The 57,671-nt window shown below is 38.0% G+C and carries 58 protein-coding genes (1 of these 58 running past the window's edge); 37 read left to right on the forward strand and 21 right to left on the reverse strand.

The annotated features are described in order from the left end of the window. Window positions 1–47: 47 nt before the first annotated feature. The 10 genes from G0Q07_RS14390 (at window position 48) to G0Q07_RS14430 (ending at window position 8,973) form a co-directional block, all read left to right on the forward strand. The gene (locus G0Q07_RS14390; protein WP_163347340.1) at window positions 48–344 is read left to right on the forward strand and encodes a helix-turn-helix domain-containing protein; all 297 of its coding nucleotides are present in this window, start codon (window positions 48–50) and stop codon (window positions 342–344) included. Beyond that, complete coding sequence (locus G0Q07_RS14395) at window positions 344–2,065, forward strand: DNA adenine methylase (protein ID WP_203532558.1); 1,722 nt, start codon at window positions 344–346, stop codon at window positions 2,063–2,065. Before G0Q07_RS14390 ends, G0Q07_RS14395 begins: the two co-directional genes overlap by 1 nt. Beyond that, entirely contained in the window at window positions 2,017–2,316 is a 300-nt protein-coding gene (locus tag G0Q07_RS20410; RefSeq protein WP_203532559.1) for a hypothetical protein, read from the forward strand. Before G0Q07_RS14395 ends, G0Q07_RS20410 begins: the two co-directional genes overlap by 49 nt. Beyond that, complete coding sequence (locus G0Q07_RS14400; RefSeq protein ID WP_163347342.1) at window positions 2,231–3,403, forward strand: HNH endonuclease signature motif containing protein; 1,173 nt, start codon at window positions 2,231–2,233, stop codon at window positions 3,401–3,403. Before G0Q07_RS20410 ends, G0Q07_RS14400 begins: the two co-directional genes overlap by 86 nt. Window positions 3,404–3,654: 251 nt before the next feature. After that, window positions 3,655–3,891, forward strand: coding sequence for a hypothetical protein (locus G0Q07_RS14405; RefSeq protein ID WP_163347345.1), 237 nt, complete (start codon window positions 3,655–3,657; stop codon window positions 3,889–3,891). A gap of 2 nt (window positions 3,892–3,893) precedes the next feature. Continuing rightward, window positions 3,894–4,661: a DUF6577 family protein gene (locus G0Q07_RS14410; protein ID WP_163347347.1), complete on the forward strand. Its 768-nt coding sequence runs from the start codon at window positions 3,894–3,896 to the stop codon at window positions 4,659–4,661. After that, a complete protein-coding gene (locus G0Q07_RS14415; RefSeq protein WP_163347349.1) occupies window positions 4,654–5,754 on the forward strand; it encodes a nucleotidyl transferase AbiEii/AbiGii toxin family protein in 1,101 nt (366 codons plus the stop codon). The genes G0Q07_RS14410 and G0Q07_RS14415 overlap by 8 nt, the downstream gene beginning before the upstream one ends. A gap of 314 nt (window positions 5,755–6,068) precedes the next feature. Continuing rightward, the gene (locus G0Q07_RS14420; protein WP_163347351.1) at window positions 6,069–6,944 is read left to right on the forward strand and encodes a hypothetical protein; all 876 of its coding nucleotides are present in this window, start codon (window positions 6,069–6,071) and stop codon (window positions 6,942–6,944) included. Between the two features lie 181 nt (window positions 6,945–7,125). Beyond that, a complete protein-coding gene (locus G0Q07_RS14425; protein ID WP_163347353.1) occupies window positions 7,126–7,809 on the forward strand; it encodes a hypothetical protein in 684 nt (227 codons plus the stop codon). Between the two features lie 189 nt (window positions 7,810–7,998). Next, the gene (locus tag G0Q07_RS14430) at window positions 7,999–8,973 is read left to right on the forward strand and encodes a 6-bladed beta-propeller (RefSeq protein WP_163347356.1); all 975 of its coding nucleotides are present in this window, start codon (window positions 7,999–8,001) and stop codon (window positions 8,971–8,973) included. Between the two features lie 93 nt (window positions 8,974–9,066). On the opposite strand, the gene G0Q07_RS14435 is transcribed toward G0Q07_RS14430, so the two are convergent. After that, window positions 9,067–10,199, reverse strand: a protein-coding gene (locus G0Q07_RS14435; protein WP_394366525.1) for an IS3 family transposase whose coding sequence is annotated in 2 segments (ribosomal slippage) — window positions 9,067–9,938 and window positions 9,938–10,199 — 1,134 coding nt in all. Because the reading frame shifts where the segments join, the coding sequence is not laid out codon by codon here. A gap of 89 nt (window positions 10,200–10,288) precedes the next feature. Between G0Q07_RS14435 and G0Q07_RS14440 the strand changes: the two genes are divergently transcribed. The 8 genes from G0Q07_RS14440 (at window position 10,289) to G0Q07_RS14475 (ending at window position 20,588) form a co-directional block, all read left to right on the forward strand. Then, a complete protein-coding gene (locus tag G0Q07_RS14440) occupies window positions 10,289–10,966 on the forward strand; it encodes a hypothetical protein (protein ID WP_163347358.1) in 678 nt (225 codons plus the stop codon). A 370-nt stretch (window positions 10,967–11,336) separates the two neighbouring features. Continuing rightward, a complete protein-coding gene (locus G0Q07_RS14445) occupies window positions 11,337–14,381 on the forward strand; it encodes an Eco57I restriction-modification methylase domain-containing protein (RefSeq protein WP_163347368.1) in 3,045 nt (1,014 codons plus the stop codon). A gap of 13 nt (window positions 14,382–14,394) precedes the next feature. After that, window positions 14,395–14,550: a hypothetical protein gene (locus G0Q07_RS14450; protein ID WP_163347371.1), complete on the forward strand. Its 156-nt coding sequence runs from the start codon at window positions 14,395–14,397 to the stop codon at window positions 14,548–14,550. After that, the gene (locus G0Q07_RS14455; protein WP_163347373.1) at window positions 14,547–15,563 is read left to right on the forward strand and encodes a virulence RhuM family protein; all 1,017 of its coding nucleotides are present in this window, start codon (window positions 14,547–14,549) and stop codon (window positions 15,561–15,563) included. Before G0Q07_RS14450 ends, G0Q07_RS14455 begins: the two co-directional genes overlap by 4 nt. A 329-nt stretch (window positions 15,564–15,892) precedes the next feature. Then, a complete protein-coding gene (locus G0Q07_RS14460; protein ID WP_163347375.1) occupies window positions 15,893–16,510 on the forward strand; it encodes a hypothetical protein in 618 nt (205 codons plus the stop codon). A 24-nt stretch (window positions 16,511–16,534) separates the two neighbouring features. Continuing rightward, window positions 16,535–17,667 (forward strand): IS3 family transposase gene (locus G0Q07_RS14465; RefSeq protein WP_394366525.1). Its coding sequence is split into 2 segments (ribosomal slippage): window positions 16,535–16,796 and window positions 16,796–17,667, totalling 1,134 coding nucleotides; the frame shifts between segments, so codons are not numbered across the junction. Window positions 17,668–17,862: 195 nt separating this feature from the next. Then, the gene (locus G0Q07_RS14470) at window positions 17,863–19,293 is read left to right on the forward strand and encodes a sulfatase (RefSeq protein WP_163347378.1); all 1,431 of its coding nucleotides are present in this window, start codon (window positions 17,863–17,865) and stop codon (window positions 19,291–19,293) included. Window positions 19,294–19,484: 191 nt separating this feature from the next. Then, entirely contained in the window at window positions 19,485–20,588 is a 1,104-nt protein-coding gene (locus G0Q07_RS14475; protein WP_163347386.1) for a lipid II:glycine glycyltransferase FemX, read from the forward strand. A gap of 25 nt (window positions 20,589–20,613) precedes the next feature. Here the strand turns inward: G0Q07_RS14475 and fabF are convergent, their stop codons facing one another. From fabF to G0Q07_RS14535, 12 genes are all read right to left on the reverse strand, one after another. Further along, window positions 20,614–21,864: a beta-ketoacyl-ACP synthase II gene (fabF, locus tag G0Q07_RS14480; protein ID WP_163347395.1), complete on the reverse strand. Its 1,251-nt coding sequence runs from the start codon at window positions 21,862–21,864 to the stop codon at window positions 20,614–20,616. A 267-nt stretch (window positions 21,865–22,131) separates the two neighbouring features. Then, window positions 22,132–22,962, reverse strand: a complete 831-nt coding sequence (locus G0Q07_RS14485) for a nitroreductase family protein (protein WP_163347398.1) — start codon at window positions 22,960–22,962, stop codon at window positions 22,132–22,134. Between the two features lie 400 nt (window positions 22,963–23,362). Next, the gene (gene arsB / locus G0Q07_RS14490) at window positions 23,363–24,394 is read right to left on the reverse strand and encodes an ACR3 family arsenite efflux transporter (RefSeq protein ID WP_163347400.1); all 1,032 of its coding nucleotides are present in this window, start codon (window positions 24,392–24,394) and stop codon (window positions 23,363–23,365) included. A 34-nt stretch (window positions 24,395–24,428) separates the two neighbouring features. Beyond that, window positions 24,429–24,854 carry an arsenate reductase ArsC gene (locus tag G0Q07_RS14495; RefSeq protein ID WP_163347402.1) on the reverse strand — a complete coding sequence of 142 codons (426 nt, stop codon included), beginning with the start codon at window positions 24,852–24,854 and terminating at the stop codon, window positions 24,429–24,431. A gap of 2 nt (window positions 24,855–24,856) precedes the next feature. Continuing rightward, window positions 24,857–25,189 carry an ArsR/SmtB family transcription factor gene (locus G0Q07_RS14500; RefSeq protein ID WP_163347404.1) on the reverse strand — a complete coding sequence of 111 codons (333 nt, stop codon included), beginning with the start codon at window positions 25,187–25,189 and terminating at the stop codon, window positions 24,857–24,859. Between the two features lie 104 nt (window positions 25,190–25,293). Further along, window positions 25,294–26,067 carry a pyrroline-5-carboxylate reductase family protein gene (locus tag G0Q07_RS14505; protein ID WP_163347407.1) on the reverse strand — a complete coding sequence of 258 codons (774 nt, stop codon included), beginning with the start codon at window positions 26,065–26,067 and terminating at the stop codon, window positions 25,294–25,296. 30 nt (window positions 26,068–26,097) lie between these two features. Next, on the reverse strand, window positions 26,098–27,141 hold the full coding sequence (locus G0Q07_RS14510; RefSeq protein ID WP_163347409.1) for a permease: 1,044 nt from the start codon (window positions 27,139–27,141) through the stop codon (window positions 26,098–26,100). Window positions 27,142–27,241: 100 nt separating this feature from the next. Beyond that, the gene (locus G0Q07_RS14515; RefSeq protein WP_163347411.1) at window positions 27,242–27,463 is read right to left on the reverse strand and encodes a (2Fe-2S)-binding protein; all 222 of its coding nucleotides are present in this window, start codon (window positions 27,461–27,463) and stop codon (window positions 27,242–27,244) included. Further along, the gene (locus G0Q07_RS14520; RefSeq protein ID WP_163347413.1) at window positions 27,463–28,164 is read right to left on the reverse strand and encodes an aromatic aminobenezylarsenical efflux permease ArsG family transporter; all 702 of its coding nucleotides are present in this window, start codon (window positions 28,162–28,164) and stop codon (window positions 27,463–27,465) included. The genes G0Q07_RS14515 and G0Q07_RS14520 overlap by 1 nt, the downstream gene beginning before the upstream one ends. Before the next feature lie 6 nt (window positions 28,165–28,170). Beyond that, window positions 28,171–28,605, reverse strand: a complete 435-nt coding sequence (locus G0Q07_RS14525; protein ID WP_163347415.1) for a nitrophenyl compound nitroreductase subunit ArsF family protein — start codon at window positions 28,603–28,605, stop codon at window positions 28,171–28,173. A 46-nt stretch (window positions 28,606–28,651) separates the two neighbouring features. Then, a complete protein-coding gene (locus G0Q07_RS14530; RefSeq protein WP_246222906.1) occupies window positions 28,652–28,909 on the reverse strand; it encodes a thioredoxin family protein in 258 nt (85 codons plus the stop codon). Between the two features lie 42 nt (window positions 28,910–28,951). Then, entirely contained in the window at window positions 28,952–29,251 is a 300-nt protein-coding gene (locus tag G0Q07_RS14535) for an ArsR/SmtB family transcription factor (protein WP_163347417.1), read from the reverse strand. A gap of 169 nt (window positions 29,252–29,420) precedes the next feature. Here G0Q07_RS14535 and G0Q07_RS14540 point away from each other — a divergent pair, with 169 nt between their 5' ends. The 4 genes from G0Q07_RS14540 (at window position 29,421) to G0Q07_RS14555 (ending at window position 32,200) form a co-directional block, all read left to right on the forward strand. After that, on the forward strand, window positions 29,421–29,906 hold the full coding sequence (locus tag G0Q07_RS14540) for a glutathione peroxidase (RefSeq protein WP_163347419.1): 486 nt from the start codon (window positions 29,421–29,423) through the stop codon (window positions 29,904–29,906). A gap of 62 nt (window positions 29,907–29,968) precedes the next feature. Beyond that, entirely contained in the window at window positions 29,969–30,589 is a 621-nt protein-coding gene (locus G0Q07_RS14545) for a glutathione peroxidase (protein WP_163347421.1), read from the forward strand. A gap of 75 nt (window positions 30,590–30,664) precedes the next feature. Then, window positions 30,665–31,108 (forward strand): MarR family winged helix-turn-helix transcriptional regulator, encoded by a 444-nt coding sequence (locus G0Q07_RS14550; RefSeq protein WP_163347423.1) that lies wholly within the window; start codon window positions 30,665–30,667, stop codon window positions 31,106–31,108. Between the two features lie 96 nt (window positions 31,109–31,204). Next, window positions 31,205–32,200 carry an FAD:protein FMN transferase gene (locus G0Q07_RS14555; RefSeq protein WP_163347425.1) on the forward strand — a complete coding sequence of 332 codons (996 nt, stop codon included), beginning with the start codon at window positions 31,205–31,207 and terminating at the stop codon, window positions 32,198–32,200. A gap of 9 nt (window positions 32,201–32,209) precedes the next feature. Here the strand turns inward: G0Q07_RS14555 and G0Q07_RS14560 are convergent, their stop codons facing one another. Further along, entirely contained in the window at window positions 32,210–32,458 is a 249-nt protein-coding gene (locus G0Q07_RS14560) for a hypothetical protein (RefSeq protein WP_163347427.1), read from the reverse strand. Between the two features lie 162 nt (window positions 32,459–32,620). On the opposite strand from G0Q07_RS14560, the gene G0Q07_RS14565 reads away from it, so the two are divergent. The 3 genes from G0Q07_RS14565 to G0Q07_RS14575 all read left to right on the forward strand — a co-directional run bounded on the left by G0Q07_RS14565 (window position 32,621) and on the right by G0Q07_RS14575 (window position 34,813). Further along, window positions 32,621–32,974 (forward strand): hypothetical protein, encoded by a 354-nt coding sequence (locus tag G0Q07_RS14565; protein ID WP_163347429.1) that lies wholly within the window; start codon window positions 32,621–32,623, stop codon window positions 32,972–32,974. 64 nt (window positions 32,975–33,038) lie between these two features. Further along, a complete protein-coding gene (locus G0Q07_RS14570; protein ID WP_163347431.1) occupies window positions 33,039–33,311 on the forward strand; it encodes an acylphosphatase in 273 nt (90 codons plus the stop codon). Between the two features lie 59 nt (window positions 33,312–33,370). Beyond that, entirely contained in the window at window positions 33,371–34,813 is a 1,443-nt protein-coding gene (locus G0Q07_RS14575; protein ID WP_203532560.1) for a pyridoxal-dependent decarboxylase, read from the forward strand. A gap of 29 nt (window positions 34,814–34,842) precedes the next feature. Here G0Q07_RS14575 and nth read toward each other — a convergent pair whose 3' ends face one another. Further along, on the reverse strand, window positions 34,843–35,484 hold the full coding sequence (nth, locus tag G0Q07_RS14580; protein WP_163347433.1) for an endonuclease III: 642 nt from the start codon (window positions 35,482–35,484) through the stop codon (window positions 34,843–34,845). Between the two features lie 290 nt (window positions 35,485–35,774). Between nth and G0Q07_RS14585 the strand changes: the two genes are divergently transcribed. Together G0Q07_RS14585 and G0Q07_RS14590 are read left to right on the forward strand one after the other, a co-directional pair. After that, window positions 35,775–37,040 carry a serine hydrolase domain-containing protein gene (locus G0Q07_RS14585; protein WP_163347436.1) on the forward strand — a complete coding sequence of 422 codons (1,266 nt, stop codon included), beginning with the start codon at window positions 35,775–35,777 and terminating at the stop codon, window positions 37,038–37,040. A gap of 3 nt (window positions 37,041–37,043) precedes the next feature. Then, on the forward strand, window positions 37,044–38,939 hold the full coding sequence (locus G0Q07_RS14590) for an ABC-F family ATP-binding cassette domain-containing protein (protein WP_163347438.1): 1,896 nt from the start codon (window positions 37,044–37,046) through the stop codon (window positions 38,937–38,939). 2 nt (window positions 38,940–38,941) lie between these two features. On the opposite strand, the gene G0Q07_RS14595 is transcribed toward G0Q07_RS14590, so the two are convergent. The 3 genes from G0Q07_RS14595 to ffh all read right to left on the reverse strand — a co-directional run bounded on the left by G0Q07_RS14595 (window position 38,942) and on the right by ffh (window position 42,212). Then, window positions 38,942–39,334: a DUF3276 family protein gene (locus G0Q07_RS14595; protein ID WP_163347440.1), complete on the reverse strand. Its 393-nt coding sequence runs from the start codon at window positions 39,332–39,334 to the stop codon at window positions 38,942–38,944. Between the two features lie 214 nt (window positions 39,335–39,548). Then, the gene (gene folD / locus G0Q07_RS14600) at window positions 39,549–40,424 is read right to left on the reverse strand and encodes a bifunctional methylenetetrahydrofolate dehydrogenase/methenyltetrahydrofolate cyclohydrolase FolD (RefSeq protein ID WP_163347442.1); all 876 of its coding nucleotides are present in this window, start codon (window positions 40,422–40,424) and stop codon (window positions 39,549–39,551) included. 447 nt (window positions 40,425–40,871) lie between these two features. Beyond that, on the reverse strand, window positions 40,872–42,212 hold the full coding sequence (gene ffh / locus G0Q07_RS14605; protein ID WP_163347444.1) for a signal recognition particle protein: 1,341 nt from the start codon (window positions 42,210–42,212) through the stop codon (window positions 40,872–40,874). A 233-nt stretch (window positions 42,213–42,445) separates the two neighbouring features. Here ffh and G0Q07_RS14610 point away from each other — a divergent pair, with 233 nt between their 5' ends. The 3 genes from G0Q07_RS14610 (at window position 42,446) to G0Q07_RS14620 (ending at window position 46,106) form a co-directional block, all read left to right on the forward strand. Further along, window positions 42,446–43,135, forward strand: a complete 690-nt coding sequence (locus tag G0Q07_RS14610; protein ID WP_163347446.1) for a hypothetical protein — start codon at window positions 42,446–42,448, stop codon at window positions 43,133–43,135. 127 nt (window positions 43,136–43,262) lie between these two features. Next, window positions 43,263–45,398, forward strand: coding sequence for a Tex family protein (locus G0Q07_RS14615; RefSeq protein WP_163347448.1), 2,136 nt, complete (start codon window positions 43,263–43,265; stop codon window positions 45,396–45,398). Between the two features lie 3 nt (window positions 45,399–45,401). Next, window positions 45,402–46,106, forward strand: a complete 705-nt coding sequence (locus tag G0Q07_RS14620; protein WP_163347451.1) for a M15 family metallopeptidase — start codon at window positions 45,402–45,404, stop codon at window positions 46,104–46,106. A 3-nt stretch (window positions 46,107–46,109) separates the two neighbouring features. Here G0Q07_RS14620 and G0Q07_RS14625 read toward each other — a convergent pair whose 3' ends face one another. Together G0Q07_RS14625 and G0Q07_RS14630 are read right to left on the reverse strand one after the other, a co-directional pair. Further along, the gene (locus G0Q07_RS14625) at window positions 46,110–46,337 is read right to left on the reverse strand and encodes a PspC domain-containing protein (protein ID WP_163347453.1); all 228 of its coding nucleotides are present in this window, start codon (window positions 46,335–46,337) and stop codon (window positions 46,110–46,112) included. Between the two features lie 64 nt (window positions 46,338–46,401). Then, on the reverse strand, window positions 46,402–46,653 hold the full coding sequence (locus tag G0Q07_RS14630) for a hypothetical protein (protein WP_203532561.1): 252 nt from the start codon (window positions 46,651–46,653) through the stop codon (window positions 46,402–46,404). A gap of 336 nt (window positions 46,654–46,989) precedes the next feature. Here G0Q07_RS14630 and G0Q07_RS14635 point away from each other — a divergent pair, with 336 nt between their 5' ends. Then, window positions 46,990–48,720, forward strand: coding sequence for an alanine/glycine:cation symporter family protein (locus G0Q07_RS14635; protein WP_163347455.1), 1,731 nt, complete (start codon window positions 46,990–46,992; stop codon window positions 48,718–48,720). An 89-nt stretch (window positions 48,721–48,809) separates the two neighbouring features. On the opposite strand, the gene G0Q07_RS14640 is transcribed toward G0Q07_RS14635, so the two are convergent. Continuing rightward, window positions 48,810–51,038, reverse strand: a complete 2,229-nt coding sequence (locus G0Q07_RS14640) for a peptidase U32 family protein (RefSeq protein ID WP_163347457.1) — start codon at window positions 51,036–51,038, stop codon at window positions 48,810–48,812. A gap of 320 nt (window positions 51,039–51,358) precedes the next feature. Here G0Q07_RS14640 and G0Q07_RS20820 point away from each other — a divergent pair, with 320 nt between their 5' ends. The 6 genes from G0Q07_RS20820 to G0Q07_RS14665 all read left to right on the forward strand — a co-directional run. After that, on the forward strand, window positions 51,359–52,699 hold the full coding sequence (locus G0Q07_RS20820; RefSeq protein ID WP_246222907.1) for an endonuclease MutS2: 1,341 nt from the start codon (window positions 51,359–51,361) through the stop codon (window positions 52,697–52,699). Next, entirely contained in the window at window positions 52,696–53,850 is a 1,155-nt protein-coding gene (locus G0Q07_RS20825; RefSeq protein ID WP_246222908.1) for a Smr/MutS family protein, read from the forward strand. The genes G0Q07_RS20820 and G0Q07_RS20825 overlap by 4 nt, the downstream gene beginning before the upstream one ends. A gap of 237 nt (window positions 53,851–54,087) precedes the next feature. Next, the gene (locus tag G0Q07_RS14650; protein ID WP_163347459.1) at window positions 54,088–54,780 is read left to right on the forward strand and encodes an HAD family hydrolase; all 693 of its coding nucleotides are present in this window, start codon (window positions 54,088–54,090) and stop codon (window positions 54,778–54,780) included. Window positions 54,781–54,868: 88 nt separating this feature from the next. Beyond that, window positions 54,869–56,491 (forward strand): arylsulfatase, encoded by a 1,623-nt coding sequence (locus G0Q07_RS14655; RefSeq protein ID WP_203532562.1) that lies wholly within the window; start codon window positions 54,869–54,871, stop codon window positions 56,489–56,491. A 134-nt stretch (window positions 56,492–56,625) separates the two neighbouring features. Beyond that, window positions 56,626–56,826, forward strand: a complete 201-nt coding sequence (locus G0Q07_RS14660) for a VOC family protein (RefSeq protein ID WP_203532563.1) — start codon at window positions 56,626–56,628, stop codon at window positions 56,824–56,826. A gap of 24 nt (window positions 56,827–56,850) precedes the next feature. Further along, a protein-coding gene (locus G0Q07_RS14665; protein ID WP_163347461.1) for a right-handed parallel beta-helix repeat-containing protein crosses the window boundary here: on the forward strand, window positions 56,851–57,671 show its start. The gene runs 1,048 nt beyond the window's last position; the window shows 821 of its 1,869 coding nt (coding positions 1–821); it begins with the start codon at window positions 56,851–56,853; its stop codon lies beyond the right edge, outside the window.

Consider the following 57,671-nt stretch of genomic DNA (forward strand, 5'->3'; position numbering starts at 1 on the left):
TAATTTTTTTATATTTGACAAATATTGTCTAAACAAATTCGAGATAGATGCTATTTGGCAACAAATTAAGAGAGCTAAGAGAGAAAAATGGACTTGTTTTAAGAAAAGTCGCTGCTATTCTTGATATAGATACTGCAACTTTATCAAAGATAGAACTTGGAGCTAGACAAGCAAAAAGAGAATATTTACCAATACTTTCTGAATTGTATAAAGTTGAAATAAAAGAACTTGAAAAATTATGGTTAACTGATAAAGTGTATGAAATAATTGAATATGAGGAACAAGGCTTAAATGTTCTTAAAGAAGCAGCAAACGCATATAAAAAAACACAAAAAGTACATTAATGAGGTTTATCGGAAATAAAGAATTAATTACAACCGCTATAATTGACCTTTTGGAAGAAAAGGGTCTTGTTTGTATACAACACAATTTATTCAGTAAGGTTAAAGAACATGAAAAACCTTTAACTTTTTTCGATGCTTTCTGCGGAACAGGTGCAGTTGCAGATTCTTTAAAAGGGCATTTGAATTTGGTTGTAAACGATATGATTAAATGGTCTGTTGTTTACACTAAGGGTAGGTTAACTTCAGCTGATTGTGATTTTAAAAAACTTGGGTTTAACCCATTTACATTTTTTAATAACAATAAAGAAATTAGAAAAAATTTCTTTTATAAGAATTATTCCCCAGGTGGTTCAAAACGAATGTATTTTACTCCAGAAAACGCAGGAAGAATTGACTATTTTAGAGAAACAATTGAACAGTGGAAAAAAGAGAAATTAATTAATGACTTGGAATACTCTTTTTTATTAGCGAGTTTGATAGAGTCAATTTCGTTTGTTTCAAATACAGCAGGTGTTTACGGTGCTTTCTTAAAACATTGGGATCCAAGAGCGAAAAAACCAATAATTTTTCAAAAAGTTGAGTCGAATGAATCACATCCGATGAACATACAAACCTTCAATAATAAAATTGAAGATATAATTGAAGATGTAGATTGTGATATTTTATATTTAGACCCACCGTATACTCAAAACCAATATGGAACTCAATATCACTTATTGCAAACTTTGGTTTTAAATGATGCACCTTCAATAAGTCCAATTACAGGCTCAAGACCAACTACGCCAATGCGTTCAGATTGGTCAAGAGATTATAAGTCACATATTCTTTTCGATAGAATAATTGCAAAAACAAAAGCAAAACATATTATTTTTAGCTATAGCGTTGATGGATTCCTTTCTAAAAGCTTTATTGAAGCAAGTCTAAAAAGGTATGGGAATGCAGACACTTACATATGTAAAAAGATTTCCTATAGTAAATACACAAATTTTAAGTCCAGAAGAGGGAAAGAACATTTTGAATATTTATTCTATGTGCAAAAAAAGGAGACAAACGAGATTAAATATGAATCCCCGCTAAATTACATAGGAAGCAAGGCTAAAATGATTGACGAAATTAAATGCTATTTCCCAGAAAAATATTCGAATTTCATTGATGCATTTGGAGGCGGTTTAAACGTTGGTATAAATTCAAAGTCAGACCAAATTATTTATAACGAGTTAAATCACTTTGTTAAAGATTTAGTTGAGTCATTTAAGCTGAATGACACTTATCAATATCTTCTTTATATGAGAAAAACCATAAAGAAATACAACTTAGAAAAAGAAAATTCTGAAAGTTATATCAAGGCTCGTGACTATTACAACTCCTTACCATTTGATAAAAGAGACCCCAAACTACTTTATACTATTATACTATATGGTTTTAATCAACAAATAAGATTCAATGGAGACCACGGTTTTAATAACCCCGTAGGTATGAGATGGTTTAATGATAAGGTGCTTGAGAAAATGATTAGTTTTTCAAGAATTGTTAAGGAAAAGAATATTTCATTTAAAAACTCGGACTATTCTGAGCTATATGGAATAATGAACAATGAATCTTTTGTCTATTTAGACCCACCGTATAGATTAACAACAGGTTCCTACAATGACGGGAAAAGAGGGTTTAATGGTTGGGGATTGAAGAAGAAAAAAGATTATTTGATTTTGCAGATTTTTTGAATAGTAATTCCATCCGTTTTATGATTTCCTATGTTATAGAGCACAAAGAAAGTGTAAATGAAGAATTAAAAGAGTGGATTCAAACTAATGGTTATCGTTTAATAAATGTAAATGATGTTCCAGGAATTCAAAGAAAAGAAGTATTGATTGTAAATTACGATAAGAATGGAGATACCACACTTTGTAATAAAGAACAGGTTTCAAAAAGGAGGGCTTTACCAAGACCTTTTGAACCCAGCTATATTGACTGATGTATGTCAGAGAATAACTGGGCAAAAAAAATATACTGTTGATTTCATAGATGAAGTTAACAAAGGAAGACTAGCTAAGTTATTTTATAATGGCTCAGTAGCTTACATATCGTTTTCAGAGAATAGAGTTAAAAGTAGAAATTCGAGTTTTCAAAGTTTTCCATCAGCACTTGTCAGCTATCTCAATGAAGACATTGAACGCAAGAGTATATGCTATTTTATTCTTGAAACTGATGCTAACATTGAAACTGATTACTTCCTTTTTATGTATCGTCTAATGAAAACAGTTGACACAAAATTCTTAAATGAATCTGAAATGCTTTCTAATCCAATTAGAGGATTTACAACTGTTGAAGATATTATTTTAAACAAAAATAATATTCGAGGTAGGAATAGGGCAAATAATTCTTCCTACATAACCAAATCAGTTGATGAAATCATACAAGTATTTGGTAAGTTATATGGTGCAAATAAATATGAAACATCATTATTATGTCTTGCTCTCTATAAAGTGACCAACAATCAGATAGAACTATTTGAAATAGAAGAAGGAAACTTGAAAAAGTTACCTAAAGAAGCAAGAGACTATTTGTTATCATTAGACAGATTTTCCATTGTAAATGCAACAATTGCATTGGAGGAGTCTGAATTTAGAGAAAATGATAGTTTACGTTCTCCAAGATATATTTACAATCTTTTAGAAAAATATGGAAGCAAAAAATGTGCTTTATGCGATTGTGAAATACCACAAATAATACAAGGTGCTCATATTTGGCCTGTTGCAGATATAAAAAAAGATATCCAACTTAGTCAAAACGAAAAATTAGAACGTGCTATTGATGGAGATAATGGCTTATGGTTATGCAATAATCATCATAAGCTACTTGATGCAAATATCATTAGACTTTTTAATGATTGCACAGTAAAATACAAGACAGAATTAAGTGAAAATCAAAGAGAATATCTTAATGAAGTAACAACTGTAAAAGTATTGTCATCTGATATTGTTAACGATAGATTTACTGAATATTTAACACTTAGAAATCAAAATGCAGTTGTACATGAATATGCAGACTTTCCGAATTAGCTAGCGCAATTTCAAGCACATTGCAATCCTCGTTCCTGCGGTTGCAAAGAGCTTTCAAGCCAATGCTAACGGATAGACAAGCAAGAACAAAAAACACCGAACGCACAACATCGTGTATAGTGCATTTGGCGGATAGTGCTAATTTTAAGGGTGTTACATCTAATAAGCTTTGTAGCGGTTTGACAGGTTCGTGCTTCGAATCGCCAAACGACACCATACACGTAACCGTTACCACCAAGTGTAAAAAAGACATGAAAATAGGACAATTTGCTACTTTTAGAGAAAAATTAAAAACCAATGATAAGCCAACGCACATTGCACACATTGGCAAGCCACACAAGCCGACACTCAAGCCAAAGCTTGCCAAAGAGTACAATCTTTGCCAACCCACAGATTTCAAAATATTACCAGAAATTTTATATACTGGCATATTTTTGATTTCTAAAATTAACCAGAATATTGTATATTTGGCAAAAATTGGATTTTAAATATGCCCAAAATTATAGAAAATAGATTAATAGAAGAATTTAAAGACAGAGAGTCATTCTCCAGAGATGAACTTTTTGAATTCTTTAAATATTTTGAACCTGACCTAAAAGAGGGAACTTTGGGGTGGAGAATCTATGACTTGAAAAACAAAAATATAATTAAACCATTAATGCGTGGTTTATATACTATTTCATACAAGCCAAAATACAAACCAGATGTTTCACAAGATTTAATAAAACTCGCTAAGAAAATCAACGATAGATTCGAAGATGTAAAATATTGTATTTGGGAAACTAATTGGTTAAATGAATTTTCTCAACATCAGGCTAGCAAAAAGATTTTTATAATTGAAACAGAAAAAGACTTTTTAGATTCCTTTTTCTACGAGCTAAAAGAAACGTATAAAGCGGAAGTCTTCCTGACACCGGATGAAAAAGCTATTAATTTTTATGTGGCAGAAAGCCTACAACCTATTGTGATTAAAAAACTGGTGACCCGTTCTCCTATTGGCAAACGAACTGAAAAGAAATTAAAATTTTATACACCTTTCTTGGAAAAAATACTAGTTGATATTTTTTCAGAGAATAAACTTTTTTATTACTCGCAGGGTTCAGAATTGGTTCACATTTTTGAAAATGCATTAAAGAGCTATGACATTAATTTTACAAAGCTCTTGAGTTATGCAAAGAGACGAGAAAGAGACAATGATATCAAATTGTTTTTAAGTAATAACATGAATTATTTAGTAAAAGATATTATAGATGTTTAAAGAGAAATGTTTTACGGAAGAATGGCTGCAATCCTTTAAACAACAGGCAGCACACAGAAGAATTGATATAATCATTTTAGAAAAAATGATTTATGCATTGCATTTATTGGAACAGCTTCAGCAAAATGGATTGAAATTCACTTTTAAGGGCGGTACTAGTCTGGTTTTACTTTTAGAAGAAGGAAATCGATTTTCTATTGACATTGATATTATTTCAAATACAAAAAAAGAAGAACTTGAAGCTATATTGACAAAAGTAATTGAATCTTCAAGGTTTAAGGATTTTGAACTTAATGAACACAGAAGTTATAAACCGGGAGTTCCAAAGGCGCATTACACATTTGCTTATGAATCTTCAATAAAAGGGGCATATGCTGGTACTGTACTTTTAGATATTCTTATCGAAGATTCTCCCTACCCTGAAGTAGCAGAAAAAGAGATAAAAGCCAAGTGGATTGAGACCGAAGATAAGACCATGGTTTCGGTACCAACAATTGATTCAATTACAGGCGATAAGTTAACTGCATTTGCACCAAATACAATTGGCATTCCTTACGAAAAAGGTGGTCAATCTGCTACAATGGAAATTTGCAAACAACTTTACGATTTAGGTAAACTGTTTGAGAAAATTTCATCTTTTGAGGCAGTTGCAAAAAGTTTTCAACTCTTTGCAAAACATGAAATCGAATATAGAAAGGAAACGCACCCCGATTTAACACCTGAGCAAGTCCTTCAAGACACTATTGATACTTGTTTAATTATCACAAAAAGGGAAAAAGGGACAGCAGAAGAGAAAGCAAAGTTTGCGCTATTACAAAAAGGAATTATTGCGTTTGGCACCGGATATTTAATGTCTGGTAATTTTAGAATTGATGATGCAGTTCCGGCATCAGCCCGAATAGCCTATTTGGCAACCAAAATATTAGTAAATGACATGAGTCCGTTATCTTACTATGAAGGACAAGACATGAAAGATTTAAATATTGAAAATCCGGATTGGAATTTTTTGAACCGATTGAAAAGACAACCGGATAAATCTTCATTCTATTACTGGCACCAAACAGTTGAATTATTGAAACTATTAAAGGTATAGCATGATAGCCTACGCTTCGCAGTCATACACATTGCCAAGTCGCTCAAAAACCAGCGCACGACCAAAACTTGTCAAAGAGTATGCCTGCCCAAACACACGATAGACAGAGAAACGGAAGCAAATTGAGAATAAAATGACTAAAAAATAAACACCAGGCGGTAACAATCTGTATATGTCATAGCCGGTTCTGTGGGTAATTGTAGGTTAATCTCCCGCTCCCACTTCATCTCGGTTTGACAGGAAAATAGCCCGCAATCGGCTACGCCACATACAGTTAACCGTTAGCTGTTATTTTAAAGAAGAATTAGAAAACTATGAAAATTGAGAACAAAGACCATCTAATTAAAATGTTTGATGTTCAATACAATACACATCCTGATAAAGATATTGATTTTTACAAAATGTTTATGGCTGTTGAAATGTTGAGAATTATGATTGATAATGAATGGGTTAATCAATCTATATTCAATTGTCATAACAAATTAGACAAGACCAATAGAGAAGCATACAAATTCTTTAGAAGTGAAGATTTGGGCTATAACTGGCAAGAGAGGGTTTATAGACTTGCAGAGTGGGTTTTTAATTTGAGGGATGTTGTAAACTTTGACTTAATAATTCAAGATATATTAAATGGTGAATTAGTTTCACGGTATGCTGAAATGGAAGTTGGTAGTCATTTAAAAATTAATTCGATAAATTTTGAGTTTGTTAAACCATCAGGACAAAAAGGGAATGATTTTGATATAAAAATCAAAGATGAAATTGACATCAATTGTGAAGTAAAACATAAAATAGAAGACACCGACTTTTCAGAAAAGACAATTGAGAAAAGTTTAAGCAAAGCAAATAAACAAATACCTCAAGATAGTCCAGCAATCATATTCATTAAATATCCATCTGAATGGACTGAAGATCCTAATTATTTGGAAAAAATTCAGTCAGCTTGCAAATCATTTTTAAACAGAAATAAAACCCACATAGTTGCTTTAATTTTCTGTTTTCAAATTCCGTTTAGAGGAGGCATGAGTGGTTGGGCTTACAATGTTTTGAGAAATCCTAATTATGCGCATAATCAACCAACAATAAATGTTTTAAACAAACTTGAAACAATGCAATTAAACTCAGAGTGGTTAATTATAGAAAATTTGATTCGTGAACAGTTAAAAATAAAAAGAAAAAACAACAGCTAACACGGTACATATTGCAGGGCGGGGTTCGGTGGTACGCCAACTGCGGATTCTCGTTTCGCAGTTCCGTGTCCTTCGGACAGGAACGCGCTCCAAAATCCGCCCCGACAACATGTACCAACCGTTAGCGGTAATTTTAACGCAACCTAATGGGAATGTATATCATCTAACACAAAAAGAACCTATGAAAAAATATCTTCCTTTCTTGATTTTATTTCCTTTCTTATTAGCAAGTTGCAATGACGAAAGTGAAAATGAAAAACTACAAAGTAGTTGTGATTATATTGACTTTAGATACTATAACGGGGCTGAGGTGTACTTAGGGGAATTATCATATGATTATTTGTTAATTGCCTGTGATACGACTTATACAAACAATGAAATTCAAGAATTCATTTCTACGGAAAGCTACTTTGACCAAAATTACGACTACACAATTTACACTCAAGCAAATTACAAATACAAAGAAATTCCTCTAAAACTTAAATCTTCAAAAAACTGTGAGGAATTAACTTCAATGATTTCCGATTTACAGCAAAATAGTATAATCTCATATGTACATTACACTATTCAAACCGACAACTGCGAAAACTTGATTTGGGAGCCAATTGGAAATTTATGTGTAGATAGTTATAGCAGTCTTTTTTATGTCAAAGTACCTGATGAAACAGATTTAACAGACTTAAATAACGTGATAACAGAAACAAATACAGAACTGGTAGAACAAAATGAATTTATGAAAAACTGGTTTACAATAAGAGCCACAAAAAGTTCAAAAGGAGACGCTCTAAAAATGGCAAACTATTTTTACGAAACAGGACTTTTTGAATCAAGTGAACCTGATATAACAAAATATCCTGTTGAATAAAAAACTACCGCTAACACAGTACATATTGCAGGGCGGGGTTCGGTGGTACGCCAACTACGGATTCTCGTTTCGCAGTTCCGTGTCCTTCGGACAGGAACGCTCTCCGAAATCCGCCCCGACAACATGTACCAACCGTTGTAGGTAATTTTAAAGACTGCTAATTAAAAGCATATTAATAAAATAAAGAAAATGAATCCAAGGACAAAATATGTTATACTGTTTGTGATAATTCCGCTAATTACTTTTGGACAAAAAACACCTATAAGTGTAAAATACCCATCGGATAATATTATTTCGATTGATATTTACAACGCTTACAAGAACCGTAAGGACTATTCTTTGAGTTTAATTGCTAAATCAATTGAATATATTCCACTGGAAACAACTCCTGAATGTTTAATTGGAGATTTATCAAATGCGTTTATAACTGCAACAGATATCTTTGTTTATGTTTATGAAAACATCTGCTATCGTTTCAACAGACAAGGAAAATTTATCAATAAAATTGGAAGGATGGGAGGAGGACCGGGCGAATGTATGCGAACAAGAGATATTGCTGTTGATTCAATCAATAAATGGGTTTATATTTTAGATTACGATAAAATAATGAAATATGATTATAATGGCGAGTTTATAGAAAGCCTCAATCCAGAATCAGGAGCCTTAGGTGGAATTAAAATATTAATGATTGAACCGCAATTGTTTATAATTAGTGGACTTGGTTATGAATACCAAGAACCAGGAAAACGTAACAGTTTCGCTATTTTTTCTGAGTTGCAAAAAAAATATATCTCAAAGATTGCCTGCGAAAAGGAAGACAAAATACCATTCTGCATTAGTATTCCATCCGTGTATAATTTTAATCAGCAGTCCTTTGTCAAAGATTTTTGGAGTGATACAATCTATCGTGTCCAAACCCCATTGAAATTGGAGACTTACGCTACTCTTAAATTAGGAAAATTCAAATACAGAGAAACAGAAGACAAATCAATCCTTTCAGGCAAGAAAGATAATAGTGACAATTTGATTTTAGAGGTATATCGCTTAGCCGAGAGTGAAAAATTTATTTTTATAAGAACGAATAAAGGTGTATTTATTTATGACAAAGTAAAAGAAGAAACTTATTGCGCTAATTGTAAGCTTCCCCTTTTTAGGACTATCTAAAAATAGATTATTTTCTTTTTTATAACCAAATTCTAAAAGCCTTTTCAGTGTGATTTTTGGTTCTGTCAAGGGCGACTGAGTGAGCGAAGTCGTTTATATACCCTTGACAGGTTCATGAATCACATTTTCTTTGCTTTTTAGCTTTTGGTTTTTCATTTTATTGGCATAATCTATGGGAGTCATTCCCCCCAGTGAATCATGCGGCCTTTTATAGTTGTAATCAAATATCCATTTATCTGTTTCATCTCTGGCTTCATCCAGCGATTGGAACAGGTAAGCATCCAGTACCGCTCTGCGGTATGTTCCGTTTAGTCGTTCCACAAAAGCATTCTGCGTTGGCTTTCCTGGCTGAATATATAAAAGTTCTATTCCTTGAAGTTCACTCCATTCTTTTAAAAGTTCTGCAATAAACTCAGGACCATTATCCATCCTTATTTTCATTGGTTTGCCTCTACGCTTTATTAAGTGGTTCAAAACATAAACTACTTTATTACTTCGAATCGAATGGTCAAGTTCAACATGAAGTGCTTCTCGGTTAAAATCGTCCATGATATTAAAACTCTTTATCTTCCGCCCGTTTTCAAGTGCATCGTGCATAAAATCAATCGACCAGCAATGATTGATGGTTTCAGGAATTACCAAAGGAAGCTTAACTCTGGCAGGGAGCCTTTTCTTTACTTTCCTTCGCATGTTTAGCTTCATCATGCAATAAACCCGATATACCCGCTTGTGGTTCCAGTCATGACCTTCCAGGCGTAATCGGCCATAGGTTTTCCAAAAACCTTCGGTTGGGTGCTCTTTCGCTTTTATGGTAAGTGCTTCAATTATCTCAGCATCATCTTTTATCGATTCATAATAATAAACCGAACGACTGATGTTTAGTACACGGCACGCCCTGCGGATGCCTACTTTTGGAACTTTGCAAACTTCTTTTGCAATCTCTCGTTTTTCACAAGGCTTTAAAGCTTTTTTTCGATAATCTGTTTGGCAAGTTTTAAATCCAGGGCTTGTTCAGCATACATCATTTTTAACTTGCGGTTCTCCTCTTCAAGTGCCTTGAGCTTTTTTAACTCAGAGGCTTCCATGCCACCAAAACGTTGACGCCATTTATAAAAGGAGGCTCGGCTAACGCCATGGTCTCGAACAATTTCTTCTACGCTTTTGCCGTTCTCGTACTCCTTCAAAATGGAGGAGATTTGCTGTGGTGTAAATCTTTTCTTCTTCATCTTTTAACAGTTCAAAATTAACGTTTATTTGTCTACTTTTAAACTGTCCTGTTTTTGGGGAAGCTTACATTAAGAAGCAAGTAAAAAGAATGCTGACTCAAAAAGGAAAAACAGAAAGAGCAGCAAAGATTATAAAAGAAAATGAAGGTGCAGACCCAAAATTCAAAGACTCAAAAGTGAAGATTATTGAGAATGACTTTGAAATCGAAACTTATCATTCGGAATTTGACAAGTTATGGAAGCAGTTAGAAGAAAAAGATTGGGCATATGACTGCATACAAGCTATCGTTCACGTTGGTATTTATAAAAACGATTGGAGATTATTTGGTCAAGTGACAATGAAAGATTTGTGTAAACCATTCCCTTTTTATGACCTCATATCAAGTCGTGGTATGCTAATCTCTGAACCAATTTTTATGAAACCCTTTACTGAGAAACAGATATTAGATATTATTTTGGGGCGAGTGAAAATATACATAGGTGTTGATTATGAGAAGTTTATTGAATTTGCAAACTTTCTCGACATAAAAGCATCTTGGTCAACTTCAAAAGAACTTCATAAATACCTAGACAATAAGTCTTATAACCCTAAAGAAATATTTTCTTTTGAAAATAAGGGAATTAAAGTTGAAATTCTTGGACAACAAATGTTCCTCGGAGGAGGCTTTTTTATGAAAATTATATTTGACCAAATATTACCTTCAACAATGTTGCTAAAATACCAATATCAGTTGACAAAAGGGATTGAATATAAGAAAGATGAATAAAACCCAGCAGCTAACATTTTGTATAAGTAATGGCAGGCAAAGTACTAAATATCAAGGCTTGTAGCCCGCTCAAACTGCGTAGCGGTTTGACAGGAAACTACCACGCAATCTGCCACTACTCATACAATTTACCGTTAGGCACAAGCTTAAAAAAAGAACAGAGAAAGTGAATTTACCGCAATCAGAAAGAGAAAAAAGAAGAAACGCCAACGCACAAAGCATAAGTTTTCCAGCCCTTCCCACAATCATCCCTTCGCTGTCAAACACATGCTTTTTTGCCGACGCACACTTTCGTGCAAATTGACAGATAGGAACTAAAAAGAAATAGTATTTTAGTAAACTAATTTTAAACCTCAGAGAAAACCAAAATATGAGCTTGTTTCAAAAATCGGTTGAAAAGAAATATTTAAACGACCTCGACACTGCGGTAATCGACAAAAAATACGCTGATTTTTTAAAACATTTTGGTAATCCTGAAATTCAGGAAAACATACGAAATTCAAAAGAAGAACAATACCAGGGAGAATTTCTAATTGATTTATTTGTAAATATTTTGGGGTACACGAAAAACCCAACTCCAAATTTCAACCTGACAACTGAATTAAAAAATATTTCCAACAGCAAAAAAGCTGACGGCGCAATTTTGAAAGGTGACGATGCAACTGCGGTAATCGAATTAAAAGGAACCGGCACCACCGACCTCGATAAAATTGAAACGCAGGCGTTCGGCTACAAAAACCACCATCCAAAATGCAAATATGTAATTACCTCAAATTTTGAGAAACTCAGGTTTTACATTCAAAATGCAGTTGACCACGTTGATTTTGATTTGTTCAACCTGACACGGGAACAGTTTTCGTTACTGTGGCTGTGTCTGGCAAAAGACAATTTATTAAACGATTTACCTTTAAAAATCAAGGAATCATCGGTTTTACAGGAAGAAAATATTACAAAAAAATTGTATGCCGACTATTCAAAATTCCGGGAAGCGATTTACACCAACCTTGTAAAAAACAATCCTGAAACAGATAAACTTCTGCTTTTCAAAAAAACCCAAAAACTGTTGGACCGTTTTCTGTTTATCTTTTTTGCCGAAGACAGGTTGTTGCTTCCGCCAAATTCAATCAGCGAAATTGTTAAACAGTGGGCTGACTTAAAAGAAAAATACGACGAATATTTTCCGTTGTACTCCCGTTTTAAAAAGTATTTCGGTTACATGAACACCGGTTACAACGGAAAGAAATACGACATTTACGCTTACAACGGCGGACTTTTTAAACCTGATGAAGTTCTGGACAATATTACGATTGACGATGATATTTTATACGAACACACGCTGCGGTTGAGCAATTACGATTTTGAAACCGATGTGGATGTAAACATTCTCGGGCATATTTTCGAACACTCGCTGGGCGAAATTGAAAATGTGCAAGCCGAAATTAAAGGCGAAAAAATTGACAGCCAGAAAACCAAACGCAAAAAAGACGGCATTTTTTACACGCCAAAGTACATTACCAAATACATTGTTGAAAATACGGTCGGAAAACTCTGCAATGAAAAAAGGACAGAACTTGGAATTGTTGACGAAGAATATGCCAAAGGCAGAAAAAACCGGAAAAAGGAAATTGTACGAACGCTCGACAAAAAACTGGACGATTACCGGAACTGGCTTTTAACATTAACGATTCTCGACCCCGCATGTGGTTCGGGGGCGTTTTTAAACCAGGCACTGGAATTCCTGATAAACGAACACCGGAAAATTGACGAGTTGCGTGGGCAACTTTTAGGCGGCGCAATTATCTTCTCCGACATTACCACCGACATTCTGGAGAAAAACATTTACGGCGTTGACCTGAACGAAGAATCGGTTGAAATTGCCAAACTCTCGCTGTGGCTGCGAACCGCACAAAAAGGACGGAAACTAAATACACTCAGCAACAACATAAAATGCGGAAATTCGCTGATTGACGACCCCGAGATTGCCGGAGAAAAAGCATTTAACTGGCAAAACGAGTTTCCTGATATTTTTAAAAATGGCGGTTTTGATGTGGTGATTGGAAATCCACCTTATGTTTTTGCACGAGAAAAAATATCAGAAAATGAAAAAGAACATTATTCAAAAAATTATAATTCAGCAGACTATCAAGTAAACACATATTTACTATTCATTGAAAAGACTGTTGAAATAATAAAACCTAAAGCAATTTTTGGACTGATTGTTCCAAACGCTTGGTTAATGGTATATTCAGGACAAGGTTTAAGAAAGTATTTATTAGAACATTGTAAACTTAATCAGATTATTAACCTTGAAGGTTATTCATTCGAAGGAGTGAATGTAGAAACAATTATAATCTTGTCTCAAAAGGAAAGAATTGAAAACAATGATTTTCAAGTTTTACTAAATAAAGGGAAAGAATTTGTTTATAGTCATAGTAGAAATCAACAGGATTTTACAAAGAATACAGGTTCCGAGTTTAAAGTATTCTTGGATGATGAAAGTATATCATTAACTAGGAAATTGATTTCTGGTTCTGTTGACCTAGATTCTATTGTTCAAATTAAAGCCGGGTTGCAAGCGTATGAAAAAGGAAAGGGCAATCCAAAACAATCAGCGGAGGATGTTAAAAATAGACCTTATGATTACAATTGTAAATTTGATGAAAGCACTTATAAATATCTTGATGGGAAAGATGTAGGCAGATACTTTATAGAATGGTCTGGACTTTATTTGAAATATGGTGAACACTTGGCAGCACCTAGGACTTTTAACTTATTTTCTGATAAAAAAATAATCGTAAGAGAGATTACAGGAAATTACCCTCAATGCATTATCTCAACTTTTTCGGAAGATTTATATCTGTATAATAGAAGCAATATCGCAATTATTGAACGTGAAGGGAAAAATATCAATTTAAAATATATTGTTGCAGTTCTGAATAGTACATTGATGTCTTACTACTTCATGAAAAATACTGCCAAATCAGTTCGAAAAATGTTTCCCAAAGTAATTCTGAAAGATTTACGATTATTTCCTTTTAAAGAAATAGATGAAAATTTACAAATCCCTTTCATTACCAATGTTGAAAAAATACAATATTTACATAAAGAGTTTTTTGATATTCGAAAAAGTTTTATCGACTTATTAAAATCAAAAATTGATTTAGAAAAGTTCACCAATAAACTTCTTATTTGGTATGAGCAGGATTTCAAAACATTTTTAGGAGAATTAACCAAAGCCAAAATAAAACTCAACCTTTCGGAAGAAGCTGAATGGATGCAATATTTCAACGAGCAAAAAGAAAAAGCCCAAACCATCAAATCCGAAATTGAAAAAACCGATAAAGAAATTGACCGGATGGTATTTGAGTTGTATGGTTTAACGGAGGAGGAAATTAAGATAGTCGAAAACAGTTAAAACAATATTTGTCATGGCAGAAATAAATAAAGAATTAGAGGAAAAGATAAAACTTCTGATTAAACAAGGCAAACCAATTGAGGCAGTTTCTTTGGTTCAGCAAGAATTACAATTGGGCTTAAGAAATTCGAAAGAAATTGTTGATAAATATCGAAACGAGAAAAAATGAACGATTCAGAAATATTACTTTATCAAACCGAAGACGGGCAAACCAAAATTGATGTCAGGTTGGAAGATGAAACGGTTTGGCTTTCACAAGTTCAAATGGCAGAACTCTTCCAGACTACAAAACAAAATATCAGTCTGCATATAAAAAACGTTTTCGATGAAGGCGAATTGCGGGAAATTTCAACTGTCAAGGATTACTTGACAGTTCAAACCGAAGGCAAACGCGAGGTTCAGCGCAATTTAAAGATTTACAACCTCGATGTAATTATTTCGGTTGGTTACCGTGTAAAGTCGCACCGTGGTACTCAATTTCGCATTTGGGCAACTACACAACTTCGCGAATATTTGATAAAAGGTTTTGTGTTGAACGATGAGCGTTTAAAAGAAACAGGACACACCAACAAATATTTTGATGAACTGCTGGAAAGAATACGGGACATTCGCAGTTCTGAGAAAATTTTCTATGCAAAAATCAAAGACATTTATACAACTGCAATTGATTACGACGCAAATACTGAAGAAAGCCAGTTGTTTTTCAAATCGGTGCAAAACAAAATGCACTGGGCAATTCATGGTCACACTGCATCGGAAATAATCTACAAACGGGTAGATTCTAAAAAACAAAACATGGGGTTAACAACCTGGAAAAATGCGCCTCTTGGAAATATTAGGAAAACCGATGTTTCGATTGCAAAAAATTATCTGAATGAAGATGAATTAAAAGACCTGAATTTAATCGTTGACCAATATCTTTCGTTTGCTGAATTACAAGCGCGGAACAGAAAACCAATGTACATGAAAGATTGGATAAGCAAACTCCATGATTTTATGACTTTGAACGACAAAGAAATATTGGAACATGCAGGGACAATTTCGGCAAAAATGGCAAAAGAACTGGCGGAATCGGAATATGAGAAATTCCGCAAAAACAGGATTGACATTGAAGATGTGCAGGAAATGAAACAGTTGGAAGAAGGATTAAAAAAACTGGAAAACAAAAAGAAAAAAAAGTAACATGGTGCCAACACTCACCATCCCTTCGCTTTCAGGCACATTGGCAAAACGCACAAAGCCGACGCTAAGATCAAATTTTGCCAAAGAGCCTTCCAGCCCTTCCCGCTCCGACGCAGACACAAAACAAATATTGCGGTAAAATTGAAAATAACGAATACAAAACATGATAAAAGCCAGTGCCTAACACGCGGTATAGTTAATAAGGGGTTCAGTGGTTTTCGGGGCGCAGTAACCCGCTCCAAAATTAGCTGTAATTTGACAGGTAAAAAGCTCGCAATCCCTTACTAACCATACCGCCACCGTTAGCACCAATTTAAAAACCTGAAACAGTGGACATAATCAATATTTTAGCGATAAATAATTGGGAAAAAGCTTCTCTAGAAGATTTGTCTGCTTCATTAAAGGAGAAGAACAAATCTTTAATTACATATAGTTGGAGAAATTTCAATAAAGAATTGTCTCCATTAAGCTTATATAAGCTTTTAAAGGCAAAATTCGGAGTTGCAAACGGAATTTGTATGTTCTCAAAATCTGAGACAACTGAAAATCTAATACATTGGCATTATACATTTATTGTTGAGAAAAATGAAATCCATTTTCTCGGGAAAAGTAGTGGAATTGAAATCTTACTTAAATTACTGCCAGACATCAAATTTGAAAAAAATGACTGGACTATATTAATAGACAATATAAAATCAAGCTATTCTCAGAATGGGGAAAGCATGAAAAGGATTCAGTCAGATTTTGAAAAGTATACACTTTTTATTAATCCATTTTCACGATTAAAAGACACTTTAACAAGTCAGGTAGAGGAGTTAAAAATTTTAGACATAAAAGAGATTCAACGAATTGATGCATTTAATGCGTCTGACAAGGAAAGAGAAGAATATTACAAATCATTTTGTAAGCTTCCCCAAAAACAGGACAGTTTAAAAGTAGACAAATAAACGTTAATTTTGAACTGTTAAAAGATGAAGAAGAAAAGATTTACACCACAGCAAATCTCCTCCATTTTGAAGGAGTACGAGAACGGCAAAAGCGTAGAAGAAATTGTTCGAGACCATGGCGTTAGCCGAGCCTCCTTTTATAAATGGCGTCAACGTTTTGGTGGCATGGAAGCCTCTGAGTTAAAAAAGCTCAAGGCACTTGAAGAGGAGAACCGCAAGTTAAAAATGATGTATGCTGAACAAGCCCTGGATTTAAAACTTGCCAAACAGATTATCGAAAAAAAGCTTTAAAGCCTTGTGAAAAACGAGAGATTGCAAAAGAAGTTTGCAAAGTTCCAAAAGTAGGCATCCGCAGGGCGTGCCGTGTACTAAACATCAGTCGTTCGGTTTATTATTATGAATCGATAAAAGATGATGCTGAGATAATTGAAGCACTTACCATAAAAGCGAAAGAGCACCCAACCGAAGGTTTTTGGAAAACCTATGGCCGATTACGCCTGGAAGGTCATGACTGGAACCACAAGCGGGTATATCGGGTTTATTGCATGATGAAGCTAAACATGCGAAGGAAAGTAAAGAAAAGGCTCCCTGCCAGAGTTAAGCTTCCTTTGGTAATTCCTGAAACCATCAATCATTGCTGGTCGATTGATTTTATGCACGATGCACTTGAAAACGGGCGGAAGATAAAGAGTTTTAATATCATGGACGATTTTAACCGAGAAGCACTTCATGTTGAACTTGACCATTCGATTCGAAGTAATAAAGTAGTTTATGTTTTGAACCACTTAATAAAGCGTAGAGGCAAACCAATGAAAATAAGGATGGATAATGGTCCTGAGTTTATTGCAGAACTTTTAAAAGAATGGAGTGAACTTCAAGGAATAGAACTTTTATATATTCAGCCAGGAAAGCCAACGCAGAATGCTTTTGTGGAACGACTAAACGGAACATACCGCAGAGCGGTACTGGATGCTTACCTGTTCCAATCGCTGGATGAAGCCAGAGATGAAACAGATAAATGGATATTTGATTACAACTATAAAAGGCCGCATGATTCACTGGGGGGAATGACTCCCATAGATTATGCCAATAAAATGAAAAACCAAAAGCTAAAAAGCAAAGAAAATGTGATTCATGAACCTGTCAAGGGTATATAAACGACTTCGCTCACTCAGTCGCCCTTGACAGAACCAAAAATCACACTGAAAAGGCTTTTAGAATTTGGTTATAAAAAAGAAAATAATCTATTTTTAGATAGTCCTAAAAAGGGGAAGCTTACATTAATAACCATAAAGAGTTCAAAAATGAGTATAAAAAAAGTGCAGAAGATGTACACTCAACAATAATTACTTATGAAAATTGAAAAAACACTTCTAATTTCTTGTGCGATTTTATGCTTCCTTCTGATAACGAGTTGTAATAAAATCCAACGCCCAAAAAAACCCAATGTTCTGCTAATTTGTCTGGATGACCTTCGCCCCGAATTAAAAAGCTTTGGTGCAGCATATATTAGCTCACCAAACATCGACGCTTTGGCAACAGAGGGAATTTCATTTCAGAAACATTTTGTGAATGCACCGAGTTGCGGGCCATCGCGCTATACTTTACTAACAGGACAATACGGCCCGGCGGGTAATAATGCACTTTTTCTTCGGGCAAATAAAATAGAAGAAGGAACTGAAGAAATAAATCAAAGTATGCCGGAGTGGTTTAGAACACATGGCTATACTACGGTCTCGATTGGAAAAGTATCTCATCATCCCGGAGGAAGAGGTGGCAGTGATTGGAATGATAGCACAATAATTGAGATGCCAAGTGCCTGGGATAAACATCTTATGCCAGTTGCAGAATGGGAGCATCCGCGCGGAATGATGCACGGACTGGCGAATGGAGAGATTCGAATAAAATCCGCCGATATGGATGTTTTTCAGTCTGTAGAGGGCGATGACAATAGCTATCCGGACGGAGCGATTACAGATGAAGCATTGAAACAATTAAGAGCGCTTGCTACACTTCAGGAAAATCCATTTTTTCTTGCCGTTGGAATTATAAAACCACACTTGCCTTTTGGAGCACCAAAGTCGTATTATAACACCTACGAGGGAGTTGACCTTCCACGAATAGAGCACCCACAAAAACCAGAAGGAAAAACGACCTGGCATGGTTCAGGTGAATTTATGAAATACAACCGCTGGGGAAAAGACCCAAATAGTAATGCGGATTTTGCTGATGAAGTGCGCCGCCATTATGCAGCTTGTGTGAGTTATGCAGATGCACAAGTGGGAAAAGTTCTTGCCGAACTAAAACGTACCGGAGCCGATAAAAACACCATTATTGTGCTCTGGGGCGACCATGGCTGGCACCTGGGAGAACATGCCATTTGGGGAAAGCATAGTTTGTTCGAGGAGTCCTTACATTCTCCATTGATAATTCGTTATCCCGGAATGAAAAGTAAAGGCGCTACTACCGATGCCATTGTGGAGACACTCGATATTTTTCCAACATTATGTGATTTAACAGGAATTGAAATGCCTGAATTTGCGCAGGGCGTATCGCTAAAGGAAATAGCAGAATATCCAAATACGAGGGGTCACACAGCTGTAGCCTACAAAAATAATGCTTCGACGATAAGAACCGCAACACATCGAATGACACTTCATCAGGATGGTTTTGTTGAATTGTATGATCATACAAGTGCAGAAAATGAAACCAAAAATGTAGCGAATAAACACCCGGAGTTAGTGAAGGAGTTAAAGAATGCTTTAAGAGCTAAAATGAAGTAATGTACCTTGAGTTTGCCATCAAAATATTTTCACAGAAAGTCATGAATGCATAAGACCGGAGAATACTTTTGAACGTATAGATTATACAGAAAATTAACCGGCATATTATCTGTTGTTTAACTTCTTAATAATCAACCCCGACACAATTTTAAATTCGATAATGAATTATTTAGTTTTGCAGACAAAAAGCAATGATCTGCGAACTGGTAACAAAGGATATTGAAGAACTTCAAACAACAAACATATTACCGCAAACCACTTTTTGGGGGCGAATAAAAAGGAATCAGGGTTTTATTCCAAAAGGTTTTGAGCTCAACATTTCAAGAGACTTATTGGTTACTACGGCAAACTCGTTGGAAAAAAAAGGTGAAGATCTGTTGGTGCTGATTAAGTATGTAAATGCCAACAGTTGTTTTGCGTATGTTCCTTATGGCCCGAAATTGGAACCTACTTTTGAAAATCAGGGTTTGCTTTTAGAACAGTTATCCGAATCGATAAAACCACATCTTCCATCGAACTGTATTTTTATTCGTTACGATTTAACCTGGGAAAATCAGTGGGCGGTTGAGGAAGATTATTTCGATGAGCAGGGAAACTGGGTAGGTCCACCACCCGACCAAACCCAGGAATACCGGATAAATTTTAACACCATCAACTGGAATGTAAAAAAGAGTATTGAAGACAATCTGCCCAAAAATACCTTTTTTCTCGATCTTTCTTTAAAAGAGGAGGATCTGCTTTACAATATGCGCTATAACACGCGTTATAACGTGCGAAAAGCAAACAGAGAAGGAATACGGGTGCGTGAGTATGGATTAGATCATATTGGCGATTGGTATAAATTATATCGTGACACGGCAACGCGCCACAAAATGGCAGTGCAAAGTCAGGAGTACTTTTCTTCCATTCTAAGGAATCAGGACAATAGCAAAAAGGGTGTAAGCGTAAAAATGTTAATGGCCGACATTGACGGACGTTTTCTCTCGTCGATGTTTCTGGTTTTATCGCGCAAACGCGGTACCTATTTATATGGTGCATCAACATCGTGCAAAGATAATTTAATGGCCAGCTACGCGCTGCAATGGGAATCGATTCGCGTTGCGAAAGAATGGGGTTGCACGGAATACGATATGTTTGGTTCGGCACCCAATTTAAATAAAAGTCATCCGCTGCACGGTGTGCATATTTACAAAAAAGGATTTGGCGGCGATTTGTATCACCGAATGGGATGCTGGGATTACCCATACGATCAGCAACAGTATGATATTTACCGTTTGCAGGAAGCACAGAAATAGTTGAAAAGGGAAGCGTTTGGATTGTCTATTCTTCCCACTTTTTAAACACCAAAGTTGCATTGTGTCCGCCAAAACCAAAACTGTTGGTAATAGCAACATCAACGTTTGACTGAACACTTTGCCCGGTAACAATATTTATGGTTTTCGGAATTACCGGATCAATATCGGCAGTGTTAATGGTAGGTGTAATAATACCGGTTTCGATAGCTTTTATGCACAGAATAGATTCAACCGCTCCTGCTGCTCCCAGCAAATGTCCGGTCATTGATTTTGATGAAGTGATTTTCAGGTTCTCCGGGTTTTCTCCAAATAGCCTTCGTATGGCATTAATTTCACTGATATCGCCAATTGGCGTTGATGTGGCATGTGCATTCAGGTAATCCACTTCGTCGGGTTTTATCCCTGCTTCGTTTAAAGCAAACTCCATGGCCTTTGATGCGCCCTCGCCTTCGGGATGCGATGCTGCTACATGGTAGGCATCCGATGTCATAGCTGCGCCCACAATTTCAGCGTATATTTTTGCGCCGCGCTTTTTAGCGTGGTCGTAATCTTCCAGTATCAATGTTCCGGCACCCTCTCCTAGCACAAAACCATCGCGGTTTACGTCAAATGGTCGCGATGCCTGTTCGGGATGCTCGTTATTCACTGAAAGGGCGCGCATAGAATTAAAACCACCTATTCCCATTTCAATGATTCCGGCCTCAGAACCTCCGGTTACAAAAACCTTTGCCTTACCCAATTTTATATAGGTGTAGGCATCCATAATGGCGGTGTTTGATGTGGCACAAGCCGACGATGTGGTAAAACTCATTCCTTTCAGACCATACTTTAGCGAGATCATTCCTGCTCCCATATTTATGAGCATTTTTGGTCCCAGCATCGGACTAAAACGAGGTATTCCTGTTTTGGCATAAACTTTCACCTCTTTCTCGAAATAATCCATACCTCCCTGGCCCGTTCCCCAAATCACACCAATATCGTACGGATCCATGCTTGCCAAATCAAGGCCACTATCTTTTAAGGCTTCGCCGGTGGTAACCATTCCGTACTGCGAAAACAGGTCGGAAAATTTAATATCCGACCGATCTAAATGTTCCTTTACATGAAAGTCTTTTAACTCGCAGGCAAATTTTGTTTTAAAATTGGATGTATCGAATTTGGTAATGGGTACAGCACCGCTTTTACCGCTTACTGCATTTTTCCAAAATTCGTTTATGTTATTGCCGATAGGCGTTAAAGCTCCAAGGCCGGTTATTACAACTCGTCGTTTTTCCATAATAAAAAAGCATTTCCTTTTTGCCAGGTGTGCTCAAATTGTTGCGATCTAGTTTAAGTTTTTATCACAACCCATTTGCTGTTGTTGTGATTTACAAACAAATATAAACACTTATACCGATTAGCAATTTAATTGAGGCTCAAATTCCTTTTTCGCATTACGACTTTTCAATTGGTTCTCGACATGAACCATTCGATTTTCAGCGTATTGTTTAAAGCTCACTTTGTTGGTTAAATATGAAAAAACAGCCTGGTACAAACTTCTGATTTAATCCAGTGTAATCCGGTTCAAATGCAATCCTTCGCTTTGAATGGATCGGGCATATTTAACTGCAGGTTTTCCGAAAAGCAATATATATCCCAACTCATGATCTTCCGGAATTCCAATTTGTTTTCCTAACTCAGGAGCAATAACTTTCAGCACCATTTTTATAAAACCATTCCATAAGGTTCCTATCTCACAAGCATTGGCAAGCAACTCGAAATAACTCAATGCAATGTGGCAATCGGCATCGGGTGATGCTGTAGTTTTTGGTGCCGAAGTAATTAAAACATGTGGTGCATCACGAAAAAGAACATCGATTTGTTTACTTTCCCATAAACGTTGCAAATCGTTTAAAAAGGCCATACGTTCGGGTAATTTACCTGCCGCATTTGCGTTTTTAATCGATTCATAAACTGCATTTCGCAGTTGACTTAACTCGTTCTTCGACTCGGTTACAGAGAACAAAACTCCATTTTTGTTGTGCCCCGTTGGAGCATAAGCAGCTGTTGCCAGCAATTCGTGAATGAATTCCTTTTCCAGTTCTTCGGGTTTAAACTTACGTATTGAGCGACGCGTTTTTATTAATCGTGCCAGTGCTTCCGGTTCAACAATATTCTTCTTAACAGGAATGCTGTCTTCCGGCCTTTTACCCCATATGGAAAGCGCAGCCGTTGGACAAATAGCCAGACAATGCTGGCATTTTATACATTGCGCTTCTTTACCTTCTTTTATTTCAGGATATTCGGTTTTTGGATTGATAACCAATGTTGGACAATCGGCCGCACACAAACCACATTGCGTGCAATTTTCCTTATCTATTATAAAATCTATCATTTTCGGTTTTTGTTTTTCTAAGTTGCAAAGATAGCAGTAGAGTTGAGACCAGACTCTTTAAGTTTTCGCTGCAGAACTAAAACAAAAAAGAGGTAACATTTAGCTGCCTTGCTATTCATTAGCTGCCTTAATATGAGGGTTTGGTTGACACGCCGTCCACTAATAATTATTTGATATAAAAAGATTCTTTCGCTTCATTTTATTTCGCTCAGAATGACAACTAGATAGGGAGTTAAGTAGAGGGGATATTTTGGCGGTAAAACCGCCAAAATATCCCCTCTACAAACTAACACGTTAAAACCTTTGTCATTCCGAACAAAGCGAGGAATCTCTTTCTCGTTTAGTGAACACTGCTAATTAAATAATCATTTTAACTTATTCTTTTCATGCGGGTCATGGCTTAATACTTCCACTTATTAGCCAGCTTCACCAGCGATAACATTATCGGCACTTCAACCAAAACACCCACTACTGTTACCATTGCCGCCGGAGATTCTAGCCCGAATAAAGCAATTGCAACCGCCACCGCCAGCTCGAAAAAGTTACTGGCACCAATCATTGCTGCCGGTGAACAAATGGCGTGTGGCAATTTTAATTTCCGCCCGCCAAACCAGGCAATAAAAAAGATAAAATAGGTTTGAATAACCAGCGGAATAGCAACCAGAACAATAATCAATGGATTTTGAATGATGATATTTCCTTGAAAGGCAAACAACAAAACCAGTGTTAACAATAAGGCAATTATTGAAACCGGTTTAAATTTCGTTAGAAATTCGTTCTTAAACCATGCCTCTCCTTTTCGTTTAACAAGCATTTTGTGTGTTATGTATCCTGCCAGAAGCGGAACAACCACAAACACCACAATGCTTGCAACAAGTGTGTCGTAAGGAATGGTAATATTTGTTATGCCCAACAACAATCCAACTATTGGAATAAAAGCTACCAAAATTATCAGGTCGTTAACCGAAACCTGTACCAGCGTGTAGTTTGGGTCGCCATTGGTTAAATAACTCCACACAAACACCATTGCTGTACAAGGCGCTGCGCCCAACAGAATAGCTCCTGCAATGTATTCGCCTGCCTGCTCGGGTGAAATAAAAGCAGAATATATTTTCGCGAAGAAAATCCAGGCAAAAAACGCCATTGTAAACGGCTTTATTAGCCAGTTTACAATTAAGGTCAGGATTAATCCTTTTGGGCGTTTACCAACATTCTTTATACTTGAAAAATCAACCTGAAGCATCATTGGGTAAATCATCGCCCAAATTAATAGGGCAACCGGAATATTCACTTTGAAAATTTCTAAATTACTTAGTATCTGAATGCTGTCTCCTGCAAAATGGCCAATGCCAATGCCCACTACAATACAAATTGCCACCCAAAGGCTGAGGTATTTTTCGAAAAATCCGATCTGCTTTTTGCCGTTACTCATATTTTGTGGCGTTAATAGTTATTCAAGAGTCAACCTATAACTGTGGTTTAATCTCTTCCTCGTAAAGTTTGTAAAACCGTTCTTTTATTTCATCGCGCACCCGGATAAACTCGCTCCAGATAAACTCATCGGTGCCGGTGGCATGTGATGGATCGTCGAAACCAATGTGCAAACGGTGTTTTACATTACCGAAAAAAGCCGGGCAGTTTTCGTTGGCACCACCACAAACGGTAATTACATAATCCCATTCATCGTTTAAAAATTTCTGAACCGGATCGGAAATATGCTCACTGATATCAATACCAATTTCAGCCATCGCTTTAACGGCTTTTTGGTTGAGTTTGCCAGAAGCTTCTGTTCCTCCCGAATTAACTTGAATGCGTTTATCAAACGACTGTAAAAAGCCGTGTGCCATTTGGCTTCGACAACTGTTGCCAGTGCATAAAATGAGTACTTTCATGTTTATTTGCATTTATAATTTTGAGTATCTAAATTGTTGAGAAATAGAAGAAGCGCATTTTTTAACTCCTCTACTTTTTCAGGGTTCAGGCAATAATTTGTTTTAACTCCTTCGGTATGCCCCTGAATCAATCCAATGGCTTTTAAATCGCTGATGTGCTGATTAACCGTTGTCCGTCCCAAGGGTAATTCTTCAGAAATATCGCCTGTAATGCACGATTCCGACTGTGCCAAGAATTGTAAAATTTGCAAACGTGCCGGGTGCGACAAAGCTTTAAACAACCTTGCTTGCTCTGTTAGCTTTTTATCGAATAAATCAATTTTTGATTGTACCATTGTTATTTATTTGACGCAAATATACGTCGAATATTTTCAGACGACGTATACATACATCTAAAGAAATCGTTAACTAATTTTATTGTAAAGATTAAGAGATAGCACTAAGCCTTAATTTTCTCGTACAAGCCCAACAGTTTTGTTTGGTAAATTTCTTTAATCTGTTCTTCTGCCTCGCCAATAGGTTTTACCGGAATCAAATCTTTTACCTCATCGGCCGACAGTCCTGATTTAAAGAAAATGGAGAGCGATTTTTTCAAACTTGTTTCCACTGCCTTTTTTGCTTCTTTCTCGTCTAAACCTGTAACCGCTGCAACTTTTAGCATTTCTTCCCACTGAAACCAGAAATAGGTAGGCAACATGGCAGAAACAATAGCATATCCTTCGAGTTTATTTTCTTCCACTTCGAAGTTTTTACCCAGGGCTTTAACCTGTTTCATAAAACGTTTTTTGGCTTTTTTGTCCGTTATCGGATGAAAAGCCACCGGGTTATAACCTTTGTTGATGTATGAAGTAGCGTTAGGGATCATTCGAATAATCTTTGTGGTTCCTAATGCACCGGCAATTTTTTCAATCGTTACTTTTGGTGCCAGCGAAAGCACTGTAGTATCTTCCGTAACTACATCTTTTATGGCAGCCAGCGTTTCTGTAATAACCGGTGGATGAACCGCCAAAACTACCAATTCTTGTTTCGCGACATCTTGTGCAGATTCTGCAACCTCAATCTTCGGAAATAAATTTTTAAGAGCACTCAGCGTATCGCTGTTCGGATCAAATACTTTTACGTTTTCAAAAACAACTTTTTTGTTTTGAAACGCCTGCAGAAAAATCTTTGTGATCCTTCCACCACCAATAAATCCGATGGTTTTTGTTTTCATTTTTTGAGTTTTATCGTTAGTGAAAAATAGCTACATTACATAATTAAAAATGAAACCAACAATTACAATTCCCGCGGCCACAATGCCTACAAAAGCAGTAATTAGCTGCCATTTCAATACTTTTTTCAAGATGATTATTTCGGGGAGTGATAAGGCGATTACCGACATCATAAAAGCCAGCGCAGTCCCCAGCGACACACCTTTTTCGATGAGTACACTTACAATTGGAATAATTCCGGCAGCATTAGAATACATGGGAATTCCCATTAAAATTGCCAATGGAACACCATACCAGTTTTCTTTTCCGAGCAACGAGCCTAAAAAATCTTCGGGAACATAACCGTGCGCTCCTGCCCCAACTGCAATACCGATAATAATGTATATCCAGATTTTGCCAACGATTTCGCGAACCGAATCGAAACCTTTTTGAATACGGTCGTTAAACGAAAGTTTTTCTTCCTCCATATCAGCCGCGTTTGCTTTAACATTAAAAACCCACCCGGCAACATATTTTTCCATTTTTAGTTTCCCGATAAGCCATCCCGAAAGAATGGCAATGGTTAAACCGGTGCCTACGTAAATAAGTGCAACTTTCCAGCCAAATAAACCAACCAGTAAAACAAGCGCTACCTCGTTTACCATTGGCGCTGCTATTAAAAACGAGAAAGTGACTCCAATAGGAATTCCCGCTTCAACAAAGCCCAGAAACAATGGGATGGCTGAACACGAGCAAAAAGGGGTTACAATACCTAATAACGCTGCCATAATGTTCCCGGAGAACAAGGATTTTCCCCGCAGCAATTTCCTGGTTTTTTCGGTGGAAAAATAGCTTCGAATAATGCCTACGCCAAAAATTATAAGCACCAGTAATAGCATTACTTTAGGCACTTCGAAAATAAAAAAGCGCAGTGTTTCGGTTAAATGTTTTCCTGCGGTCATTCCCACCACATCATTGATAATTAAATCGGCAATGTTTTGCAGATTTATGTAAAGAAGTATCCAAACGGGCAACATAAAAAGTGGTAGTAACCAGCCGTTTGTTTTTCTGTTTAATGTAATCACTTTCTCTATCATTTCTTTTCTATTCGTATTTTTACGAACTAATTATTCAAAATTTTTTATCTCAACAAAAGCTGTAAAATCCTAATCAATGATCTACTCACTGCTATAAACATTAACCACAACAACACGTGGGCTTTTCATTATCCTGTTCTCCCAATATCTCGCGAATATCATCGGCACAACAGTTTCGTGAAGGATTTGGCGTCTTACATTCTGAACCGGTACATGCTCCGGTTGCATCTTTAATCTCTTGTAAACTTTTTGCGCCTTTATCAGTCGCAGCAATTAGTTCTGCCTCGCTAACATTTTTACAAAAACAGATTACCTTACTCATCACAAAACAAAAAGTATTAAAAGGTAATAAATACCAACACCAATAAATAACACGGCAATTACCCTTCGAAACCAAATTTCGAAGGTTTTCATTTTGTTGTACAGGTTACCGATTGAGCCAATGCTAAAAGCAATTAACCATGCAAAAATGATAACCGGTATACCAGTTGCCAATGCAAAAACCATTGGCAGATATAAGCCACTGGCGCTGCTTATCGTCATCGGAATCAGTATTCCAAAGTAAAGCACTCCGCTGTAAGGGCAAAAAGCCAACGCAAAAACAATTCCCAGCAACAACACGCCCCAAAATCCACTGTTTGACCGGTTTTGCATTTTCTGGGTAAGCGATCCAACTCCCGGAATAGTTAATCTTAAAACACCGAGCATAAACAGACCAATTACAATAAGTAAAGGACCTAATATTTTTTCACCCCAGGTTTGAAAAAAAGAAGAAAACTCGAACTGACTGGCACCAAAAAAAAACAACAAACCAATTGCGGTATAAGAAAAGGCACGTCCAAAAGTATAAACCAGACCGTTCAAAAACACTTTCTTCTGACTGGTAATATCTTTACTTATGTAACCAATTGCTGTTATGTTTGTTGCCAGCGGGCAAGGACTTATGGCGGTCATAAGTCCCAACAAAAATGCCGACAATATCGGTAGTTCCGAGTTCTCGAAAAATGTTTGTAACAACTCCATAATCAATTAGAGCATCTCGTCAATTTCTGACTTCAATCGCTTTGCAAATTTTTCAGGTTTAGTTCGTGCATTCATAAATGCAGAACTGGTAAGATCAACTTTTTCGTCGCCTTTTACCAGCAAAAGTGTTTGTCCGCTAACTTTGTACTTTTTCACTAAAGGATTGTCTTTTTCCTTTTCACGGTTAATCGACTGAAAAGTAACTTTCCCTTTGTAATTTTCCTCAATCGTTTCTTTGGCAACTTTTTCAACTGCCTGGCAAGTTACACACCTCTTTGTTGCATGAAAGTAATAGGCAATCACTTCATTTGATTGTGGAGTTACGGTCGCGTTATCTGTTGCATTTGGACCACTTTTGCTTGCATCTGAAACACATTCAGCATTTGCTGAAATGATGCCAACACAAAGAATAATACTTAAAATACTTACTAATTTCTTCATAACATTTCGGTTAAAGATTGTTGATGTTTTATTTCTAAATCGGTTTTTACTTCGTCAGTAATTCTTTCAATTCTTTATCGCCGGGCAGTTTCCCGCTTAATACGACTTTGCCGTCAACCACGAGAGCCGGTGTATTCATTACTCCAAATTGCATGATTTTGTATATGTCTTCCACTTTTTCAATCGATGCCTCAACGCCCAATTCACTCACCGCATTTCTTGTTCTTTCTTCCAGCTTCTTACATTTTGCACAGCCGGTTCCTAAAACTTTTATCTCCATTTCTCTTTCTTTTGGTTTTTTCATGTATTGGATTCGCTAAAACACGAACCACTTGTTAAAAATAATTTATTCCAATTTCAAAAAATCTTTGAATAATTCCTGTGCTTCTTTCCAATTCTCTTTATTCACGCAATACTTAATTCTTGGAGCTTCAATTTCTCCTTGAATTAATCCGGCCTCTTTCAATTCTTTTAGGTGTTGAGATAAAGTTGACTTTGCAATTGGTAACTCATCGCTTAAATCGCCGCTGTAGCAACAACTTTTTTTACCCAGCAATTGCAAAACATACACACGTACCGGGTGCCCAAGTGCCTTGGCATAACGCGCTAATTTCTTTTGTTTTTCTGAAATGATTTTTACTTCCATGTATTTTTCACTGTTCGTTGTTCGCAAAATTACGAACTGTATTTTGGAATATGAATTTTTTCGGCATTAAATTACTATTTCTTTTATATCGCTTGCGACACAATATATTATTTCTACATTTGTATCGTGTACGATATTTACACAAAAGACATATAAAAACAATTAAACAATGGAAAACAATTTTTATCAATTTACAGCAACAAGTCTTCAAGGCAAAGAGCTAAGCATGGACAGCTACAAAGGAAAAACAGTTTTAGTAGTGAACACTGCCAGCAAATGTGGTTTAACTCCACAGTTTGAAGGATTGGAGAAACTTTACAAAGAGTACAAAGATAAAGGACTTGTAATACTTGGATTTCCGTGCAACCAGTTTGCCAACCAGGAACCTGGCGATGAAAAATCAATTTCGGAAGGCTGTTTGCTCAACTATGGAGTAACGTTTCCGATGTTCTCTAAAATTGATGTGAACGGGAAAAATACACACCCCATTTACAAGTACCTGAAAAAAGAATTGGGTGGAACACTCGGAAGCAAGATCAAGTGGAATTTCACGAAATTTCTGATCGATGCAAACGGAAATCCTGTAAAACGATTTGCACCTACTACCAAGCCAGAAAAACTGGAAAGTCACATCACAAAACTTTTGCAGAATTAAATGCTTTAACAATCCGGGTAAATTCTTTATACTATTAATAAACAGGAAAAATTGCTAATACAATGAAAAGATTAATTGCATTCTTTATGATCATGATGTTTTTTGTTTTTCAGGCGGCACCGTCCTATTCCTCAGAAACAAATAACGATAAGTCCGAGCTAAAAACATTTCACGACTTTGTAGTTAAAGACATTAACGGCAACGATTTCGACCTTGCCCAACTAAAAGGTAAAAAGGTTTTGGTGGTGAACACTGCCAGCAAATGTGGCTTTACCCCTCAGTTCGAGCAACTGCAAAAACTGTACGAATCGTTAGACAAAGAAGAATTTGAAATCATCGGGTTTCCGGCAAACAACTTTTTAAAACAAGATCCGGGTTCGAATGAAGAAATAATGGAGTTTTGTACAGCCAATTACGGTGTAACATTCCCGATGATGGAAAAGGTTTCAGTTTGCGATTACATATATACAACTTACCCACCCGATAAAAATAAAGCCGAAAAAGTTAGTACCGACGAGATTTACCAATGGTTGACAAAAAAGGAACTAAACGGAGTGGCAGACACTACTATTGAGTGGAATTTTCAGAAGTTCCTGATCGATGAGAATGGACAACTAATTGGTTCGCTGGCACCCAATGTAATGAGCGAAATTATAATGCTTAAAGAATGGCTTGAAGATTAACCACGAATAACGAAGTGGCTGTTGGTTATTTCAACAGCGACTTCATTTTCGATCTTTACCTGAAATATAAATCACATGGAATTCGAACAGCTAAAACTCCGGAACCAGCTTTGCTTCCCCATTTATGCAGCCTCGCGATTGATAACGCGTACCTACCAGCCACTGCTTGATGAACTGAAAATTACTTATCCGCAATACCTGGTTTTAATGGTGCTTTGGGAGCACGATTCGATGCCGGTAAATACAATTGCGAAAAAGTTAATTCTTAATACAAATACAATTACACCTCTTTTGAAGAGAATGGAAACCCAGGGAATTGTTAAGCGAACGCGTTCCAATACCGACGAACGAAAAGTAACGGTTAGCCTCACCGACAAAGGTCGTCAGTTACGTATGCAGGCAGCAGATATTCCAGAAAAACTGGTAGCCCAACTCGATACCGATAAATTCTCGATTGACGAATTGATCGACCTCAGAGAAAAACTCAATAACCTCATCAATTCTATGATCGATCGCTAATTCTGGAAAATAAAGTTCATCCTTTAGCATTTCCGTTCCGTGGCAAACATGCTTGACATAAATTGCTAAATTCGCAGTAAATTCAAATGCGAAAAAATGAATCAGCGAATACTTCTTTTTATTGTACTAATTTTTACCCTGCAGGCCTGTAATCCGGGAGCTTCAAAATATATTGCCAACAATGGGGCCATCTATGGCACCTACTACAGTATCAAGTATGAAAGCCCAGATGGAAACAATCTTCAAACCGACATTGATGAAGAACTGCAACGTTTGTCGCATATTTTTTCGCATTACGATAAAGAAGCTACCATCACAAAAATAAATAACAACACTCCTGTTGAAACGGAGCTGGAATTTATTACCTGTTTCTCGCGCGCAACGGAAATCGCAGAACTTACTAACGGTGCTTTTGATATTACTGCCGGTCCGCTTATTAGTGCTTGGGGATTTGGCCCGGAAGACCGGCAAAAGATGACGGATAAAAAGGTTGACTCGCTAAAGCAATTTTGTGGTTATGAGAAGATTCGTCTTGAAAACGGAAAAATTATAAAAGATAATCCACACATGACCATAAATATGAGTGCCATAGCCAAAGGTTACACCTGCGATCTTATCGGCGAATTTCTGCAAAACAAAGGGTGCCAAAACTACATGGTTGACATTGGTGGCGAGGTTGTGGCAAAAGGCATAAACGATAAAGGCAAAATATGGACGATCGGGATTCGCGAGCCCATTGAAAATCCGTTTGAGAATGAATTAAGTGCCGCATTAATGCTTAAAAACCGCGCTATGGCGACATCGGGGAACTACCTTAATTTCTATGAAGAAGATGGTAAAAAATATGCACACACTATCGATCCGATTTCCGGTTACCCGGTACAACATAGTTTGTTAAGTGCCTCGGTAGTTGCCAACGATTGTATGACCGCCGATGCGTTTGCCACTGCATTTATGGTGCTCGGAAAAGATAAAAGTATTGAAATAGCACGCCAGGTGCCGGGTATGGAGATATATTTTATTTATGCCGACGATAACGGAGAAAACCAGGTATATATGTCGCAAGGTTTTGATAAAATGCTACGTAAATAAAAAAGCCGGTTATTTACCGGCTTCTGTATCTGTTGCTAAATTAAGTGTCTTAAACTTCAGCTCTTTTCGTGCATCGCGTTGTGCAAGTTTGTCTTGCGTGGTAGCACAATAAACACCGTTTTTCTTTAGATGATTATTTCCACCTACGTGTGTATTTGGGAATTTTCCTCCTTTAAAAAAAACAATTCTTATTGCCATTCCCAGCATTCCTACTCCCAACAAGGCAACTGCCAATAAAACTACTTTTAAAATTTCCATATCCTTTTCCCTTTCAAACTATGCGTTGCAAAATTAAAGTTTTCTAAATAATTAACTCTATCTAAATAACTAATTTAACGGCAAATTGTTGCTGTTCATCTAAAAGTTTCGCCGTTTTCAAGTCTATTTTGTAAATTCATGAAAACAAAAAACAAACAAATCATGGAAAAACACATTAATGTAGTTGCAACGCTGCAGATTGTTTACAGCATTTTGGGGCTAATAATTGCCACAACCATCTTTATTCTATTTCACGTAATCGGCGATTTTGCAGATGATCATGAAGCTGAATTTGTTCTTTCAATCATTGCCAACGTTATCATGGTCATTTCTTTTATCGTATGTCTGCCCGGAATTCTTGCCGGAATTGGATTATTCAAACGTAAAGAATGGGCACGTGTGCTTACCCTCATTATTTCCGTTCTGAATCTCTTCAGTTTCCCTATCGGAACCGGAATTGGTGTTTATTCGATCTGGGCGCTGGTACAACCCGAAAATGTAGAAGCCTTTAAATAAATTCAAATACCAAAAGGCCCGACTATATTTCTTATTACTTTTACCTTCGCTTGAATAAAAAAATATGATTCAATACGAAATAAGAGTTAATGGCCGGGTTCAGGGGGTAGGATATCGTTATTACGTACTGCAACAGGCCAAATTACTTAATGTTACCGGTTGGGTGCGCAATACGGTGGATGGTGGCGTGCTGGTTGTGGCCCAAGGCAGCGAACCGGCCGTAAAAACACTTGTTGATTACCTTTGGGTTGGACCTCCACTTTCCCTGGTCAAAGGCGTACATCACTCCGAGCTTCAGGTTCTCGAAACTTATACTGATTTTGAAGTCAGGAATTAATAATTTCGCTCATTCTTATTGTTCTCACAACACCATCAAAAAATCTAAACCACAAAAAATTGGAAAAGAAGAACTACCACATGAGCCCGGAACAGTTTCGGGAAGAAGGCAAAAAAATAATCGACTGGATTGCTGATTATTACGAACAAATTGAAGATTATCCGGTTCTGTCGCAGGTAAAACCCGGCGATATTTCGAAATCATTACCAAATGCCGCTCCTCTGCGAGGGGAAAGTATTGATGACATGATTAAGGATCTGGATGAAAAAATTATGCCGGGGATCACACACTGGCAATCGCCAAATTTTTTCGCATACTTTAATGCCAACACTTCATTCCCTTCAATTTTAGGTGACCTCGTATCGTCGGGGCTTGGCGTGCAGGGAATGTTGTGGGCAACCAGCCCGGCTGCTACCGAAGTGGAAACCCGGGTACTCGACTGGCTGGCCGATATGATGGACATGCCCGAACAGTTCCGATCAACCTCATCGGGTGGCGGAGTTATTCAGGACACGGCATCAACAGCTGCATTAACAGCAATTATTGCTGCCCGCGAAAGAGTCACCGCATTTGAAACAAACGAGGAAGGTCTGCATAAAAAACTGATTGCCTATGTATCATCACAAACGCATTCATCGGTAGAAAAAGGGATAAAAATTGCCGGGATTGGCCGCGCAAATCTCCGTTTGATCGACGTAGACGAAAACTGTTCGATGCGCACCAACCTGCTCGAAAAACAAATAAAACAAGACCGCGCCAACGGACTCATTCCTTTTTTTATTTGCGGCACCATTGGCACCACCTCAACAACTGCTGTTGACCCGTTGCCAGAAATTGGTAAGATATGTAAACGAGAAAAATGTTGGTTTCATATTGATGCCGCGTCGCTGGGAACAGCCATGCTTTGTCCCGAATTCAGGCATTTGGCCGATGGCGTTGAACTAGCCGACAGTTATAGTTTTAATCCGCATAAATGGATGTTTACGAATTTCGATTGTAATGTTTTTTGGGTGGCAGATCGCCGCGAACTAATCAATACTTTTTCTATTCTGCCGGAATATCTGCGTAACAAAGCCACCGAATCGGGCGAAGTGTTCGATTACCGCGACTGGCATATTCAACTGGGCCGCCGGTTCAGAGCCTTAAAGCTTTGGTTTGTAATTCGGCACTACGGCGTTGAAGGGCTACAGCAACTTATTCGCGAACATGTTCGGTTGGCTAAAGAATTTGAATGCTGGGTAAATGAATCCGAAGATTTTGAAGTAGTTGTACAACCAACCATGAACCTGATTTGCTTCCGCCATAAATCTGATGATAGTTTCAACCTGAAACTTATGAACACCATTAACGAAGCGGGAAAAATCTTTTTTACCCACACAAAATTAGGCGGGCAGGTTGTTTTGCGCTTGAATATCGGACAGACACATATTGAATACAAGCATGTAAAAAATGCCTGGAATATTATTAGCTTAACCGCAAAAGAGCTGGAATTAAACACGTAAAATTTGCAGCAAATGCTTTAAAGGAATTGCTATTGTATTTCCTTTTTATAAAACTTACAAACTTCGGTCAACCCACATTTTTCGCACTTTGGTTTGCGAGCCAAACAAGTGTATCGCCCATGCAAAATTAGCCAGTGATGTGCTTTTGGCACCAAGTCTAAGGGAATGTATTTCATTAACTGCTGCTCGGTTGCCAAGGGCGTTTTTGCGTTAGTACTTAACCCAATGCGTGCCGCTACTCTAAAAACATGGGTATCAACGGCCAGTGCCGGTTTGTTATACACTACCGAAGCAATAACATTTGCTGTTTTTCGTCCAACACCGGGAAGTTTCTGTAAATCATCAACATCGCTTGGCACTTCACCATCAAATAACTCAATAAGTTTTTGTGCCATCCCAACCAGGTGTTTGGCTTTATTGTTCGGGTACGAGCAGCTTCTTATATAATCAAAAACTTCTGCCGGTTCTACCTCAGCCATTTTGTATGGCGTTGGGAAACGCTTAATTAGCTCGGGTGTAATCTGGTTCACTCGCTTATCGGTGCACTGAGCCGATAAAATTACTGCTACAATCAATTCAAACGGATTGCCATAATCGAGCTCTGTTTCAGCAATTGGCATTGCTTTCTCAAAATAATCTATGATGTATTCAAAGAGTTCTTTCTTCCTCATTGTTCAATTTTTTTCAAAAATAGATGATTTTTTCTCTTCAGGTGTAACAAAAATGAATTAGTGCAGTCTTATTAAAAGAATTGCTTAAGTATCGTTTCTCCCCTTTTTTTTGAAATGGTTTTAAGTAATAATTAAACAGCAAAATAAAAAGCCGGCTCCCACCGGCTTTTTCTATTTCGCATGTTATTAAAATCAAATCGTGAATAAAAAATGTTCAGAAATATAGCCTTCTCCTAGAAATCAAGCAGATAAATTCTATTTTTGTTTGAAATTGTGAAGGAGGAATCGTTTTGAAGAGAAGAATTTACTTTGTTGTAGTGGTAGTTGGGTTGGCAATTCTGGCTTTCAAATTACAGTCATTCGTTAGTACAGATAAGGCTGAAACACAAGAAACACAAGAGGTTGCTGTTGTTGAGCCGGTATACAATCCCGTTGTTGAAATTGAGAATACACTTACACGTTTTGATAGTTTACTGGATCAAAATTTAAAAGAATCCGGAACAGTTGGAGCTGCACTTGTTATTACCTACAAAGGCAAAATTGCCCTGGTAAAATGTTTTGGGGTTCGAAAAGCCGGAGAAAAAAACCGGGTTGACGCAAATACTGTATTTCGCCTGGCTTCCGTTTCAAAAACAGTAACAGGTGTTTTGGCAGGTATTCTTGATGAAGAAAACATTGTAAAGCTGGATGACCGAATTATTGATTACCTCCCAAATTTCAAACTAAAAAATGCTGATTACACCAACCAACTTACTGTTCGTCATTTACTGAGTCACACATCAGGGTTAATTCCACATGCGTATGATCTGATGGTAGAAGACAAAGTGCCGTTGGAAAAAATTATTGAGCGATTAGACCAGGTTGATCTCACAGCAGCACCGGGAAAACTCTATGGCTACCAGAACGTAGTTTACAGTATTTATGATCCAATAACCTGCGCAAAAACGCACCAATCGTTTGAATCGGTGATGAAAGAAAAGGTATTCCAACCTTTTGGGATGGCTGATGCTTCAGTAAATTTTAAAGATTTTGAAAACAACCACAACAAGGCTTATCCACATTACAACCGAGGTCACAACCGTTACAGTCCAATGCGCCTGAATGATCGGTATTACACAACTGCTCCGGCAGCCGGCGTTAACGCCAGCATATCAGATCTTGGAAATTTTCTGTGTGCTTTAACGGATGATAATTCAGAAATATTTGATATAAAAGCACGAGAAACAGTTTTTACTCCGCAAGTAAATTCGCCCTTAAAACGCACCTATTTCAGAAGCTGGGGACGCGATGTAAAATCAAAACGCTATTCTATCGGGTGGAGAATTATAGATTACAAAGGGCGCGAAATTGCCTACCACGGTGGTTACGTTTTGGGCTACAAAGCTGAAATTGCCGTTTGCGACCAGGAAGATATTGGTATTGCCATTTTGAGTAACTCACCAAACAGTGCCACTGCCAAAAACATCCCCACATTCCTGAATATGTTGTTCGATTACAAAGACAGCATGGCCTTACAAGAAGAACAAAAAGACGATTCTTCGCAAAACAAATCGTAAAACATGAAGCCATTTTTACAAGCTGAGAACCTCTCGAAACGATGGGGAGAGTTAATGCTTTTTGAAGATATTTCCTTTACTGTTTTTGAAGGTGCTAAAGTTGCACTCATCGCAAAAAACGGAACAGGAAAATCCAGCCTGCTTAATCTTCTGGCAGGAAAAGATTCGCCAGATGAAGGGATTATTACACTAACCAACGATGTAAAAGTTGGGTATTTCGAGCAAATTCCAGATCTGAATCCAAACAATACGGTTATTGAAGAGATTTTTGCAAGCGACAACGAAAAGATAAAAACAGTAAAAGCTTTCGAGTTGGCAGTAACCCAAAATAAGCAGGATGATATTACGGCTATTTCTGCAAAAATGGATGAATTAAACGCCTGGGCAATCGAAGTGGAGATTAAACAAATACTCACAGAGCTCAAAATCAATTTCCTGGAACAAAAAGTTGCTGAGCTTTCCGGAGGTCAACATAAACGTTTGTCACTAGCGAAGGTACTTATTAACCAACCTGATTTATTGATTCTTGATGAACCCACCAACCACCTCGATCTGGAAATGATTGAATGGCTGGAAGCTTATCTTGAAAAAACAAAAGCTACACTGTTAATGGTTACGCACGACCGCTATTTCCTTGATCGTGTTTGCAACGAGATAATAGAAATGGAGGACAACCAAATTTATCGTTATCAGGGTAATTACTCCTATTTTCTTGAAAAGCGCGACGAACGTATTGCCATGCAACAGGCCAGCATATCAAAAGCAAAAAACCTGATGCGCACCGAAATTGAATGGATGCGCCGAATGCCCAAAGCAAGAAGCCACAAAGCAAAATACCGTGTTGATTCTTTTTATGATCTGAAAGACAAAGCCTCGCAAAATATTCGCGACGATAAAGTTGACATGAGTGTGAAATCAGCACGATTGGGTAAAAAGATTGTAGAACTCGACCATGTTTCCAAATCATTCCCTGGCGTAAAATTAATTGAAGATTTTTCATATAAATTTCAACGTTTCGAGAAAGTGGGAATTGTTGGTAAAAATGGTACCGGAAAATCTACTTTTCTGAACCTGTTAACCCAAGCGCTAACTCCCGATTCCGGTGCAATTGAAATTGGGCAGACCATAAAATTTGGTTACTACCGGCAAGAAGGAATTGCATTCGATCCGCAGGAAAAAGTAATTGAAGCCGTGCAGAAAATTGCTGAGTTTATCCATTTTGAAGATGGCTCGAAGATGAGCGCTACACAAATGCTCACCCGTTTTCTTTTTCCGCCCGAAACACAATACAATTACATTGAAAAGTTAAGCGGTGGAGAACAGCGAAGGTTATACCTTTGTACGGTTCTCATGCAAAATCCCAACTTCCTGATACTTGATGAGCCTACCAACGATTTGGATATTATGACATTGAATGTGCTGGAAGATTACCTTCAGTCGTTTGAAGGTTGTGTTGTGGTAGTATCGCACGACCGTTTTTTTATGGATAAGATAGTGGATCACCTTTTTGTATTTGAAGGCGAAGGAGAAATTACTGATTTCCCGGGGAATTATACCGTTTATCGTAACCACGTTGAAGAAGAGCAGCAACAAAAAGCAAAAGCTGATGCTAAAATTAAAGCTAATGCTAAAGCACAAACTGAAATTGCAGCAAAGCCGTCTCAATCACAAACGAAAAAGAAACTATCTTACAACGAAAAACGAGAGTTTGAGCAACTGGAAAACCAAATTCCTGAACTTGAAGAACAAATAAGTGAACTGGATAAGCTACTCAATTCCGGTAATCTTAACCACGACGAATTATACGAAAAGTCGTTGCAACTTGACGATATGAAATCGCAACTCGATGAAAAGGAATTAAGATGGCTCGAATTAAGTGAGCTGGGTTTAAAAAAATAGGTTTAAATATCTTCGAACTCTACATTGGTGTAGTCTTTTACCGGAGCTTTTTCCTCTTCAGCTACTTCCTTGGTCTCCGATTTTGGCTCTACTTCCTCACGTACCTCTTCAGGCTGTTTGTCGTGAATAAAATCAACCACTTCCTGCAGACTTTCGATGAACTTGGTAAAGTCTTCCCTGTATAAAAAGATTTTGTGTTTCTCGTACGAAAATTTACCGTTCTCGCCAAAGCGTTTTTTGCTTTCGGTGATGGTTAAATAGTACTCATCGTTTCGAGTACTTTTTACATCGAAAAAATATGTTCTTTTTCCCGCACGAATAACATTTGAATGAATCTCTTGCTTGAACTTACTGTCTTTAAACTTAGTTCCCTCCTTTGTATCACCACTTTCCATTCTTCAATATTTTGGTTTTTTGGACTTAGTTAGGTTTCAAAAATAGAAAAATATTTAACAAATATTCAGAATGTGTCACGAAGCAGATTTATTCCGTGGAAAAAAAGGCTATTTATAACGATTCTACAAACAAAATTCCAGCTCTAACTAGCTGTAATGCAGCCATAAAAAAAGGGGACACAATCATGTCCCCTTTCCTCAAAAATTATAGCTTTTATTTATATATTTTCTTTTCAGCCGATAACAAAGTATTTAATAGTAACGATGTTCGCGTCATAGGTCCTACTCCACCTGGCACGGGAGTTATGTAAGAGCATTTTGGAGCCACTTCTTCATACAACACATCGCCTTTCAATTTCCATCCCGATTTTGTTTTGTCTGATTTTATGCGGGTAGTACCCACGTCGATAACAACGGCACCTTCTTTAACCATATCGGCGGTAACAAACTCAGGAACTCCCATTGCAACAATTAAAATATCGGCATTGGCACAAACCTCCTTTAAATTGGCAGTGCGGCTGTGTGCAACAGTTACAGTGGCGTTAATGGCTTTTTGCGACATCAATACACTCATTGGGCGACCAACAATATTACTACGCCCCAAAACCACACAATTTTTGCCGCTGGTTTCAATGTTATATCGTTTAATCAACTCAACAATACCATAAGGCGTTGCCGAAACAAAAGATGGCATTCCTATTACCATTCGACCAACATTAATCGGATGAAATCCATCAACATCTTTTTTCGGATCGATGGCTTCAATAATTTTTTCTTCGGAAATATGTTTTGGCAGTGGCAACTGAACAATAAAACCATCCAAATCATCGTCGTTATTCAATTCTTCAACTTTGTCCAATAATTCTTCTTCAGTAACATCATCTTCATAACGAATCAACGAAGATTTAAAACCAACTGCTTCGCAATCTTTAATTTTATAGGCAACATAGGTTTCGCTACCTCCGTCATGACCAACCAGAATAGCTGCCAAATGAGGTTGTTTTCCTCCATTGTCGATTATTTGCTTAACCTTCTCCGCTATTTCCTGCTTAATTTCAGCAGCTACTTTTTTTCCGTCGATCAAATTCATAGTCTTCTCTCGCTAAGGCGCCAAGACGCCAAGTTTATAATAGTTTGTTTACAATTCGTGTTATTCCGTTTTTAATCAGCTTCTCATTAAAGTTAAAAAAGTCCAAGTTAAGATCAGTTAGCTTGAGATAGGTTCGTTACGGCTTTTTATGAACTGGTGCAATAGCTTCTTCTGACTTTAATTCTATAAAAACCTTATTCTCAATAATCAATCTGACCGAAAACCTTCACCAACAATCTGGCTCTTTCAAACAACTTGCACTGGTTTTTGTCGATCTACTTTTAATCCCTGCCTTTTTAGCTCAAGGTATAAAATCGCTTCATAATCCGGCTCCAAGTTCGACATGTATCTCAAAACAAGTGTTGACAATTATTTTTGAAATTTAATTTTCGGTCATCCCTTGTTTTCGTTCTTTCTTCGCGTCTCTGCGCTTTTGCGAGATACGTTTTAGAATTTCCGTCCTTGCCCCTGCATACCGGACATCATACGCTGAACATTTTTACCCTGCGATACCATACGCATCATTTTTCGGGTTTCGCTAAATTGCTTTAATAAACGGTTTACTTCCTGAATATTAGTTCCTGAACCGCTGGCAATACGTTTTCTACGACCTCCGTTTATTAACGATGGATTTTCCCTTTCTTCAGCTGTCATCGAAAAAATAATAGCCTCGATGTGTTTAAACGCATCATCGTCAATGTCCATTCCTTTCAACGCTTTCCCCATTCCTGGAATCATTCCCATCACATCTTTCAGATTACCCATCTTTTTAATCTGGCTAATCTGTTTCAGGAAGTCGTTAAAATTGAAGGTATTTTTCTGCAGTTTTTTCTGCAATTGTTTAGCTTCATCCTCATCAAATTGTTCCTGGGCTTTTTCAACCAGCGAAACAATATCACCCATTCCCAAAATACGTTCAGCCATCCGATCAGGGTGAAATACATCGAGTGCATCAACTTTCTCGCCGGTACCAACAAACTTAATTGGCTTTTCAACCACCGCTCGAATAGAAAGGGCTGCACCACCGCGGGTATCACCATCCAGTTTGGTAAGAACGACACCGTCAAAATCCAAGCGTTCGTTAAATTCTTTTGCCGTGTTAACCGCATCCTGACCGGTCATTGCATCAACAACAAACAGAATTTCATCGGGGTCGATCGCTTTCTTAACTGCGGAGATTTCGTTCATCATCTGCTCGTCAATAGCCAATCGACCGGCGGTATCCACAATCACAACATCGTTACCATTGGCTTTTGCATGTTTAATTGCAGCCTTGGCAATTTTCACAGGATCCATGTTTCCTTCTTCGGTGTACACCGGAACATTAATCTGTTCACCCAAAACTTTCAGCTGGTCGATCGCTGCCGGACGATAAACATCGCCTGCAACCAACAAGGGATGACGGCCTTTTTTGCTTTTCAGCATATTTGCCAGCTTACCTGAGAAAGTCGTTTTACCCGAACCTTGCAGTCCTGACATAAGAATTACTGCCGGTTTTCCTTGCAGCTCAATATCGGTAAAAGTACCGCCCATCAATTGAGCCAGCTCGTCTTTTACGATCTTTACCATCATTTGCCCCGGTTTAACTGCTGTTAAAACATCCTGCCCCAAAGCTTTGACTTTTACGTCGTCGGTAAATTTCTTGGCAATTTTAAAGTTTACATCGGCATCCAAAAGTGCGCGACGAATATCTTTTAGCGTTTCCGCCACATTGATCTCGGTAATTGTTCCCTGTCCTTTTAGTAGTTTAAAGGACTTCTCCAGCCTGTCACTTAAATTCTCAAACATGCTTTTACTTCTTTTTGAAAATGAGGTGCAAAAATAGCAAAAACAACACAAAAGAAGAAAGGAAATAGGAGCAAAAAGAAAAAGCATTTATGATTTCTGAAAAACACCGACAAATCCCATTCTTTGCTTTCTATTTTCATATTATCTTAGATTATCATAACTTGTGATGCAGAAGGAGCATTTAAAACAGATTCTCAATTAAGTTTAACCATATATTCAAATTTACATTCATCATGAAAAAAACAACCTTCACCGTACTTCTCCTTTTGGTATCCATTTTTAGTTTTGGGCAATATCTTGATAATCAATTCTATTTTCGTTTCGGGTATTCGAATCCTTCGTGGCAACAGTTCGGACTTGACGAACAAAAGTGGAATAGCGTTGGTATTGAATCGAAAACAGGTGCTAATTTTGAAGTTGGATCGATATTCCTGATCAAAAGCATTTTAAACCGCGAAGACATGGCTTTTGGAATAAATGCCGACTACCTCTATGCCGTTTTTCATAATTATAAAAATGAAAACGACATCAACGAAACAAATATTGGCATTTTCCGTGCCGGATCGAAAATCGGCCCTTCATTTACCTACAGCCCGGTTGACAAACTGGAATTTGATATTTATGCGAAATTAGATTTTGCATGGGGCACCGGCCTTGTTACCTACTATGATGACATGATTGATGATGCTGACGAGATTTTTTTGAGTAAAGCTGATTTTGGATTCTCAACCGGATTAAATGTTCGATATGGCATATTAATGCTCGGCGTTGAGTTTAACACGATTACAGCCGAGCTTGAAAGCGATGATTATCCCGGTGTTTATTGGCAATACATGGTTGATTCTGAATTTTACAACTCTACAAATGAAGATAAAAAATCAAAACTTCCGTGTACAAATTTTACGATTGGCCTTAGCTTTTAACTTTTCTTACTATCTTTTTACAAGAAAGAGACAGTCTGAAAACAAATTGGGCCGTCTCTTTTTGTTTGATTAACTTTTTTCAAATTGAAAAGTTCTTGTCTACCTTTGTGTTTCAAGAAAACGAAATATGCAAAACAAAACCATAGATCTTATTGCCAGCAACCTGGGACTGAACAACACTCAGATTTTAAACACGATAAATTTGCTAAATGAAGGAGCTACTGTTCCGTTTATTTCTCGCTACCGAAAAGAACGTACCGGCAGTCTCGACGAAGTGCAGGTTCTTCAGATAAAAGAACAAAACGATAAATATGCAGAACTTGCCAAACGCAAGGAAACCATTCTGAAAACGATTGAAGAACAGGGTCAGTTAACGCCCGATCTAAAATCGAGAATTGAAGATTGTTATGACTCGGTTGAACTGGAGGATATTTACCTGCCCTACAAACCGAAGCGTCGCACCAAAGCCACCATCGCCCGCGAAAAAGGTCTGGAGCCATTGGCCAAGATTATAATGAAACAACTGGAGCGCGATCCGGAATTCAGAGCTAATCAATTTTTAAACGACGAAGTTACTTCAGTAGAAGATGCACTTTCAGGAGCCCGCGATATAATTGCCGAGTGGGTAAGCGAAAACGAACGTGCCCGAAATATTGTGCGTAAGGGTTTTGATATGGGTGCCTACATCACATCAAAAATTATTAAGGGAAAAGAAGAAGAGGCCGCCAAATACCGCGATTATTTTGACTGGAGCGAACCGCTAAAAAAATGTCCTTCGCATCGATTACTGGCTATGCGCCGCGGCGAAAACGAAGGGTTTCTGCGGGTTTCCATTTCACCAAACGAAGAACGCGTACTGGAAAACCTGGAACGTTTTTTTGTAAAAGGTAACAACGACAGCTCAGAACAGGTGGCACTGGCTGTAAAAGACAGTTTGAAACGCCTCATACAACCGTCGATAGAAACAGAATTTGCCAAATTATCGAAAGAAAAAGCCGATACCGAAGCGATAAACGTTTTTGCAGAAAACCTGAAACAGTTGTTGCTTGCACCTCCGCTGGGGCAAAAAAGAACGCTCGCTATCGATCCGGGTTACCGCACGGGTTGTAAAGTTGTATGCCTGGATGAACAGGGCAATTTACTCCACAACGAAAATATTTACCCGCACAAACCGCAAGAGCAGAAAAAAATGGCGGCAAAAAAAGTGTCGTCAATGGTAGAAATGTACCAGATTGATGCCATTGCCATTGGCAACGGAACGGCCAGCCGCGAAACTGAAGCTTTTATAAAAAAACTGCACTACAATCGCGAGATCAGAGTTTATGTGGTAAGCGAAGATGGCGCTTCCGTTTATTCCGCCTCATCGGTGGCCCGTCAGGAATTTCCGCAATACGATGTTACCGTGCGTGGAGCAATTTCTATTGGTCGGCGTTTAATGGACCCACTGGCAGAACTCGTAAAAATCAACCCGAAAAGTATTGGCGTTGGGCAGTACCAGCACGATGTTGATCAGAAAAATCTGAAAAACAGTCTCGATTCAGTTGTTGAACTAAGTGTAAACTCCGTTGGTGTTAACCTTAATACAGCCAGTAAACACCTGCTTACCTATATTTCGGGACTTGGACCACAACTGGCCGAAAACATTACCACTTACCGAAAAGAGAACGGTATGTTCGAATCGCGCGACTCTTTAAAAAAAGTTCCGCGGATGGGACCAAAAGCGTTTGAACAGGCAGCGGGATTTTTGCGTATTCCTGATGCTAAGAATCCGTTAGACAACTCAGGAGTGCATCCCGAATCCTACAAGATTGTATCGAAAATTGCAAAAGATCTGAGATGCGAAGTGAAAGACCTGATTAGAAATGAAGAACTGATTGCAAAGGTTGATTTTAAGAATTATGTAACTTCGGAAATTGGCCTCCCTACCCTAACCGACATAAAAAATGAGCTGTTGAAACCAGGCCGCGATCCGCGCAAACCCATTAAGATTTTTGAATTTGCCGATGGAATATTTAATATTAAAGACCTCCAAATTGGTATGATCCTTCCGGGAATTGTAAATAACATCACCAAGTTTGGAGCTTTTGTAGATGTGGGAATTAAAGAGTCGGGACTGATACACGTTTCGGAAATGGCAGATCGTTTTATCTCCGATCCAAACGAAATTGTGAAACTCCACGAACACGTAAAAGTGCGGATAAAAGATCTTGATATTGACAGAAAACGCATTCAATTATCACTAAAAGGACTCGAACAGGAATAAATTATGCGAATATCCACTGCACTACTACTTTGTTTTCTTAGTGCACTACTTTTATCCTGCGTGTCAAAAAGCAATACGGGAAATCGAAATCCGTACAATCTGCCGCTTGTAAATTCGGTAAAAGAATACAAAAAACAGGTTGATAAAAATGCGGACATGAAACTGGTTGATCTGGAAAATGAGATTAAAAGTGTGGTGCTGGATATCCGTTACGCCACGAGCAATAATTTTACGAATGAGGTTATTTACCAGTCGCCAAAAGCCTATGCAAGAAAACCTGTTGCCGAAGCGTTAAAACTTGTACAAGATTCACTGGCGACACTAAATCTTGGATTAAAGATCTACGATGCTTATCGCCCCTACGCTGCAACCATTCGGTTTTATGAGATATACCCAAATAAAGAGTTTGTAGCCAACCCTAAAAACGGCTCGCGCCATAATCGTGGTTGTGCTGTCGATGTTTCGTTGGTTGATTTAAGCAACTTTGAAGAAATTCCGATGCCAACCGTTTTTGATGATTTTTCGGAAAAAGCACACTCGAAATACAAGGATTTACCGGAAGAGATCATAAAAAATCGCGCCATTCTTTTTGGAGTAATGTCACATTTTGGTTTTACGGTCTATTCTTCCGAATGGTGGCATTTTGACTTTAACGGATGGGAAAGATTTCCACTGATGGATCTTTCGTTCGAAGAGTTAACGAATTAGTATTTACTGCGGATTTCCATTATTCAAATCTTCCGGCCCAATTGGTTTTTCCGGCGTTACCATCCAAAAAATAATGTACACCAGCAAGCCCGGAAAACCGGCAGAAAAAAGCGATAACAAAACATAGATCACCCGCACCAACACCACATCTAATGAGAAATATTCGGCAAATCCTGCCAAAACACCTCCCAACACTTTGTTGTGCGAACGATATAAACGATTAGCTGCCATAGCAATTCTGTTGTTTATTTTTTAGTATTTACCAAAGACGGCTTTTGTCAAAAGAATATAATACTTATTCCTCGTCGTCTTCAGCTAACAATTCTTCGTTTTCAAATTCCTTTTCCAGAAATTCTTCGGCAGCCTCAACCAATTCCGAGATAAACTTTTCATCACCAGGTTCTCCGTCAATCCAGTGTATTTCCTGGTTGTTCCAGAAATCATCAATGTCGGCCTCAACAATAAAGCGCGGCGTTTCGGTATGAACCACAAAAATAGTATCCGGAGTTTCCTGCGAATTGTCGGCTAATAAAAACTTTGGTAGCATGATTAATTATTTTTTAAGTTGCTAATGCGAAATTACGACAAAAACCAATCGGTTTCGAAATATCATAAAAAGAAATTGAAAAAGTAATAAACAATATATAATTTGGGACAAACCGTCGGACATGTGATCACCAAAGATGACTTTTCTCAAGATTTAATAACATTTTAAAAATAAAAACCTTCATTTTTTAACATATTGAACAGGATTGCTATTTTTAGCTCAATTTTTGAAACGAGTATGCGCGAATGCCGCCCATTCGGAGTGAAGTATTCTGTCATGCAAGTTCATAAGATACCTTATGAAGAATGAATTCAACGAATAAAAAAACTGCATATAATGAACAAACTCAATGAAATTCTTTCCACCATCGACGGTCATATTGGAGGCTCGGAATGGTTTGTATTTTTATTACTCGGAACAGGTATCTTTTTTACCATTTATCTAAAATTTCCACAATTCCGCTACCTGAAACATTCGTTGCGAATTGTAAGCGGAAAATTTGATAAAGAAGATGACGAGGGAGATACTTCGCACTTTCAGGCATTAACAACAGCTTTGTCGGGAACTGTAGGAACAGGAAATATTGCCGGTGTGGCTTTGGCTATTCACCTGGGCGGACCAGCGGCACTTTTCTGGATGCTGGTGACAGCCGCCCTGGGTATGACCACCAAATTTGTAGAGGTTACCCTTTCGCACAAATACCGGGATAAAGCTACCGACGGATCGATTGCCGGTGGACCGATGTATTTCATGAAGAAACGTTTGAACATTCCGTTAAAAAACAATAAAGTTTTAAAAACCGGTACTTTCCTCGGTGGGCTCTTTGCTGTTGCAACAATCCTTTCATCGTTTGGTACCGGAAACCTGCCACAGATTAACAGTATTTCCAACTCGCTGTTCGAAACCTTTGGGATTAACCACATGGTAAGTGGTGGTGTTTTAGCCGTATTGCTAGGATTGGTAATTGTTGGTGGTATTAAACGTATTGCCAACGTAACATCGCGACTGGTTCCGTTAATGGCCATCATTTATTTTATTGGAGCGATTGCCGTTATTACTTACAATTACGAAAATATTATTCCTTCTATTGCTGCTATTTTCGGTGATGTATTCAGTGGTTCAGCAGCTGTTGGTGGTTTTCTCGGAGGAAGTATCGCTTTTGCCTTTAACCGTGGTGTAAACCGAGGATTATTCTCGAATGAAGCGGGTCAGGGATCGGCGCCAATTGCCCACGCTGCAGCACGGGCACACGAACCGGTATCAGAAGGGTTGGTTGCTTTATTGGAGCCATTTATCGATACCATTATCATTTGTACATTAACCGGATTGGTGCTGTTATCATCGGGGGTTTGGACGGAGAAACACGAAAATCTGTTTCAGGAAACCGACATTGTGGTGCTTAACGAAACATATTCTGAAACTACTGAGAACGATATAGATCAGTTGCACAACTACTTGGTTGGAAAAGCCGATTTGCCAATGTTCAACGATAATCTGCAAGTACAAAACGGAGAAATTATCAATCAGCCAACCATTTTACATGCTCGTTCGGTAGCTGAAAACATCAAAGTTTCTGTTGATGATCAACTGTACTCGGGCGAGATAAAAATAACTGATGGGAAAATTGACAGAAGCCCTGACAGCCCAAATCCAAAAAGTTTGGCGCTTGAAGGAAAATCACTGATGCACAGTGCGCCGCTAACCACCATTGCTTTTACACGAAGTTGGTTTGGCGATTATGGGAAATACATCGTTTCCATCGGACTGTTGATGTTTGCTTTTTCAACCGCCATCAGCTGGTCGTATTACGGTGGTCGGGCCGTTACCTATTTGTTTGGCATAAAAGGCATTGTTTGGTACCGACTGATTTATGTGATAGGATTCTTCTTCGCATCCTTTACCGATACTACAATTGTTTGGACATTGTCAGGTATTACTATTGCACTGATGACTATTCCGAACTTAATCGGTCTGCTTTTCCTTTCAAAAGAAATGAAGAGCGAAGTGAAACTATTCTGGGTAGAATATGGCAAACGATTCCCGGACGAGAAAGTTCCAAAAGGATAATCCAACAATTCATTAGTTTTCAATAGATAAAAGGATGTCATTTTTTGAAAAAATGACATCCTTTTTATTTAAACCCACTTTCTATTTCATTAAATTCCTTTTAAATACTGTTTATTATTTGTGTAATGAATAAGATCTTTGAGTTTCGTTTTTGCTTCGGGATTTTCTTTTATAGGCTCTTCGAAAAGTGCAATTAACTTACTTTTGCTGACTTCCGTTTCAGTGCGGGTTTTGATGTCACTTAAATCAATTAAAAACCCGGAAAAGAAATTTGGAATATCCCTTACAATCTGGGTGTTCAAAAAATTGGTTTCGTTATAAACACGATGTAAATTTCCTGCCGACTTCTCAATAAAAAAAGCAGCATCTTTGAGATTTTTAATCGATGCTGATTTTTCGCAATGCTGAATACAGGACTTGTCCAGCATATTTTTTGCACATCCGGTAACCTGCTGAAATAAGCATTGCCGGCTCGTCATCAATACAACAGGATGATAAATACTATAAAAAAGATCAAAATCGTCAGGTTTTTTAATGCTTCGAATTTGAGTTCTACTCAATTCATTCGATATAAATGCGCCGGCACAATTAAAGTTTTCTTTTAAACTCAGCAAGCTAAACGAATTTACGGTATTCAAAAACGGACCTGCTATCCACCTAATTCCACTTTTGTAAGCCGCATAAGCAATTCCGGTATTATTGGTTACAATAAATTCAGAAGGTATGGTTTCAAGAAATTCTACTGCAGCATCATAATCGTCACCTATTAAAACCTCTGGAAACCACGGAATTAATTTCTCATTTTCCCGGAATAAATCCACCAATTCGTTGAAGCTGTTTTTAACTCCATTCGGAAGCTGGAAATAGAAAACAGCATTCGACTGTTCGCAGAGCGCCACATCTTCTTTCGAAGAAATCAGCACCGAAAGCGTAGGCTCTTTTTCAATTTTCTCTTGTTTTTTAAACACCGGAACGGCAACCGGGGCATACATTTCTTTCGAATCGTTTAAGGTAACCAGCAACTTCTTTTTTAAAGCGGTAAGTTCTTTAAACGGAATATACATATCGCCACTAATTCCGTCTATATTCAAATGCTCAATGAAATATTCTGTTTCGTTTATGGCTTTTAACCTTTTTAAAACCATCTTTTCAGTCAATGCCTCAACTCCATTTTCGGCCAGATTAACTTCTGATGAAACAGCAAACAACGCGTCGGGCTTTTCTACCTCAATTCTTAATAGCTCTCCCGCTTTTCCCGAAACTGTAATCTTTAAAGGTATTTTTCCAATACTAAGTTGGTCAATCTCCTGCTTAATCTTTGCTCTGGTATCTGCCTTCTCGTCGTACAATTTTAGTTTATCCGAAAAAGAATAATCGTTTACCTCCTCCAGTCGCTTACTGCTGTAGCTCATCGGATCATCAATAAACATATCCTTGCCAATTTTCCCTTTCAAATAACCATTCGAAAAATCGCGGTTAAACACCCTGTACAACTCACTGTCATCATCGAGCAGAAGACCATTTTCAAGGAAAGACTGAATTTGTTTTCGCCAGGAATCCACAATGGTGTACACATATTCAAACCCCTTTATCCGACCCTCAATTTTTAACGATGCAACTCCTGCATCATGCAACTCTTTCAGGTTAAAGTAGGCTGAATTATCTTTTAAATTAAGTGGGAAATTATTACCGTTTGCGGTAGTTAAATACTTATCTCTGCACGGTTGACTGCACTGACCGCGGTTTCCCGATTTCCCTCCCTGCACCGAACTCATGTAACAAATTCCCGAAAAAGAAATACAGTATGAACCATGCACAAACACTTCGGTTAAGACATTGTTTTCGGCACCAACTGCAGCCAATTCTTTTATTTCGCTAATAGCTAACTCGCGCGACAAATTAACTCTCGTTGCACCTAGTTTTTGTAAAAAAAGTACCTGCCCTTTATTGTGTGTGGTTAGCTGGGTTGAGGCATGAATCTTCAGGCTTTTAAACGATTTATTGATAAGATCAAACATCCCCAAATCCTGAATGATTACACCGTCCACGCCGGTATTAATCAGTTTATTCAACAAACTTACAAAGGCAGCAATTTCGCTTTCAACAATAATTATATTTAGCGTTAGAAAAACTTCACAATTATGTTTGTGCGCCAGTCTTATAATACCCTGCAAATTTTCGAAGCTAATGTTCTCCGACCGGTTTCTTGCATTAAATTTCTCCAGTCCGCAGTACACGGCGTCGGCGCCTGCAATAATGGCCGCTTTAACCGAATCCACATCTCCTCCAGGTGCCAGTAACTCTATTTTTCGTCTCACGGTTTAATAATAGTACTAATTTGTGGCTTCACCAACCCCACCCATCTGTAAGCAGCTTTTCTTATTCTGGCAAAGGCAAAATTCGCAGTTTGCCGGAAATGACTATAGCGCGAATGGGAGCTTACAGCTTTTCTGAAAAGGGAACTATTAAACGCCCGGATCAAACTGCACTATTGCTTATTGGGTCGACCCATTGGTGCTTTATTAGCAGAAATCGATTGAACGTTCACACCATTTTAATTGTGGCTAAAAAGCTCGTATATTTAGGTTTGCAGCTTGTAGCATTAAACACTATTTTTGCAGTCGATTAAGAAAAGGCTATGCAAAACATTTATCCAAATAATTTCGAAGCAAAAATTGGTTTCGACCGCATTCGTGAAATGCTTACCAACAAGTGCATCAGCACGATGGGAGAAGAGTGGGTGCAAGAAATGCATTTTCAAACTTCGTATGGCACCATTTTGCAACAACTGAATGAGGTGGATGAATTTTGCAGAATCATTCGTGAGTTCGACAGTTTCCCGGCCACCCACTTTTACGACCTGCGCGAAGCTTTGCAAAAAATCCGATTGGAAGGTCGTTTCCTCGAACCGGAAGAATTGTTTGATTTGAAACGTTCACTGGAATCGGTGCGGGCAATTGTTAATTTCTTTTCGAAACAGGAAGAAGAAGTTTTTCCAATACTGAAACAGAAAACATCGCGGGTACAGGTATTTCCATACATATACGACCGTATTGATGTCATCATCAATAAATTTGGGAAGATACGAGACAACGCATCGCCGGAGCTGGCACAAACGCGCCGCAGTATTTTAAACATGCAGTCGAGCATGTCGAAACGTTTGCATGCCATTTTAAAACAAGCACAAAAAGATGGCTGGGTAGACGAAGATGTTGCCGTTTCAATTCGCGACGGGCGCGCTGTAATTCCGGTTGCTGCAGCCAACAAACGCAAGCTAAAGGGTATTGTTTACGATGAGTCGGCCACCGGAAAAACATCGTATGTAGAGCCTAACGAGATTGTGGAAATGAACAACGAAATCCGCGAACTGGAATATGCAGAACGCCGCGAGATCATGAAGATTCTCACCAATTTTGCCAACGATATCCGTCCTTATCTCGAAGAACTGACCTACTCATACGACTTCCTTGGAGAGATGGATTTTATTCGTGCTAAAGCTTTGCTGGCCGTTGAATTCGATGCCATCAGACCGGAAATAAAAGAGGAGCCAGTAATTGAATGGTATCACGCCATTCATCCGCTGCTTTTAAAAACATTAAAAAAAGAAAACCGGAAAATTGTTCCGCTCGATATAAAACTCACCGACGAAAAACACATACTGTTGATTTCGGGTCCAAATGCCGGTGGTAAATCGGTTTGTTTGAAAACAACCGGATTGCTGCAATACATGCTGCAATGTGGCTTGCTTATTCCGGTAAATGAAGCCAGCCGTACAGGCGTTTTCGAACAGCTTTTTATCGATATCGGCGATGAGCAGTCGATGGAAAACGACCTGAGTACTTACAGTTCGCACCTGATGAACATGAAACATTTTGTGCGTAATTGTAATGAGAAGACACTAATTCTAATTGATGAGTTTGGTACAGGAACGGAGCCGATGTTGGGGGTGCCATTGCAGAATCTATTCTGGATAAATTGACTCAGATTCGCACCTTTGGCGTAATCACCACCCACTATACCAACTTGAAACACTTTGCATCGTCGGCCGATGGAATAATTAACGGCGCCATGCTTTACGATTCTCAACACATGAACCCGCTGTTTAAGCTGGATATTGGCAAACCGGGTAGTTCGTTTGCTTTTGAGATTGCACGTAAGATTGGATTGCCGGAAGATATTTTGGAACAGGCTACCGAAAAAGTAGGAAAAGACCATATTGATTTCGATCGCAACCTGCGTAAAATTAACCGTGATAAACGCTACTGGGAAACCAAGCGAATGAAAATCCGCAAAGTGGAAAAGATTATTGACGACACGGCAGAAACTTACGAGTCGGAATTACAGGAAATTCAGAAACAGCGTAAAGAGATTCTGAAAAAAGCCAAAGAAGAAGCTGATACTTTGCTTAAAGGTGTAAATAAACGGATTGAAAACACCATTCAGGAAATTAAACAGGCCCAGGCAGATAAGGAAAAAACAAAAGAAGCACGGGCAAAATTGGGTGATCTGAAAAAAGATGTCGACCGGAAAACAACGGGCAACAATACACAGATCTCCAAAAAGATGGAGAAATTACGTCGGCGTGAAGACAACCGAAATAAACACCGCCCCGATGAAGCGAAAAAACCGGTTACCAAAGAAAAGCTGAAACAAAGTATTGAAATGCGCCCCGGCGATAAAGTGCGTTTAAAAGGACAGGATACTGTTGGCGACCTTATTGAAATTAATGCGAAAAATGCAGTGGTTGCCTTTGGCCAGTTGATGACCACAATGCCAAGCAAAAACCTGGAGCGAATTAGCAACAACGAGGCTAAAAAGCTGGATAAAAACCGTGGCGGACGTGCGTCGGTTCTCTCGGAAGGTTTCTCTGAACGTCGATTGAGCTTTAAACCTGAAATCGATATTCGTGGACAAAGAGCTGATGAAGCCATCTCGAAAATCACAGCGTTTATTGATGAAGCAATAATGTTTGAATCGGGTCAACTTCGAATTCTCCATGGAAAAGGAAATGGAATTCTGCGACAAATTATTCGCGAATACCTGCGCTCGGAACCCATGGTGCGCAGCTACAAAGATGAACATGTAGATTTTGGCGGTTCCGGAATTACAGTGGTTAATTTAGCCTTGTAAAAAAGCGTTATAAGCAACCTTGCCATTAAAACGTAAAATTTAAATATCCGCTCTGTGTCATATTGCTTGTTTTTACGTCATGCTGAACTAGTTTCAGCATCTCTTCTGCAATGTTAATCTGCATAAGAAGAATGGGCCCCTAAAACAAGTTCTGGGAGTCGTTCTAATCTATGATTCATTGCGGACAATAAAAAATTTAAATCAGCGTATTCTGCAAAATCTGCGAGAAACATTAATATGAAAACCAACTTCAAAGTAATAGCATTCGATGCCGATGATACCCTTTGGGTAAACGAAACATTCTTTCGCGAAACGGAGGAAAAGTTTTGTGCACTACTTTCGGATTTCAGCACCTCCGACGAAATCATGGAAGTGCTGTATGTCACCGAAATACAAAACCTGGAAAAATACGGTTATGGCACCAAAGGATTTGTACTTTCAATGGTTGAGACGGCGTTGAAAATTACCGGCAATAAAGTACCACAGGAAATTATAGAGCAAATTATTGAACTCGGCAAAACGCAAATCAATCAACCGGTAGAATTGCTCGACGGCGTTATTGAAACACTGGAATATTTGCAGCAAAAAGGCTTTAAATTAATTGTAGCTACCAAAGGCGATTTGCTCGATCAGGAACGAAAACTGCAAAAGTCGAAACTGGAGAAATACTTTCATCATGTGGAGGTAATGAGCAACAAAAAACCAGCTGATTACCAAAAACTAATTAAACATCTCGAGATTGCTCCACAAGGTTTTCTGATGATCGGAAATTCATACAAATCAGATATTGAACCGGTACTTCAATTGGGCGGTTTTGGCATCCATATTCCTTTTCACATTACCTGGATTCACGAACAAGTGGAAGAAGTGGAAGATCATCAGAACTGGACCAAGCTAACAAACATAGCTGAAATAAAAACGATTTTATAAAGTACCTCGAAGCATAATAATTCGCTCATATTGTAAAGGTTTAGTTCCAAAGTTTAATTATTTTTAGGATTCAACTAAACCAGCAACTATGAGACACCTTTTAGTATTTCTAGTTCTTATCGTTTTATTTTCATCCTGTTCCCACAAACAAAACAAAACAAAACCCAATATCATTATTATTTTGGCCGACGATCAAGGTTGGGGTGATTTAAGTTGTAAGGGAAATACAAACATTGAAACACCAAACATCGATAAGCTGGCTGAAACCGGCGTTACTTTCGACCGGTTTTTTGTTTGTGCCGTTTGCTCCCCTACCCGGGCCGAATTGTTAACAGGGCGCTATCATGTGCGCAGTGGTGTTTGGTCGACAGGAGCAGGCGGAGAAAGAATGGATCTTGATGAGACTACCATCGCCGAAGTATTTAAAAATGCCGGATATGCTACCGCTGCTTATGGAAAATGGCACAACGGCATGCAGGCTCCCTACCATCCAAACTCAAGAGGCTTTGATGATTTTTATGGCTTTTGCTCTGGTCATTGGGGAAACTATTACAGCCCAATGTTAGAGCATAATGGTGAGATTGTAAAAGGCGATGGCTTTATCATAGACAACCTAACGCAAAAAGGGCTGAAATTTATTGAAGGAAACAAAGACAAACCATTTCTTTTGTATTTGCCATTTAACACACCTCATTCGCCAATGCAGGTTCCCGATCAATTCTGGGAAAAATATAAAAACAAAAATCTTGAAATGTTTCATCGGGACAAGGAAAAGGAAGACACGCTGTTTACCAAGGCAGCTTTGGCCATGTGCGAGAACATCGATTGGAATGTAGGTCGTATTTCTCAAAAAGTTGAAGAATTGGGATTGACAGAGAATACCATCATACTTTATCTTTCGGATAACGGCCCAAACGGATTTCGTTGGAATGATAACATGAAAGGGAAAAAAGGCTCAACCGATGAAGGTGGCGTTCGTTCTCCACTTATTATGAACTGGAAAGGAAAATTGAGTGCCGGTAAAGAAATCGGCGAAATTACCAGCGGAATAGATTTACTCCCTACTCTGTCCGAATTGGCGGGGATTGACGTAAACACAAAATATCCATTTGATGGCGTAAGTATAAAACCTTTACTAATGAATGATGCCCCGGAATGGCAGGATCGTATAATTTACAATTATTGGGGAGGCAAATTAAGTTTAAGAAATCAGAAATTCAGGCTCGATCATGAAAATAAACTTTTTGATATGGAAAATGATCCGGGACAGTATATCGACGTTTCGGAAAAGTATCCAAGTGAATACCAACAACTGCTTTCGGCAAAAACAAATTGGCAAAAAGAAGTAACAAGCGAATTGGACAGAGATGCCAAACGGCCTTTTACAATTGGTCATCCAAGTGTCTTTCAAACTCAACTCCCTGCTCGCGATGCAATTGGCCATGGAAATATAAAACGATCAAACAAATATCCCAACAGCACTTATTTAACGAACTGGATGGCTACTACCGATAAAATAACCTTCGATGCGGAAGTGCTCACCAGTGGCAATTATGAGATTGAGTTATTTTATACCTGCCCTGAAGAAGAGATCGGTTCAAACGTAAAACTCAGCTTTAACGAGTCAAGTGTCGAATTCAAAATAAACGAAGCCTATAACTCCCCATTATTGGATAACAGGGATGTTTACCCCGAATGGAAGGGTATGTAAAAGAATTTCACCGAAAAAAAGTTGGCACCATATACTTAGAAAAAGGAAAAGGATTATTGACCTTACAAGCCACCCTCATTCCCGGCAATCATGTAATGGATTTTAGGTTGCTTCTTCTTCGGAAAATTTAATTTATGATTAACTACAGGGTGGAGAATATTGAAAAATTCGTGGCCGAACTAAAAGAAGCTGATGTAACAATTTGCGACCAAATAGAATCATTCGAATACGGCAAGTTTGTCCATATTCTCGATCCTGAAAAGAACAAAATAGAACTTTGGGAACCCGTGGATGAGGTTTTCCATTCGATGTATGAAGGAAAAACCACAAAATAGTATCTTGCAGAAAATAGTAAAAGCATGAAGACAGGACTATTCTTACTACTCGTTTCGTCGCTACTTACCTTCGCCTTGCAGGTCTCCGGCTCTTCAACGCCAAGCGACACCACTTATATTTTTCTGAAAGATTATGGCTTAAACAAAACCAGGAAAAAGAATGCCATAAAACACTTCTACAAGGCTCTTGACGATTTAAAAACAGATCAGCCAAAAGTGCTTGTTTTTTCAACCGGCACCTACCATTTTTATCCTGATGGCTGCAAAACTAAGGTGTATTACGAAGCCAACACCGCAAATGAAAATCCTAAAACTTGTGCCTTTCATTTTGAAAATATAAAAAATCTTGTGATCGACGGGCGAGGCAGTCACCTCATTTTTCATCAGGAAATGCAGCCCTTTACTTTCGACAATTGTCAAAACATTACCCTCAAAAACGTTACGATTGACTGGGAACAACCTTTTATTGCCCAGGCCGAAGTCCTGCGAGTAACCGATCATTACATGGATATTGGACTCGACCCGAAAGAAACACCATATCGTTTAATTGAAGGCAAAATATTTTTTGATGTAGGTAATAGTCAATCAAATGAATGGACCAAAACATTGGAATTCGACCGAAAAGGCAGGTATATAGTTACTCAAACAGGAGACTCCCCTTGTTTGGGAGAAAATTGGAATGCCTACCACGGAGAACCTACTATGCCCGGAATTGTGCGTCTGCATTTTAGCTTTAAACGAAAGCCCCAAATTGGGAATTACCTCGTTATGCAACACGCCGAACCAACACATGCAGGTGTATTTATTTTGGAATCGGAAAACGTTACTGTCCAAAATACCAGGTT

The organism is Draconibacterium halophilum (genome assembly GCF_010448835.1).
Classification (GTDB): domain Bacteria; phylum Bacteroidota; class Bacteroidia; order Bacteroidales; family Prolixibacteraceae; genus Draconibacterium; species Draconibacterium halophilum.

Coding starts and splice junctions, on each gene's coding strand:
- G0Q07_RS14400 (WP_163347342.1), top strand. CDS start 2,231: ATGGAGATACCACACTTTGTAATAAAGAACAGGTTTCAAAAAGGAGGG.
- G0Q07_RS14500 (WP_163347404.1), bottom strand. CDS start 25,189: ATGGTACAATCAAAAATTGATTTATTCGATAAAAAGCTAACAGAGCAA.
- G0Q07_RS14550 (WP_163347423.1), top strand. CDS start 30,665: ATGGAATTCGAACAGCTAAAACTCCGGAACCAGCTTTGCTTCCCCATT.
- ffh (WP_163347444.1), bottom strand. CDS start 42,212: ATGTTTGAGAATTTAAGTGACAGGCTGGAGAAGTCCTTTAAACTACTA.
- arsB (WP_163347400.1), bottom strand. CDS start 24,394: ATGAGTAACGGCAAAAAGCAGATCGGATTTTTCGAAAAATACCTCAGC.
- G0Q07_RS14445 (WP_163347368.1), top strand. CDS start 11,337: ATGAGCTTGTTTCAAAAATCGGTTGAAAAGAAATATTTAAACGACCTC.
- G0Q07_RS20820 (WP_246222907.1), top strand. CDS start 51,359: ATGCAAAACATTTATCCAAATAATTTCGAAGCAAAAATTGGTTTCGAC.
- G0Q07_RS14520 (WP_163347413.1), bottom strand. CDS start 28,164: ATGGAGTTGTTACAAACATTTTTCGAGAACTCGGAACTACCGATATTG.
- G0Q07_RS14510 (WP_163347409.1), bottom strand. CDS start 27,141: ATGATAGAGAAAGTGATTACATTAAACAGAAAAACAAACGGCTGGTTA.
- G0Q07_RS14410 (WP_163347347.1), top strand. CDS start 3,894: ATGCCCAAAATTATAGAAAATAGATTAATAGAAGAATTTAAAGACAGA.
- G0Q07_RS14565 (WP_163347429.1), top strand. CDS start 32,621: ATGGAAAAACACATTAATGTAGTTGCAACGCTGCAGATTGTTTACAGC.
- G0Q07_RS14495 (WP_163347402.1), bottom strand. CDS start 24,854: ATGAAAGTACTCATTTTATGCACTGGCAACAGTTGTCGAAGCCAAATG.
- G0Q07_RS14630 (WP_203532561.1), bottom strand. CDS start 46,653: ATGCTACCAAAGTTTTTATTAGCCGACAATTCGCAGGAAACTCCGGAT.
- G0Q07_RS14425 (WP_163347353.1), top strand. CDS start 7,126: ATGAAAAAATATCTTCCTTTCTTGATTTTATTTCCTTTCTTATTAGCA.
- G0Q07_RS14555 (WP_163347425.1), top strand. CDS start 31,205: ATGAATCAGCGAATACTTCTTTTTATTGTACTAATTTTTACCCTGCAG.
- G0Q07_RS14440 (WP_163347358.1), top strand. CDS start 10,289: ATGCTGACTCAAAAAGGAAAAACAGAAAGAGCAGCAAAGATTATAAAA.
- G0Q07_RS14560 (WP_163347427.1), bottom strand. CDS start 32,458: ATGGAAATTTTAAAAGTAGTTTTATTGGCAGTTGCCTTGTTGGGAGTA.
- G0Q07_RS14455 (WP_163347373.1), top strand. CDS start 14,547: ATGAACGATTCAGAAATATTACTTTATCAAACCGAAGACGGGCAAACC.
- G0Q07_RS14415 (WP_163347349.1), top strand. CDS start 4,654: ATGTTTAAAGAGAAATGTTTTACGGAAGAATGGCTGCAATCCTTTAAA.
- G0Q07_RS14525 (WP_163347415.1), bottom strand. CDS start 28,605: ATGAAGAAATTAGTAAGTATTTTAAGTATTATTCTTTGTGTTGGCATC.
- G0Q07_RS14470 (WP_163347378.1), top strand. CDS start 17,863: ATGAAAATTGAAAAAACACTTCTAATTTCTTGTGCGATTTTATGCTTC.
- G0Q07_RS14515 (WP_163347411.1), bottom strand. CDS start 27,463: ATGAGTAAGGTAATCTGTTTTTGTAAAAATGTTAGCGAGGCAGAACTA.
- folD (WP_163347442.1), bottom strand. CDS start 40,424: ATGAATTTGATCGACGGAAAAAAAGTAGCTGCTGAAATTAAGCAGGAA.
- G0Q07_RS14595 (WP_163347440.1), bottom strand. CDS start 39,334: ATGGAAAGTGGTGATACAAAGGAGGGAACTAAGTTTAAAGACAGTAAG.
- G0Q07_RS14475 (WP_163347386.1), top strand. CDS start 19,485: ATGATCTGCGAACTGGTAACAAAGGATATTGAAGAACTTCAAACAACA.
- G0Q07_RS14450 (WP_163347371.1), top strand. CDS start 14,395: ATGGCAGAAATAAATAAAGAATTAGAGGAAAAGATAAAACTTCTGATT.
- G0Q07_RS14615 (WP_163347448.1), top strand. CDS start 43,263: ATGCAAAACAAAACCATAGATCTTATTGCCAGCAACCTGGGACTGAAC.
- G0Q07_RS14405 (WP_163347345.1), top strand. CDS start 3,655: ATGAAAATAGGACAATTTGCTACTTTTAGAGAAAAATTAAAAACCAAT.
- G0Q07_RS14535 (WP_163347417.1), bottom strand. CDS start 29,251: ATGGAAGTAAAAATCATTTCAGAAAAACAAAAGAAATTAGCGCGTTAT.
- G0Q07_RS14655 (WP_203532562.1), top strand. CDS start 54,869: ATGAGACACCTTTTAGTATTTCTAGTTCTTATCGTTTTATTTTCATCC.
- G0Q07_RS14620 (WP_163347451.1), top strand. CDS start 45,402: ATGCGAATATCCACTGCACTACTACTTTGTTTTCTTAGTGCACTACTT.
- G0Q07_RS14505 (WP_163347407.1), bottom strand. CDS start 26,067: ATGAAAACAAAAACCATCGGATTTATTGGTGGTGGAAGGATCACAAAG.
- G0Q07_RS14660 (WP_203532563.1), top strand. CDS start 56,626: ATGATTAACTACAGGGTGGAGAATATTGAAAAATTCGTGGCCGAACTA.
- G0Q07_RS14590 (WP_163347438.1), top strand. CDS start 37,044: ATGAAGCCATTTTTACAAGCTGAGAACCTCTCGAAACGATGGGGAGAG.
- nth (WP_163347433.1), bottom strand. CDS start 35,484: ATGAGGAAGAAAGAACTCTTTGAATACATCATAGATTATTTTGAGAAA.
- G0Q07_RS14530 (WP_246222906.1), bottom strand. CDS start 28,909: ATGAAAAAACCAAAAGAAAGAGAAATGGAGATAAAAGTTTTAGGAACC.
- G0Q07_RS14650 (WP_163347459.1), top strand. CDS start 54,088: ATGAAAACCAACTTCAAAGTAATAGCATTCGATGCCGATGATACCCTT.
- G0Q07_RS14485 (WP_163347398.1), bottom strand. CDS start 22,962: ATGATAGATTTTATAATAGATAAGGAAAATTGCACGCAATGTGGTTTG.
- G0Q07_RS14390 (WP_163347340.1), top strand. CDS start 48: ATGCTATTTGGCAACAAATTAAGAGAGCTAAGAGAGAAAAATGGACTT.
- G0Q07_RS14570 (WP_163347431.1), top strand. CDS start 33,039: ATGATTCAATACGAAATAAGAGTTAATGGCCGGGTTCAGGGGGTAGGA.
- G0Q07_RS14635 (WP_163347455.1), top strand. CDS start 46,990: ATGAACAAACTCAATGAAATTCTTTCCACCATCGACGGTCATATTGGA.
- fabF (WP_163347395.1), bottom strand. CDS start 21,864: ATGGAAAAACGACGAGTTGTAATAACCGGCCTTGGAGCTTTAACGCCT.
- G0Q07_RS14545 (WP_163347421.1), top strand. CDS start 29,969: ATGAAAAGATTAATTGCATTCTTTATGATCATGATGTTTTTTGTTTTT.
- G0Q07_RS14395 (WP_203532558.1), top strand. CDS start 344: ATGAGGTTTATCGGAAATAAAGAATTAATTACAACCGCTATAATTGAC.
- G0Q07_RS14430 (WP_163347356.1), top strand. CDS start 7,999: ATGAATCCAAGGACAAAATATGTTATACTGTTTGTGATAATTCCGCTA.
- G0Q07_RS14625 (WP_163347453.1), bottom strand. CDS start 46,337: ATGGCAGCTAATCGTTTATATCGTTCGCACAACAAAGTGTTGGGAGGT.
- G0Q07_RS14540 (WP_163347419.1), top strand. CDS start 29,421: ATGGAAAACAATTTTTATCAATTTACAGCAACAAGTCTTCAAGGCAAA.
- G0Q07_RS14420 (WP_163347351.1), top strand. CDS start 6,069: ATGAAAATTGAGAACAAAGACCATCTAATTAAAATGTTTGATGTTCAA.
- G0Q07_RS14610 (WP_163347446.1), top strand. CDS start 42,446: ATGAAAAAAACAACCTTCACCGTACTTCTCCTTTTGGTATCCATTTTT.